The following is a 57,671-nucleotide window of genomic DNA, read 5'->3' as shown; positions in this document are numbered from 1 at the left end:
TTAGTAGCGCCAGCCACGAAAGTGTACTTCAATACGACCAGATACGTCGTGTTGAGTGAGTAAACCGTAGTGCTGTAGACTGGTCCGGCCGCATCAGTGCCTTTGGATAGTCCCAGCAGAAAGCCGCCCGTTGTACTTTTGACGAAAACACGCCCAATAAAGGTTGTTCCGATCGTACTGGGTCCGAGGTGCAGGAAATAATCACCTGTTGCCTGAGCAGCAGCTACATTTATCAAAAACGAAGCATAAACCGATCCGCTCGTCTGTTGCGTGAACTGCCGGTTTACGTCTTCCCCCGCAGTCGTCAGGCCCACTGAACCTCCGGCTGTCGCTATGCCGCTATAAGTCAAACCGGGTGCTGTTGCCTGAATCGTGTTCGTACCGGCTCCACTATGAGCCGCCCAACCGCCCTGCGCCGTCAGTGAATACGGCAATGTTGTTGCGGTGAAATCATCCGTTAATAGCTGCGCCCAGCCACTGTGAGCGCATAATAGTGCCATCAACCAGGCCCCTAGTTTGATGGTCTTTCGTAGTTGTTGATTCATGAGATTGTAGATTAGTCTTTCCAGACAAATCTACAATCTCTTCAGTAGTATAACATTATCTACGTGTTACTATATGGTTAGTCCACCTTCTGCACAATTAAATTCACACTTAAGCATTGAATAGTTATATTATCTTAATTATTAGTCCACTAATTCCAGAGGCTACAACGACAAGTGGCCCCAGCTTACATAAGCTGGGGCCACTTGTCGTTGTAGCCTCTTAGGTTGGAAGAAACGGAAAACCGGTAGTTAATTCAAATGGGGCATGTTGTTGGCTAACTGCCGCCGGACAGAACTCCACCGCCGACGGGAAACGGGCAGTACATCACCGGTAGACAAGTGGACGAGGCCACCCGTTTCCGTGCGCTCCAACCGCTCGACGTACCGGCGGTTGACGACGCAGTTCCGGTGTAGCCGGATGAACCACTCATTAGGTAATTTAGGAGAATAGTATTTCAGGGTGCGCGGCATCAGCATCCGGCGCCCGTCTACCCAGTTCAGCCAGCTATAGTTAGCGACAGCCTGTAGGTAAACAAGATCAGCTACTGAAAACGACTGGCGACCTGTCTCGCGCAGATATAATTTAAGGGGAGGCCAATCAGTTGGGAGCGTACGGGCCGAAACGGAGGCAGAAGAAAAATAAGTCATCAGCGTTTAGCAATAGATGGTATGTGTCGTTGTGTAAACCTATTATGACACAATACTAATCCCATTGACGGCCAGCCGCTTGCTCTTACGTAACAAAGCCTATAAAATTTGTAACATCCGTTGTAAACAGTAGCTACGTATGTGTGAACGGTTCAAATATCAATGTAAAATATATACTAAATAGACTTATTAATGAAAATAGGAAGATATTCCAGCGGATCAACAGAGCTTCTCAGCCCCGCTGGTCAGCTACTTCGTGGCGGCTTTTTTCGATGAAATCCGATGGGGTCATGTGGTATTGCTCCTTGAATACTTTAGAGAAGTAGGCAGCCGTATCGAACCCTACCCGGTCGGCGGTTTCGGAGACGGAAGCCCCCGTCAGCAGTAGTTCGGCGGCCCGGTTCAGCCGCACGACCCGGATCAGTTCATTGGGCGTCATACCGGTCATGGCCTTGATTTTCCGATTCAGATGCATCCGGCTCATGCCTACGACATTCGCCATCGGCTCGACCCCGAACGTTGAATCATCCAGCCGTTCTTCAAGTATGGCATACACCCGATTCATGAACTCATCATCAGGCGAGTGACTGACAGTGGGTAGATGGCCCTCCCGCAGCAATTGGGAACGGTAATGCTGTCGGCTACGCTGCTGCTGTTCGAGTCGGTTTCTGACGCGGCCCAGCAGTTCGTCAACCTGGAAAGGCTTGTTTATGTAATCGTCAGCGCCAGCGTTCAACCCTTCTATGCGGCTTTCCAGGGCGGTTTTGGCCGTCAGGAGCAGAATAGGAATATGGCTCGTCAGGGGATTGCCTTTCAGCTGACGGCACAGCTCGTAGCCGTTCAATTCGGGCATCAGCACGTCGCTGATAATCAGGTCCGGCCCGTCGGTCAGGGCCGCGTCGACACCGGCCCTTCCGTTATTTACCCGGCGCACCTGCCATATCGGGCTTAATATACTGACCACATAATCGGCAATATCATTATTATCCTCGACCAGCAACAACCGCTGTGCTCCCTCATTGACGGAGAAGTCGGCAGCGCTATCCAGTGTGGCATGGGGCTGGGGGCCGGTCGTGACGGCCGAAGCCAGCGTAGCATGGGCCGGTCGGCAGGGTAACTCAACAACAAAGGTGGTACCCAGACCCGGGCGACTTTCTACCTCCACACTGCCTTGCATCATATCGACTAACTCCTTTACCAGCGCCAGCCCAATGCCTGACCCGCCAACGGCCCGGTCGCTGATGGCATCGGCCTGATAAAACCGGTTGAAGATGCGTGGCAGTTCGGCCGTATCGATCCCCTCTCCCGTATCGGTTACCGTCAGCCGGATCAGTTCGTCAGGCTCCTGCTGGGAGTCTTCACTCACCACGCCATTCGTCTGAGGCAAGGCCATGACCGATACAATGATGGAGCCGCCCTCGCCGGTAAACCGAAGGGCATTGGCCACCAGATTATTCAGAATCTTCTCGATCTTGTCGCCATCAAACCAGTAGTTGGGGCTGATCAGCAGGGAATGGACCTGTAGACGAACCTGTTTCCGGCGGGCTTCCTCCTCGAATACCCGCGCCGTACGGTCGACAAAATCGGCCAGATCGCCGGGGGTTGGCGTTACCGTCAGACTCCCGGCTTCGAGTTTGGCCAGGTCGAGCAGTTCGTTGATCAGCCGCAGCAGCCGGTTCGCGTTCCGGTAGACCAGCGCCAGTCGATTCTGATGCTGTGGATCTGAAATCTCCTGAAGCAGTTGCTCGATCGGGGATAGAATGAGCGTTAGCGGAGTTCGGAACTCGTGGGTGATATTGGCAAAGAACCGCGATTTGATCTCATCCAGGTTCTTGAGCTGCACCGACTCCTGTTCACGAAGCTCCATTCGGCTCGTCAGCCGGATACGGTTGATCCGAATCCGCAGAAACAGCGCAATGGCCCCCAGCAACAGCAGAACATACCCAATATAAGCCCACCACGTCCGCCAGAGGGGTGGCTCCACCACCACTTGAAGCTGACGGGTATGCGGACTCCACACCCCCGACGTGTTCGACGCGTTGACCACGAATGTGTAGGTCGCCGGCGACAGGTTTGTGTAGTTGGCGGTGGCCTGATTGCCGCTATATACCCAGTCTTTGTCTAGGCCCGTCAGTTTATACCGGTATTGATTTTTACCGCTCTGGTTGAACTGGAGGGCGGCAAAATCGAATGAAACAAAGTTCTGGAGGTAATTGAGCCGTATCTCGGTCGTTTCGTTGATATCCTGCCGGATAGGTGAATCGGCGTCGGTAGCGTTGACGAGTTTGTTATTAATGCGCAGGGCTGTCAGGGCTACTACCGGTTTGAAAGGATCCTCGCCAATCCGGTTGGGGTTAAAAACGGTGTAGCCGCCAACACCGCCGAAAATCATTCGTCCGTCGGGCAGCATCACATCGTGGTGACGATTGAACTCCTCGCTGGGTAACCCATCGTCGGCCGTGTAGCTCCTGACTTCGAACGTCCGGCTGTCGAAGCGGCAAAGGCCCCGGTTGGTACTTAACCACAAATGACCGTTACCATCTGGCTGAATGCCATAGATCACGTTATTCGGTAACCCCTCGGCCATTGTGAACCGGCGTATCCGGCCCGTCAGCTTGTCGAGCCGACACAAACCGCTTCCGAACGTACCGATCCAGAGATGATTGTACTGAGCCGGGTCCTGGACCAGGCACAACAGCGCATCGTTGGGCAGGGACTCCGGGTCGCTGGCGTTGGCATGCCAGCGGATAAGCCGATTCGCCGACAGGTCGGCCCGCAGCAGACCATGGTTCTGCGTAGCCAGGTAGATACGGCCCCCATCTACCGTCATCGCCAGGATTTGATAGGGATGATTTAACGGTAACGGCAACGGGAAGGCCGTAAACGTACGTAGTTCGGGATTATAACGGACTACCGCCCGGCTGTCGGGCCCCAGCAGTCCCCAGATCTCACCCTGCGGACCAGCAGCCAGCACCGTCATCCGGAACAGGCCATTGGGTAACCACCGTGCTTCGATACCCGCCGGCCGGATGGGTTCAAACACCTGGCGCGGTTTATTGTACCGATAGGGTGGCGTTTCGGCACTGCTGATCCACAGGTTTTTTTGCTGGTCGAATTGATGCTGGATGGCATACGGCCATTGACTTCGGATATCGGCTGGTATGGCACTGGCTGGCACGCCAAACTGCTGGGTCATCCAGTCGACGGGAAAATTTGTCCGGTAAGGCAACGCCATAAACAGGCGTTTGTTGAGGTCATATTTGATGACCCCATCGCCGTTCGTACCAATCCAGAGCACGTTCGACCGGTCGACCAGTAGCGACAGGGCCGGGAATCGGGCTAGTTTCGGTGACCCGTTCGGCTCATCGGGACCAGTCAGCCGGACCAGCCCACCCGCGTTGGTGTACCGACTTTGGTTGACATAATCCGCTCCCCGGTAATCGGTAGCAAACAGGGGCGTCAGGCCTGGGGTGTCGGGCAGATCCAGTATAGTCCGCACCCGCCCCAGGGTGGGGTTGAAAATGGCAAACCGCCCCGGAAAACCAAGCATCAACTCTCCATTGGAGCGTTCGTGCAAGACCTGGACGTTATTTTGGGGAAGCCCCTGCCCTATTCTGAATCCCGTAAAGGCACCCGACGCCGGGTCGTAGCGAAACAGTCCATCGCGGGCGGCCAGCCACGGTCGGCCGTACTGATCGATCAGCATGGCATTGATGTGCCGCTGAACCGTATCTCCTTTGGCGGCCCAGTGGTGATGGGAAACACTTCCGTTAGGATTCAGCCGAAAAAAGCCGTTCGTTTGTGTAGCCACCCACACGTTGCCCAGCCGGTCGGGGTAGATAGCTACGAGCAGATCGCGGCCAATAGCCTGACTGAACTGGGGCGAAGCCGATACCCGGCGGGTTTGTTCGGTGACGGGATCGAAACAGTCGACGTTGTTATTTTCTGTACGCAGCCAGAGCTTTCCTTCAGAGTCTTCCCTAATTTCGTAGATACTGCTGAATGAGATCGACTTGACCTGCTGGGGGTCATGGTTGTATATACGGAAGCGCACACCGTCGTAACGGCACAGGCCATCGCGGGTTGCCAGCCATATGAACCCACGCCGGTCCTGAATCAGCGATTTGATAAATCCCTGCGGCAAGCCGTTACGTACAGTAAGGTATTCAGGCCCTGGAACGCTGGCCACTACGGGAGCTGCCCAATTGAGCAATACCGCTAGAAACCAACCCACCGACCATCGTCGGAAACGACTCATACGCCGATCAGAAATCTGCCCGGTTCGGCTCACATGAAGCCGAAAACAGATGGTCAAATTGGCTGATATTCGTGTCTTTATCAATTTTACGGTATGGTTTTTTATTAAAAGGTTCGTCAAATTTCCTGTATTCTCTTCCACTTTCATGCACCTTTTACTCAAAACATCTGTCAGTCAGGCCCTGAGCGCTGTATGGGCTGGCTTTGACCGGTCACTATTTAATCGGCTCAGTCCACCGTTCCCACCCGTTGAGGTAGTTCGCTTTGATGGCTGCCAAACGGGCGATATCGTTCAGTTGCGGCTGAATTTTCTGCTGTTCCGGCAAGACTGGATCAGCGAGATCGTCGACCAGAAAAGCAGTCCCGACGAAATCTATTTCATCGATCAGGGTACACAGCTCCCGTTCTTTCTTACCGCCTGGCATCACCGGCATCGCCTACTGCGCAACCCGGCCGGGGGTACGATTGTGGTCGACGACATCACCTTCCGGACGCCTTTTTTACTGACCGACTACCTGATGTATCCGCTCATGTGGCTTCAGTTTGCCTACCGAAAGCCCATCTACAAAAAAATATTCAGCGGAAATTGAACTGATACGTTCGGGCTATACGCAGCGCTCGTTTTAGTTGTCTATTGAGCCGTGGTTGGCTTGGTTATCGTATTTGCTTCTGGCTACGTTATATACGCATTTTCGGAACTGACCGGATTCCGTTACTTTTGTCGATACTGCTACTGACTCTGATTGCATGAAAATCCCCAACCTGACAACGCGTATCTTCCTGGGCATGGTGCTCGGTATTGCCATCGGTTACTTTTTCCCGGTTACCGACTCCGGCTTTTCAGGCACCGACCTTAACATCCTGTCCAAAATATTCCTGCGGCTCATCAAGATGATTATCGGGCCGCTGGTGTTTGCCACGCTGGTGGTAGGCATCGCTAAACTCGGCGACTTCGGAGCAGTGGGGCGCATCGGGCTTAAGACGCTGGCTTACTTTTACTTCGCTACCATTTTGTCGCTGATCGTTGGGTTGCTGGTCGTCAACATCATGAAGCCCGGCGAGATCATGAGCATCAAACTACCGGATAAAGGAACCGATACGGGCATCGAAGTGCAGCCATTTTCGCTGGAGACCTTCTTCACCCATATTTTCCCGACGAGTTTCATTGATGCGCTGGCCAACAACGAAATTCTTCAGATCGTGGTGTTCAGTATCTTTTTCGGAATCGCCGTCGGTGCGGTTGGGGCGCAGGGCAAGATCATGATCAAAGCACTGGACGCGCTGTCGCATGTCATGTTCAAAATCACCAGCTACGTCATGGGGTTTGCCCCGTTTGGGGTCTTGGGGGCCATTGCAACCATCGTGGCGCAGCAGGGTTTAGGTATTCTGAGTGGTTATGCGTACCTGATTGTGTGTTTTTTTGGCGGGCTGCTGTTTTTCATGTTCGTTGTACTGGGTGCCATATGCCTCGTCGTTCGCATTCCTTACCTGGCGCTGCTGCGTGAGATCAAGGATGCCATTATCCTCTCGTTCAGTACGGCCAGTTCGGAAGCTTCCTTTCCGCAGACCATCGAAGCCCTGCGCCGGTTTGGCTGTTCGGAGCGTATCATTTCGTTTGTGCTGCCGCTGGGGTATTCGTTCAACCTCGACGGCTCCATGCTGTATATGACCTTTGCCACCGCCTTCATTGCCCAGGCATACCATATACCCCTGAGCATCGAGCAGCAGATCACGATGATGCTGACCCTGATGATCACGTCCAAAGGTATTGCAGGCGTACCCAGAGCTTCACTGGTTATTATTGCCGGGACGATGTCGATGTTCAACCTGCCCGCCGAGGGGCTGGCCCTGCTGCTGGGTATCGACCAGGTGCTCGATATGGGGCGCAGCGCTACCAGTGTGGCCGGTAATGCCGTTGCCACCTGTATTATTTCCAAGTGGGAAGGTGAGTTCCGGACGCAGCCGATCGATACGGAAGAGGTTTCCGCTTAATAAACGGCAGACCGATGGTATCATTCAATATCGTATTTACAGGTATAAATGTGTAGGTTGGCCGTTTAAATAATCCTTTTTTGGCCTGACCCTAAACCATTTGGTACCATGAATCAATCAGCCCTGCTCGAAACGGAACTGGCTCCGTATTTCACGGTCAAAGCGCCGTTTCAATTTCCGATCAATTTTCGCGAAGGATTTGTCAAATACTGGCCGATCGTCACCCTTATCGTGATGATCCTGACGCTGCCTGCCCTGCTGGTCTTCCTCGGCATTGGGGCAGCCCTGATGCCGGTATCGTTCCTGGACGGGGTAGGCACTGGCGTTGGCTATACCCTCACCATGATACTGACCCTGGTTGGTCTGATACTGGGATTGCTGGCATTGCCCGGACTGTTTAACCGCAAGCGGTCGGGCTGGGTGTTCAGTTACTACGCGCAGATACTGAGCATTGTCGGTAGCCTCGTCGGGTTTCACCTCATCAGCGTACTGTTCGGTCTGCTGTTTCTGATGCTCCTGTTTCAGGTTCGGGACTACTACCGCTGATACCCGCTGATCGATATAGGAATTCCTGAAGGTCACGCCGTCTACCGGCTGTGGCCTTTTTTATGACCGTCCGTCCTGTTGTTTGGCTATTCATCCGTAAATTACTTGGCCGGGCACCCTCGAACGACGATGTTTGACCCGTCCTCAACATAACACCAACGCTGACCTAAACGACATGAACATTCTTGAAACCCACCACATCGTTAAACAGTATGCCGAACACCGGGCGCTGAACGATGTGAGCCTTTCCGTGCCTAAGGGGAGTATTTTTGGCCTGCTTGGTCCCAACGGTGCCGGTAAAACCTCCCTCATCCGGATCATCAACCAGATTACCGGGCCAGACTCGGGCGATGTGATCCTGGATGGCGAACGCCTGAAACCCGACCATATCAAACGCATCGGCTACCTGCCTGAAGAACGGGGGCTGTACAAGAAAATGAAAGTGGGCGAACAGCTGCTGTATCTGGCTCAGCTCAAGGGCCTGAGTGAGAAGCAGGCCATGGAAAAACTAAAGATCTGGTTCATTAAATTCGACATTAAGACGTGGTGGGGAAAAAACGTGGAAGACCTGTCGAAAGGGATGCAGCAGAAGGTGCAGTTCGTAGCTACGGTCATGCATGAACCCGATCTGATCATTCTCGATGAGCCTTTCTCCGGTTTCGACCCCATCAATGCCAACCTTATCAAAGACGAGATCCTGGAACTGCGCGATAAAGGCAAGACCATTATTTTCTCGACACACCGCATGGAATCGGTCGAGGAACTGTGCGACCACATTGCGCTGATCCATAAATCGAAGAAAGTACTCGATGGCACCAAGCAGTCGATCAAAGAGCAGTTCAAGACCCATACCTACCACGTTGAATACCAGGGTACGCTTAGTGACCTTCCGCCTGCTTTTACGGTCCTTGAGACGCGGCCGGCCGATGACCATTTTTTACGGGCCAACATTCAGATCCCGCCCGATGCTGCGGTGAACGACCTGATCCGGCACCTGCTCGACCGGGTGGCGGTCCGGTCCTTCGGCGAGAACATTCCCAGCATGAACGATATTTTCATCCGGGCCGTCGGCGACCATAACGACTAAAAAAGAATGTACGAGCGTTACGCTCCGTCACGCCGGCCCGGCCGGTTCACCCTTTTACCCTGTCAATCATGCATATAATTTTCCTCATCATTAAGCGCGAATACCTGGTGCGGGTGCGCAAAAAGTCATTTCTGGTCATGACCATTCTGGGGCCGCTCCTGATTGCGGCTTTCTACGGACTCGCTGGCTGGGCTGCCATGAGTTCGATCGATCAGAAAAAAGTGCAGGTGGTCGACGAAAGCGGTCAGTTTACGGGGAAGTTCAAGAACTCGGCGTCGCTGCTGTTCTCCTTCGTCAACACCCCTATCGCTACGGCAAAAAAAGCCTTCCCCAAAAGTGGCAGCGATGTGCTGGTGTACATACCTAAAAATGTGCTGAACGACACGAAAGGCGTTCAGTTGTTTGCGGAGAAGGGCGTTAGTTTCGATATCAAATCAGGCATCGAGCGAACCATCGAGAAAGAAATCGAGAACGTGAAACTAACGCAGTCAGGCATTACGCGGAAGGTGATCGAAGAAGCAAAAGTCGATGTCGATGCCCAGACGATCAGCCTCAGCGACGAAGGCGAGAAGCAAAGCAGTACGGGCGCGGCTTCGGTCATTGGCCTGCTCTGTGCGGTGCTGATCTATATTACGGTGATGGTATACGGAATGCAGGTGATGCGGGGTGTCGTGGAAGAAAAAACGAACCGGATCATCGAAGTCATTATTTCGTCGGTGAAGCCGTTTCAGTTGATGATGGGTAAAATTCTGGGCGTGGGTCTGGTGGGTCTTACCCAGTTCATGCTCTGGATCGTGCTCTCGATTGGGATCACCTCGGCGGGTACGGCCCTATTGGGGAGTAAATTCACCGAACGGCCAACCGTTCAGTCGCAGATACAGGCACAGGTGAACCAGCAAAATGATACACCGCCAACCGTTAGCAAAGCGGCTGTCAACCCGGTGTCGACGTTCATCAGCTCGGTCAAAAATCTAAACCTGCCCCTCATCATTGGTGCCTTCCTGTTCTATTTTCTGGGCGGTTACCTGTTGTACAGCGCCCTTTACGGCGCCATTGGAGCAGCCGTCGACAACGAAACCGACACCCAGCAATTTATGCTGCCGGTGACGATGCCCATCATTTTCTCCTTTATCATTGCCCAGTTCGTTCTCCGCGACCCAGACAGTAGTCTGGCCTTCTGGGCATCGATCATTCCGTTTACCTCCCCTATTATTATGATGGTTCGATTGCCGCTGGGCGTTCCGGGCTGGCAGTTGGCCCTTTCGATGGGGTTACTGGTACTCGGATTCATTGGCACAACCTGGCTGGCCGCCCGCATCTACCGGGTCGGTATCCTGATGTACGGCAAAAAGCCTACCTACAGGGAGCTGTCGAAATGGATTTTTTATAAGGCATAAGTGTGGGAAAGACGGAACGCTGATTGGTGTGATTTTTATGATTAGCTCTTCATCTGCGCTGATCATAAAAATCATACCAATCAGCGTTCTGTCCATCAGAAGCCAATATCGACCACCAACGGCTGAAAGAGCCACTCCCCCGTGTTGGTATTGTAGATCGTTCGTATGCCCGCTTCGAAAGGAGTTCGCAGGTGGAGCACGTTGAATACAAAAGCCAGGTCGACACCGGCGGTACGGTAGTTACGGGTTCTTGTTTCCGTACGCAGCAACGCCCCCGTTTGTGCACTCCGCACGTCGATGGGGCTTTGCCCAATGGCCCCGTCGAAAAAACCAGCCGCTTTTATCCGCTGTATGTAGGCAAACCGGCCCAGCGGCCAGTGGGTATTGGCTATGGGTAGCCGGTACTCGGCACTGCCCGCCGTAATACGGGTATCGCTGACATAGGCCTGACCGCGTGGATAAAACACGGCCGGGCCGAAACGGTAGGTCCCCTGGGCCTGTTGCTGGTAGCCTCCCCTGAACCCTAGTGAATGGTGCTTGCCCAGACCCGGAAAGAATGCGTTTGCCTGAACACTCCACTGTTCGCTGGTAAGCGCCCCGCCAAAAGGGGTTGTCCGGTAGGTCACCGAGACGGCCTGCCCCCAGCGCGGCCCCACATCGCGCTTGCTCTGCCGCAGTTGCCGGGAAAAACTGAAGCCATAGGTCATCGCACTCAACGCCCCGGCCGAACCTACTTCGGTAATAGACCGAACCGGTAAGGCATACCCGCTTACCTGGAGGTAATTGTAATAGGCCGATGCGCTCAGGCTCTGTATGTATTTGGATTGCGTCAGTTGGATGGGTAGCCGAACGCCCGCCGTCAGTTGATTATACTGCCAGCGGTCGGATCGCAGACTGTCCAGCGGTGTTCGCCGGTCTACATAAAGCGACGTATTCCGGTTGCCCCGCTGGAAACGCAGGTCGAAAACGGGGTAGAGACCCTGATAGCTCAGACTGGCGAAGTAGGCCCCCACGCGCTCAGCCTGGTTATAGGTGTAGCCCACAACGATCTGGGTCGTGCTCAACAAATCCTGCGAGTTTAGCCCTACGGTCAGGTCCTGCCCCGTCGACCCGAACACCGGTCCCCAGCTATACACATTGATGGCATTAGCCAGCCGCCGAAAACGGGTTGGCACATAGGCGGTGACGGCCTTTACGGAGTCGGCGAGTACACGTCGACCGTCGCGCCCACCCGGTTCTGTCGCTAGCAGCGTACTATCGATAGCAGGCCCGAAATACCGGACAGGCTGCCGGATACCGGGCGCGGCCGACGAAACGGCTTTCCAGCCAGCCGGATCGAGCGGCATATCGGCAATGCGGTAACCGCCGACCGTAAAATCACTGAAGGCCAGCCGGTTTCCTGATGGCGAAACGGTCGCATGATACGACGCCAGCGGCCGCGAGCTTACCTGAAACACCTCTTTCGATGTCACCTTTACGGCATACACATTGTCGATACCCGACCGGGGAGAGCCGTATAGCACGTAGTCGCCCCACGGCTGCGGGTTGCTCAGATTCTCGTTGGCGCGGGGCAGCAGATCCGTCCGTTCGTCCTGCTGGCTGTCGATGCGCTGAATCGTTTTCTGCCTGTTTCTCAGCGCCACCGCAACGATCGTTTTGTTGTCGGCCTGCCAGCGGGGCTGCACATAATACTCGTTGTCGGGGTTCGACAGCGTCTTCAGCCTTTTCCCCGATACGGCATCGAGCACCACGAGCCGGGTTTTATACCGGTCGGTTGTTTCAACGACCACGAGTTTGGTGTTGTCGGGCGAGAGCGCCACGGCCAGGTAGCGCGCGCGGTGCGACAGTCGGGAAAGTCGCCCCGTGGCCAGATCGAGCAGCCGGATATTGGAAAAAATCTGCTGACGCCAGCGCGGGTCGTAACCAAACTCGATCCAGCACGCTTTGGCCGATGTGGCCGAGAGCATTCCCGGATCATTTGGAAATCCCTGTACATACAGCGTTCTCTCCCGCCGGTTCTTATCCAGCAGCACCAGCCGGGGGGTGTCGCCCAACCCGCTCTTGACGCATAAAACGGTGGAGTCGGTCAGGTACTGCGGGTACTGATAGTTAGTAAATACCGGGACCTTCGTCTGGTCCTGCTCAACCCGAACCGGAAAGGTAGCTGCGGGCGTTACCGTCAGGCTTTCCTGCTGTTTCTTCCATACTTCGGTCCATTCGTCCATGGCTTTCCGGTACAGTCCTTCGACCCGTAAGCCCGTTTCGTTCCGGATGCTGGCCGAGAAAGCAAAGGGCCACGGAAACCGGCGGTAATTCCGGTTCAGCACGCGGCTCCACACCTCCGGGCCGTAAGCCTGTTTGGCGTAGGTCGTCAGCAAATAGCCAAGCACGTAATGATCCGGCACATTATCCCGGTAAGACCCCGACACCGCCTTCTGGTAATTGAACGGATCCCCGGCCAGCAGGTTCGCCCGCATACCCAGATCGAAATTCGGGATTCGCCCGCGGCCACCTGCGCTCAGCAGGGTTTCGGTACTAACGGCGTCGCCTTCGGCAAACCAGTCGGGCACGGTCAGCAACGGCAGTCCCAGGCCGGTATTACCGAGTAAGGTATACAGCACGCGTCCATAATGCTGCAGCGCCTTCTCATTCTGCACGACGTGGCGGTATTCGTGCACCGACAGCAGATCGAGCCAGTCGAGCGTACCCGCCAGATTGGGATTCTGGGGCGGGGCCGCAAAAAATTCGGACCGTCGTGGGTACAGCGTCACAAACCCGTTGCTGTTGGTGGTCTGGTTCTGGAGGATCACCGAAATAGGCCGGGGACGGCGGTTGAGCGACGCGCTCACGGGTTCATAAAGGCTCTCCAGCCGCTGGGCCGTTCGTTGGGCGGTTGTATCGAATCCTTCCGGATAGAGAACCCGGAAGTGAGGTGTCGTCAGGCGATACCAGTGCAAACGACCGGGCGATTGATCAAGAATGGGGAGCGACTGGGTATTGGCGGCAACCGGAGTCAACAGCAGCAGGAAGTAGAGTAAACGCATGGTCATTGGCAGTTACCGCGAAGGTACTCATACCAACGGAAATTTTTGGGGGCCTTCCTGACCAGCGAGCCCGGATTTAAACAGGCTGAACGGTACAGGCTGCCGGAAACGGTTTCCCTGCGCCTTGCACCGTTCAGCCTGTCTCCGGCCTACCGTAGCTCGGCAATGGCCGTCATGTCCATGTCGGCATAGTCCATATTTTCTCCGCCCATCCCCCAGATGAATGAGTAGCTGGCCGTGCCGCAGCCCGAGTGAATCGACCAGGGGGGCGACACGACCGCCTGGTGGTTTGCCACGACTATATGACGGGTTTCGGTGGGCTGTCCCATCAAATGCAGCACGCGGTGGTCCGGATCGAGGTCAAAATAAAAATAGGCTTCCATCCGGCGGTCATGGACGTGAGCGGGCATGGTGTTCCAGACACTGCCTGGCTGCAAAATGGTCAGCCCCATCACCAGCTGGCAACTTTGCAGGCCGTCTTTGTGAATATAGCGGTAGATCGTTCGTTCGTTGGCCGTTGCAGACGACCCCATCACAGCCGAGAACACCTCCGTACCAGCGGCTTTCTGAGTGGGATAGGTAGTGTGTGCCGGGGCCGAAAGCAGATAAAACTGAGCAGGCTGTGCCGGATCAGTGCTGGCAAAAACGACAGACGCACTCCCCCGCCCTACGTAAAGACAGTCCAGCCTGGCCAGATCGACCGTCTGGCCGTCTACGGTGACTGTACCAGCTCCCCCCACGTTGATGATTCCCAGTTCCCGGCGTTCGAGAAAGCTGGTACTCTTCAGCTCATCGTAGGTGGGCAGCGTAACCGCTCCGGCAACGGGCATGACGCCCCCCACGATGATACGATCGAAGTGGCTATAGACAAGGGACAGCGCGTCGGGAACAAAAACGGATTCGATCAGGAAGTTTTCCCGCAGTTGATCCGTCGTGAACTGTTTGGTTTCGGTAGGGCTGGTGGCGTAACGTACGTGCATCATAGAGGAATCTGTGGACTAAGTCAATTTATAAAGTAGAGAATAAAAGCAGCCATATATACCCTCTGTCAGCGAAAACAGACCGGAGAGGCTCAGAAGCGGGTCAAGGCTGGCAGTGGCCACACACGGCCTGACCGGCTCGTGCTACCCGGAGCGCAAAGGTACAAAGCGCTCTTTCTTGCTCCCCAAGCGAAATTTTTTCAATTTTGCGTATGTTGTCTCTTTACCACTGCGTTTGTCGCATGGGATAAATAAACCAGCAGGCAACCCATTTGCCCCCTTGTAATGACTACCGAACACGTTAAGTGCCTGATTATCGGCTCCGGCCCGGCCGGTTATACCGCTGCTATTTACGCAGCCCGGGCTAATATGCACCCCATCATGTACCAGGGCCCTCAGCCCGGCGGTCAGTTGACCATTACAACGGAGGTCGACAATTTTCCGGGCTACCCGGATGGCGTCCAGGGACCCCAGATGATGCAGGATCTGGAGGCTCAGGCCCGTCGTTTTGGTACCGACGTTCGCTATGGTATGGTTACGGCCGTTGATTTTTCCGGACATCCCCACAAAGCCATTGTCGATGATCAGCACGAAATCACGGCCGACTCAGTCATCATTTCCACGGGTGCGTCGGCCAAATGGCTTGGATTGCCCTCCGAAATGCGGCTCAACGGACGGGGGGTATCGGCCTGCGCCGTCTGTGATGGCTTTTTCTTCCGTGGTCAGGATGTAGCCATCGTTGGTGCGGGTGATACAGCCGCCGAAGAGGCCAGCTACCTGGCTAACCTGTGCCGGAAGGTATATATGATTGTGCGCCGGGATGAGATGCGGGCGTCGCGGTTCATGCAGCAGCGGGTAAAAACAGCACCGAACATCGAGATTTTATACAATACCGAAACCCAGGAAATCCTGGGCGACGATGAGGTTTCGGGCGCGCGGGTCAAGAATACCAGTACCTTCGAAGAGACCATTTTAGATGTGACAGGCTTTTTTGTTGCCATTGGTCACACCCCCAACACCGGCATTTTCGGTGAATACATCGAGCGGGATGACAGTGGCTACATCCTGACCGAAAAAGGAAGTACTAAAACAAATATTCCCGGCGTTTTTGCCTGTGGAGACGCTCAGGATAACGTGTATCGTCAGGCCATCACCGCAGCCGGAACCGGTTGTATGGCAGCCCTCGATGCCGAACGGTATCTGGTAACGCTTGAAATGCAGGAGCAACAGCTTGTTCATTAACCTACTGGTTTGTGGATGTTGAGTTTCCGGGGTGTGGTGGGTTATGGGGTGTATATCCCTGGCCGGCCTGCTACACCCTTGCCATTCAGTAACACAAACTCATCCTCGAAAACGATGAGAAGAACTACAATTCAATGGTTGCTGGCCATTGGGTGTCTGTGTATCACGGTAACGACACAGGCGCAGGAGCGCGGACGGTTTAAGAACAACTTCCGTATTACGCCCAAAAATCAGCCCAATGCCAATGCCCCCGTCGTTGATCAGCCTCAAAAAGCGGACGACCAGTTTGAACAGGAAACTACCAAACTGCGCTTCAATAGCCAGTTTGAACCCAAGAAACAGTTAAACCCCGTCGTTAGCGAAGATACCAGCCAGATCGATCAGGGCGAAACCAGCGTGGTCGAGGTGATCGACTCCGTACTGGTTGGTAATGAATGGGTAAAAATCGCTGATTACTACGCCGTCTGGGACTCCCGCACAATCGACCCCTACAACATCAACCCGCTGGAGTTCAACGAAACCATCGATATCAAGCTGTATGATCCGCCCGCCAATCGCTACTGGTCGGCTCCGCTCGAAGAAGGCAAAATGACCTCCAATTTCGGGTATCGATGGGGCCGCTGGCATACCGGCACGGACCTCGACCTCGAAACCGGCGATCCGGTCTACGCATCGTTCGACGGCATCGTTCGGGTTGTTGGCTGGGACGGCAATGGTTACGGCCGCTATGTACTGGTCCGCCATTTCAATGGCCTCGAAACCCTTTACGGACACATGTCCAAGCAAACTGTCGAAACCGGTCAGCTCGTTAAAGCGGGCGATCAGCTCGGTTTGGGCGGCAGCACAGGCCGCAGTTCAGGACCACACCTTCATTTCGAAACGCGCTACGAGGGGAACCCCTTCAGCCCGCTCAATATTTACTCGTTTCCGGCGAATACCATCAACTCCGACCATTTCCTGCTGACCGGTAATGTCTGGGATTACCTGCGTGGAGGCCGCTCTTCGGATCTTTCGTTCAAGCCAAAGATCAAACGCACCGTACTTCACCGGGTGCGCTCGGGCGAGACGGTATCCAGCATTGCCAGCCGCTACGGCATGTCGGTATCCGCCTTGCTCCGCAAAAATCACCTTTCCTCGCGGGGCCGGATCAAACCTGGTCAAAAGCTGCGGGTCAACTAGTCTGATTGACCATAACCAACATGAGTCATCCCGCATTTTAACGAATCGTTACACTTCGGGAAAACCTTACCCACAAAGCTGCCTGGTTCCGGCACATCTGCGGGGGCGTGGCATTGGGTCAGGGGACGTATTGTCTGGGGAGATCTCCAGCCTTGGTCAGCTAGCCCCGTAAGGGCGACCTGTCACTAGTTGGTAGCGCTCCTATCCTCTCTAAAGCGCCGTAGGTGCGACCTAACTGAACTGGATTAGGTCGCACCTACGGCGCTTTACGGGTCTACCCCTTCTTTCTTTTCTATTGACATGTCGCCCCTACCGGGCTTTTCTGCAGGAAAAAAGGAGTGTATACACGGTAGGTCAAGGGACCTGACACCACGCGTAATACCTTTGTTTTCTAAAAAGATAGCGACTTTTAAAATTTGGAATGACTCATGTTTGGTGTTACGCTTGACTAACCCGCCTGGTTCAGCAGGTGTTTGCGTTCGTTGGCGGTCTTGAGCACTAACTCCCCGAACAGTGTATTGGCCCAGGCAAACCATTTGCGGGTAAACGTCGATGGATCATTCTTATGGAAGGATTCGTGCATAAAACCCGTACCCGCGTTACAGGTTCGCAACATGGTCAGGCACGAACTGATCTCCCGGTCGTCAGCGCTGGTTAGAGCACGCATCGTAATGCTTATGGGCCAGATCATGTCCATACCGGCGTGTGGGCCACCAATACCCGCCCCGGCTTTCCCCGCAAAGTAGAAGGGGTTATCCTGACTGAGCACCAACCGGCGCGTATTCTGGTAAATAGGATCGGTGGCGCTCATGGCCCCCAGATACGGCATCGACAGCAGGCTCGGTACGTTGGCATCATCCATCAGGTTATAACTCCCGAAACCATTCACCTCATAGGCATAGACCTTACCGATACCCGGGTGCTGAATGACGGCATATTGTTTCAGGGCCGTTTCGACCTCATTCGCCAGTGCCCGGGCATCGGCAATCAGCCGGGCATCGCCTTTCAGGACAGTAAGCATCTCGGCCATCTGACGCAGCGATATCACAGCAAAGAAATTAGCCGGAACCAGAAAGGAGAAAACCGTCGCGTCGTCACTTGGCCGGAAGGTCGAACAGATCAGCCCTACCGGACGCACCGGGTAGCCGTAGCCCCCCAGCGGAACACCGTCGGTAGCCCAGCTTGTTGTCCGTTCAAACTTATACGGACCATGGCCCGTTTTCCGCTGCTGCTCCCTGAACGTCTGTACGATCAACCGCATGGCAGTTTGCCAGTCGGCTCCAAACGGAGTGATATCGCCCGTTCGTTTCCAGTATCCGTAGGCCAGTCGTACCGGATAACACAAGCTATCGATCTCCCACTTGCGTTCGTGCAGGCCCGGCTTCATATCGGTCCGGTCGTCTTTCCACTCCCCTACTTTCGTATCATCCTTATAGAAGGCGTTGGCGTACGGGTCTTTTATAATGTTCCGGGTCTGCCGGTGGATAACCCCTTCGATGAGCTGACGAAGCGGTTCATCCTGCTTCATCAACGGTAGATAGGGCCACACCTGGGCTGTTGAGTCCCGGAGCCACATGGCATCGATATCGCCGGTAATGACATAGGTATCCGGGCGACCGTCGACCATGGCAAAGTCGACGGTCGTATCCAGGGTATTGGGAAAGCAGTTTTCAAATAGCCAGCCTAACTCTTTGTTCCTGATCTGGCCTTTCACGCGTTGAATGGTTTCCTCTACCGCTTTGCTACGGAAGTTACGCTGGTTCTGGGCAACGCGTACGGCCGGAAAATCCCGGGCAGGAAAAGACAAAACAGGCTGGCTAAGCACGGTAGCCGAAACTATACCGGAATGACGGATGAACGTTCGCCGATTCATAAATAGAACTGATTATAAGTGTATTGCTGTACGTTGATTTATGGTCCAAACGGGTGCCGGGGAATCAGTTCACCGGTGTGAAACGCATTTTGGGCTGTTGCATAGCCTTGTCGATAAGCTCGATACCTAACCGAATGATTCCCTCTTCGGCCTGCGCATCGATTTTGTCGGCCGTATCGGTGGGGCGGTGGTAGTCGGCGTGTCCACCCGTATGGAAAAACAGAACCGGAATCTGGCGGGCGTAGAACGACGCGTTATCAGAGCCGCCGTTTCCCGGCCGATCCGTAAAGAACTTGACGCTGCCTTTCACATTGGTGAATAGTTCCGGCCAGGCGTCGCTGGTACCGTACCCACCAATACCCACACCCCGCGCGGGATCGTACCGCCCGATCATATCCAGACAGACCATAAAATCTACTTTCTCCAACGGTACCGTCGGCTGGCTGACAAAATAGCGGGAACCCTGTAAACCGAGTTCTTCGGCCCCGAACCCGATAAAAAGAAGGTTGTATGGTTCCACTTGCGCGTTTGTAGCATAATAGCGTGCCAGTTCCAGCAAACCAGCCACGCCCGACGCGTTGTCATCGGCACCCCGGTGAATTTTGCCTTCAGGGTTTTCGGCCAGCGAGCTTCCCTGCCGGCCGTCTCCCAAATGATCATAGTGCGCTCCAATCACGATGGTATACGGCGCGTGGTTATCCAGAAAGCCGATTACATTGCTGGCTTGCCGCAGGCTATCGGGGACAACCACCCGCCTGACCTTCGCCGTGAATGGCTGGTAATACCCATCGACACCATGCGGACGTAGCTTGTATTTCCTGAATTGCTTACGGATGTAGGCAGCGGCTTTTTCGTTCTCCCGACTGCCGGTTCCCCGCCCTTTCATCGCGGGAGAAGCCAGCGTTTCTACGTGGGCGGCAATCCGCCGGGCTGATGGTGCCTGCCCGAAAAGAGTTGTAGCGGACAGAACCAACGAGAGGACGAGAACAAAACAATGGTTCACGAAAGGTAAAGTACTCAAAACAGAGAGGGTTAGGGCGAATAAAGAACTGTCTATGCTCCTGGCAATTGAGTAACAAGCTTACCTGAACACCCTCATTTAACGAAGAAAAGACAGCACTTTATGCCGATATTTTAAATTTTTTTACAAACTTAAGGTTCGTTTGACAGAAATATGCTAGAATTGTACTTATAAAGTCTTCTTTCACCAAATTATCTCCTACTTCTCATATGAATAGACTAATACTCCTTGGTCTTCTCTTAGTAAGCAGTTTGTATGTTTATCCACAGAGTAGATCTACCGTTTCTGGTGTCGTCAAAGACGAACAGGGCGTTACACTTCCCGGCATATCCCTGTTGCTAAAAGGGACCACGACCGGAACCAGTACGGATGCAAACGGGGCTTTCCGGATCAACGTAACGGGCGCGAACCCTACCCTGGTCGTATCGGGCGTCGGGTATTTACGGCAGGAAGTAGCCGCGGGCAATGCAGCTACGCTAACGATCGTTTTACGGGAAGATCCAAAAACCCTGAACGAAGTAATTGTGACGGGCTTCGGTGTAAAGCAGGAAACCCGTAAACTGGCATATGCTGCTCAGGAAGTGAAAGGGCAGGATCTGGAGCGAGCCAATAGCGCTAACCTGGTCAATGCGCTTCAGGGAAAGGTAGCGGGTGTGCAGATCGATCAGGGTTCAGGTGGGCCCATGTCTTCGTCCCGTATCCGTATCCGCGGTAATGCTTCGCTCAGCCCGAACACGCAACCTCTTTTCGTTGTCGATGGTGTCCTGATTCGGCCTGCCACTACGGGAGCCGATTCGTGGGGTGCTGCTCAGGATTTTGGTAACATCATGAAAAACCTGAATGCCGACAACGTCGAGACGATGACCGTTCTGAAAGGGTCGGCAGCCAGTGCGCTGTATGGTTCGGAAGCGCTGAACGGCGTTGTCGTTATCACGACCAAGCGGGGCCGCGAACAGAAAGGGTTAGGGGTTTCCTATACCCATACCTCGTCATTCGAGAACGCTTATCGGTTTCTGGATGTACAAAATCAGTACGGAGCCGGTATCTCGCAAACATTTGCGAAAGCGGCCGATGGCACGGACCTGGTCGATACCCAAAACTGGAATTATTCCTTCGGGCCAAAATTAGACGGCCATATGGTGCGTGACATTGATGGGCGTATGATTCCCTGGCAGGCGAATACCCCACTTAACTTTTTCCAGACTGGTCGGTACACGAACCATAACGTAGCCGTTGAGGGTGGCAATGACCGGTCATCGTTCCGGGCGTCGTTCTCAAACCTGTTCAATAACACGATTATGCCGGGTGGTGCCGAAATGAAACGGAATAACTTCAATGTAAGGGCTACGCAGAAACTGGGTAAAATTGTCAACCTTGATGTGTCGGCTGATTATACCGACAACAATAACCTGAACCCGATCCGGCAGGGGGGTAACTTCAACCCCGTTTTCCGTTTCGTTTACAACCGGCCCAGAACACTGGATATCGACTACTGGACAGCTAATTATGCTTCGCAGTTAGGTGGTCGTAAGCGCAATGCCGACGATCCATACAACATCACTGAATTTTTATGGCAGACATTCCAGTATAATACGACACGTAAGGAGAAAGTATTCCGGGGCAACATCGACGTCAACTTGAATATTACCCCCTGGCTGACGGGTCTGGTTCGCGCCAACCTCCAGAATGAGTTGTACCAGACAGAGAATAAAAACCTGGGTGATGGCGTAGGCTTCGCCGGTGGCGAGTACTCCCAGTATTCGCAGGCTAACAACCAGTCGCGTTTTCAGGGGTTGCTAACCTTCAATCGGGATCTAAGCTCGCTATTTCACCTGAATCTGACCGTTGGTGGCGAAACCAACCGGATTAATGGTGGTCGGGAGTTTCGGCTTCGTACCGATGGCGGCTTACGGATACCGGGCCAGTTTGCGTTGCCAAACTCGATCAATTCTGTTGTCGCCGATATCAGCGGTGAGCGGCTTGCTTCTTCCAAACGGACCGATGCCGTATATGCCTATGGCGATATCAGCTATAAAGATGCACTGTTCCTGAACTTCACCAACCGGATCGATTACTCGTCGGCCCTGACATATGCTAATGGAAGTGGCCAGTATTCGTATTATTATCCATCGGTGGGCTTAGCCTGGGACTTCACGCAGTCGGTAAAAGGGCTGCCGGGTGCATTAACCTTCGGTAAACTGCGGGCCAGCTATGGTTTCACCGGGGGTGATACGGATGCCTGGAGAACGAACCAGACCGGTTTCTACTCGGCGGGTAGTGTCTTTACGTCGGTCAATGGTCAGCTTCAGCAATATGGTTTCCGGGATAACACACTTCCCAACTATAACCTCCGCAACCGACTGGCGCGGGAGTGGGAAGTAGGAGCTGATATGCGTTTCTTCAACAACCGCTTAGGCCTAGACGTTGCAGTCTATAACAAGCTTACACGCAATGAGATCTTTAGTCTGCCTGTAGCTCAGGAGTCTGGTATTGGATCCCGACTGGTCAACGCCGGCAAGATTCTGAACCGGGGTGTCGAAGTATTGCTTACGGGTACGCCAATCAAAACCAGCAAATTCCAGTGGAATACGTCTTTCAACTTCAGCCGCAACCGGAATAGAATTCTGGAGCTGGCCGATGGTATCGATACGTATCAGTTGAGTCTGGCATTCGGGGCCGACATCCAGTCGATTGCCCGGGCGGGTGGCGACTACGGTACCATCAACACGTCTTATGCTTTTGCCCGCGACGACCAAGGACGCAAGCTCATTGGCGCAGCCAGCGGAACAACGGGCGGCTACCTCACTTACCTGCGTAGTGGGGCGGCTGGTCAGGGATCGAAAGACGTTGGCACCATGCTGGAGAAATTCCTGCTGAGCAATGTCAACAATTTCCGCTACGGTAACTTCTCGGCTACGTTCCAGGTCGACTCTAAAATTGGTGGCGTTATGGCATCGGCCACGCATGCCTACGGTTCGGCAAACGGCAGTTTGACGAACAGCCTCTTTGGCCGCGATACAGAGTCGGGCGGTATCACGTTTACCGATGCCGAGGGCAATACACGGAATGATGGTATTATTCCTGAAGGTATCCTGAACGCAGGTGTAACAGCTACGGTAGATGGTCAGCAGATCGACCTGGGCGGTATGACTTATAAGGAGGCTGTAGACAAAGGTTACCTCAAACCTATTCCTGCCTACGCTTACTATGACAACCTCTCCAACTGGGGATCAGGTATCCGGGAATATTCGGTATTCGAGAACTCCTGGGTGGCCGTGCGGGAAGCATCGATCAGCTATGATGTGCCAGCTTCATTGCTGAACAAAATAAAAGTCCAGTCACTACGGTTAAGTGTAGTGGGTCGGAATCTGGGCTACCTGTACCGTACAGCACCCGGCGGCATCAATCCACAGTCGTTGAAGAGCAACAACGCCGGTGAATTTGCTGAATACGGCGGGCTTCCCTTCAGCCGCAACATTGGTGTAACTGTTAACGTAGGGCTCTAATTCAGCGCTAATTATCGATCGAATTTACTATCATGAATATTTCCTATAAAAAGTGTGTTTCAGGGCTATTGATGGCCGGCACGCTGGTGTTCAGCGGCTGCCAGAAGGAAGCGTTTATTGAAACGAACATCAATCCGGAAGGACTAACCAGCGTTCCACCGGCCAATCAGTTTCTGAACGCAACCCTCGGCATCCATAATCAGGACTTCGAAGCCTTTTACGACTATTACCAACGCATCATGCCCTGGATGCAGTATTCGACAGCAGTCAATGGTAATGGACAAAACTTTACGCAGGTATACGACAACTTCTCCCAGCGGTACGGCCGTCTTTATAGCAATTCAAACGGCGTTGGCAATACGCTGGCTGATATAGAGAAACTTGTTGAGCAACTACCCGCAGAAGAGCAGCCGCGCTACGTACACATGATTCGAATTGCCCGTATCCTGAAGGCGTATTACACGTTCTATGTGAGTGATATTTACGGCAGTATCCCCTACTCGGAGGCATTTCAGGCTCGTTATGGCGGAACACTGACTCCTAAATATGACACCCAGCAAACCATCTTCACGACGCTCGACACTGAGTTGAAAGAAGCCGTTGCCACGCTCAAAACGGCTCAACCAGCTACGCAGGTAGCCTTGGGAACCAACGATCAGTATTATGGCGGTAATACCCAACAGTGGGTAAAAGCCGCAAATGCGCTACGGCTCAAAATCGGCATGCGGTTAGCGAAACGCGATCCAGCCCGGCTTAAAACAATCGCTCAGGAGGTATTGAGTTCACCCGCCACCGATCTGATGAGCAGCAATACCGACGGGTGGGTATTTGTTACGCCAGCCAGTTTCACCGGTGATGGAGCATCAAACTGGAATGCATCCGGCCTACGTGCATCGAAGCCCCTGGTTGATTTCATGTGGGATAGCCAGGATCCAAGGATCGATGCATTCTTTACGCCTAACATTTACTCGCAGGCCAATATCGACCTGTTGATTGCCGATAAGCAGTTACCGGCTGGCACCAAGGAATCGGCCCGACGTTACATTGGTGGGTTCACAAGCCCGGATGCGGCTCGACTGCCCCAGAACGTGCTTCATTACTACACCCCCCGTTACCTGACGCTGAGTGGTTCACGTACGGCTATAGATACCCTATCGTATGTTCAACCCCGTCTCTTTCAGGCAAGTTACGCCGATGCATCAGGTACGGCCGGCACGGGGAAGAATTACTTCCCGGTTATTACATACGCCGATTTCTGTTTCATGCGTGCCGAACTGGGTGCTCAGGCCATCACCGGTGAGAGTGCTAAAACCTGGTATGAGTCCGGGGTATTAGCCTCGCTCGACTGGTATGACATGGTCGCGCAGAGCGCGCAGGTGACCAGCTACACCCCTATGACGGCAGCGGAGAAAACAGCCTACCTGACAAATCCCAAAGTTGCCTTCAATGCAGCGAAAGCCATGGACCTGATTGCCAGTCAGGAGTACGTAAACTTCCTGCGCCAGCCTACCGAAGGTTGGGCAACCTGGAAACGGACGGGCCTACCCAACGCCACCTCCACCCTGGCCCTGCCTACGCTGATATCCAACGGCGCAACCCTGATCATACCCCGTCGCGCACCACTGCCCCTGCCGAACGTGAACGATCCGAACTATGCAAACCGGAAAGCAGCACTCGACGAGATGGCTAAAGAAGCTGGCTTTGGGCGTGATCCACAGGATGCCACCGGTCGTGTGTGGTGGGACCGTCCCTGATCAGGCGCTGAACTTGCTGCGGCATCGGGCTGCAACACGTTCATTTCTTTCATAAATTGTTCCCCCAACCCACTGCCATCAGTGGGTTGGTTTTTTTCAGCGTTTTATGAGACAGTCTATCGTACGTGGCTTCGTCTGGCTGGTTGGGTTAGCGGCCTGCCAAACCAGTTTCGGGCAGAAGTCGACCTTTTACAAAGACATCCAGCCATTGATCCACGCGAAGTGCGCCGTCTGCCACCGGCCGGGCGAAGCAGCTCCGTTTTCGCTCATCTCCTACGAGGACGTAGCCAAACGGGCAACGTTCATCAAAAAGGTAATCAATAGCGGGTATATGCCCCCCTGGCGCGCCGATGACCATTATGCCACCTTCGCCAACAAGCGCAGCCTGACACCCGATCAGGTTGGTGCCATTACCGAATGGATCGATGCCGGTTTGCCCAAAGGTAAAGTCAGGCACGAAGCCGAAGAACAACTGATGACCCGCGTTCAGGCCGGTACCGGCTACACCCGTCCGCCCGACCTGACACTGAAAATGCCGCGACCGTTTGCCCAGAAAGGCGACGGTGTCGAGCGGTTCATGGTCTTTAAAATCCCGTTCGAACTAGCCGAAGCCGCTAATGTCGAAGCGCTGGAATTTACATCGAGCAACAAGAAGGTAATCCACCACGCCAATTTCGCCATTCACCCGGTCGAGGATACAACGATCTCCCTCAGCAACACCATCGAGCAGGTCGACCTCAACGCCGAAGATGCCTGGCATTATCAGGAATGGACGCCGTACAAGAAAAAGATGACGTACTACGGGGGCTGGATTCCCGGTGCCTCCCCCGAAACGTACCCGCCTGACATGGGCTGGGTTATGCCCCGGCGGGGCGTGGTCCTGCTGACGGTTCACTTCGGCCCGTCAGCCAAGGATGAAGACGTCATTAGCGGGGTCAACTTCTTCTTCAAGAAAACCCCCATCAAGCGCACGGTCAGTGTTATCAGCCTGGGATCGGGCGGCATTGCCGAAAAGCAGATAACCCCCCCGTTACTGCTGTTCGGGGGTGAAGTAAAAACCTGTAGCCTGAAGGTGGCTTACCAGAACAGACCCATTACGCTTCTGTACGCCTGGCCGCATATGCACCAGGTGGGCAAAGAATTTACCGCCTTTGCTACCCTTCCCAATGCCGATACGCTGAAGCTGGTTCATATTCCGGACTGGGATTTCCGCTGGCAGGAACTGTATCGCTACCAGAAGCCGGTGGTGCTGCCAACGGGGGCAGTGGTGAACGTGGTTGGCACGTATGACAACACCGATGGCAATCCTAACAATCCCAACAAGCCCGCTAAACTCATCACGTCGGATGGAAAAATGCGGAGCGACCAGGAAATGATGACCTTACTGCTGGTATACGTTACCTACGAACCCGGCGACGAAAATCTCCGACTGGACTGAACGATACCCACCGTCTTATGCCCCGACTGTCTATCATAGCCCTATGGGCGGGTTTACTGGCCATACCCGGCTGGTGGGCCATGCGCCCGGCCGACCCTCCCCTGTTCACTCGTCTGTCGGCGCAGGAAACGGGCGTTGGCTTCACCAACCTGATTCAGGAAACCGACTCCCTGCATATTTTCCGGTACGAATATCTCTACAACGGGAACGGGGTTGGGGTGGGTGATTTCGATGGCGATGGTCGGCCCGATCTGTTCTTCTCCGGCAATACGGTTCGGAATGCCCTGTACCTGAACCGATCGGAGAAAGGCCGCAAAAACTGGCAGTTCACCGACGTTACAGCGCAGGCGGGTGTGGGCGGGAATGGTACCTGGGCAACGGGCGTAAGTGTGGTCGACATCAACGGCGATGGCTTACTGGACGTCTACGTCTGCCATTCCGGCAAGTTCGCGCCAGCGAAACTGGTCAATGAATTATTCATCAACGAAGGGGTAAAAGACCTGGGCAACGGACAACGGGTACCGCACTTCCGCGAACAGGCACAGACGTATGGCCTCGACCTGCCCGGCACCCAATCGACCCAGGCGGCCTTTCTCGATTATGACCGGGACGGCGACCTCGATGTATTTGTTCTCAACCACTCCGACCACACGTTTAACCCCCTGCTCAACACCCGCCGGTTGCGGGCCACCCCCGACCTTCGGTTCGGCAATCGGCTGTTACGCAACGATAAAGGTCACTTCACCGATGTGACCCTGGCCGAAGGTATTCTGAACAACCCGATCAATTTCGGACTGGGCATTTGCGTGGGCGACGTCGACAATGACGGCTGGCCCGACCTGTACACGACCAGCGATTATACCGAACAGGATTGCCTGTACCTCAACCAACACGATGCGGCCGGGAAACACACAGGCTTTCGGGAGTCGATCCGCAGCAGTATGGCCCACACGTCCAAGTTCTCGATGGGCTGCGACATGGCCGATTTCAACAACGATACGCTGCCCGATATTGTCACGCTGGATATGCTGCCAGCCGATAACCACCGGCAAAAAATGCTGAAAGGGGCCGATGAATACGACACCTACAAACTCCTGATCGATAGCGGCTACGTGCGGCAGCAGATGCGAAATATGCTGCAACTCAACCAGGGCACCGACCCGGCCGGGCAGGTGCGCTTTAGCGAGATCGGGCAGTTGGCGGGAATATCGGCAACCGACTGGAGCTGGTCGGCGCTCCTGGCCGACTTCGACAATGATGGCTGGAAAGACCTGTTCGTGTCGAATGGTTACCTGCGCGACTTCACCGACCTCGACTTTATGAAGTACACGGTAGCCGATGCCAAACTGGAAGAAGCAGCGCGGGGAAATCTGAACTTCCAGACCCTCGATCTGGTCAAAAAAATGCCGTCCAACCGGCTCACCAGTTACCTTTTCCGAAACAATCACGACCTGACGTTCAGCAACCAATCGGCGGCATGGGGCATCGATACCCCCGCCGTTTCGGGAGCCTCGGCCTATGCCGATTTCGACGGTGACGGTGACCTCGACCTGGTCGTTTGCCACCAGAACGAGCCCGTATCGCTCTACCGGAACAATGCCGACCAGCAGCCCGATTCGGCCCACTTCCTGCGGGTACGACTGGCAGGTAGTGGCGGCAACACCCAGGCACTCGGCGCCCGGGTGGTCATCGAAACGAAGGCGGGGCGGCAGCTGCAAACGGTATATCCCGTTCGTGGCTATCAGGCATCGGTGGAGACCACGCTTCATTTTGGCGTAGGAACCGAAACGACCATCAAACGCCTGACCGTTTACTGGCCCGACGGGCGGCAGACGCAACGGCAGGATCTGGTTGCCGGGCAAACGATAACCATCGCCCAAACAGATGCGATAGCGGGTTCGGCTATGCCTGCCCCTGCCTCTCCCTGGTTCAGGCCACTGGCCATGGCCGGAATCCTCCCCTTCCGGCATCAGGAAAACGACTTTGTCGATTTTAAAGTCGAAGTTCTGATCCCCTACCAGCTTTCGCGACTTGGACCGGCACTGGCCACGGGCGATGTCAATGCCGACGGCCGCGATGACATATATGTAGGCGGAGCCGTTGGTCAGTCGGGTAGGCTGTGGCTGCAACAGGCGAATGGTACCTTTACGCCCGCTCCTCAGCAGCCCGGACAGGCTGATGCGGCCAGTGAAGATGTCAATGCGTTGTTTTTCGACGCTGACCGGGACGGCGATTCAGACCTGTACGTCGTCAGCGGGGGCAATGAGTATGAAGCCGGGTCGCCCGAGTATCAGGACCGTCTTTATCTCAACGATGGCCGGGGTAATTTCGGTCCGGCCAGTGCGGGAGCGCTGCCCGTCATGCGCGATAGTAAACTAGCCGCAGCGGCTGCCGACTTCGACGGCGATGGCGACCTGGATCTATTTGTAGGCGGGCGCGGCAAAGCCGGTTCGTTTCCGTTGCCATCGGTCAGTTACCTCCTGCGCAACGACGCGCCCGCAGGGGGTGGACCCGCTCATTTTACCGACGTCACGGATGAGCGGGCTCCCGCCTGCCGGCTGGCCGGTATGGTACAGGCAGCCCATTGGGCCGACCTCGATGGCGACAAACTCCCCGACCTGGTCCTGGCTGGCGACTGGATGCCCGTCCGGGTGTTCGGCAATCAGGGGGGGAAGCTCACCGACCGGACCCAACAGGCTGGGCTAGGGCAAAGCAATGGGTTGTGGGCGTCGCTGCTCCTGACCGATATCGACCACGATGGCGACGTGGACATCGTGGCCGGGAATGCCGGTCTGAATAACCCCTTCCGGGCCAGTCTGGCCGAACCCATGCGCATCGTTGCCGGTGATGTCGATAAAGATGGCATTCTCGACCCCATCTGGACTTATTTTGTTCAGGGAAAGTCCTACCCGGCCGCTTCGCGCGATGAACTGCTCGATCAGGTAGTGCCGTTACGCCGACAGTTCACCCGCTATCAGCAGTATGCCGATGCCACCGTTGAGACAATCGTCAAACCAACCGAACTGGCCAACGCCACGACGGTGACCAGTTACGAACTGGCGTCGGGGGTGTTCGTCAATCAGGGTAACGGTCAGTTCTCCTTCTCCCCCTTCCCCCGTGACGCCCAGTTTTCCCGCGTTAGTACGGTGTTGGCCGACGACTGGGACGGTGACGGAAAAACAGACCTGTTATTGGCGGGAAATTTCTACCCGTATCGGGTTCAGCATGGCCCCTGCGATGCCAGTATGGGCGTTATCCTGCGGGGCGACGACAAGGGCAGCTTCCGCCCGATACCGGCCCGGGAATCGGGACTTTGGGCCGATGGCGACGTTAGAACAGGGATTCAGCTACGCACAGGATCGGGTCGGAGACGGGTGTTTTTCGTCCGGAACGATGGTCCTCTAATTGGCTACGAGCGATGAAACGATGGTGGCTTGTAGTTATGCTCGCGATCGGATCGGCCCATGGGCAGGGCCGAAAGCCGACCGCTGCCACGGAGCGGCTGTTGTTTCACCGCGCCCATGATGCATTGACGCAGGTAATTGTGGCCGATATCTTTTCGCCCCCGGTTGCCGCCCGCATTTATGTGTATGCCCACGCAGCCGCCTACGAAACCCTGGTGCTTTGCCAAAGCGGGCCCTATCGGTCGGGAGCGGGTCAGCTGCCGGGACTGACACCCCCGCCCCCTCTGTCGCTGAGCGGCTGCCAGCCTGCGCTGGCGGCTACCGAAGCCCTGATTGCGGTTGGGCGAACGCTGGTTTTTTCCGAGAAACGCCTAGACGAACTGGCCGATCAACTCTGGGAACTGGCCAGCAGGCAGGGGTATTCGGCCCAGACCATTGTAGCCTCCCGGGCGGTGGGCAAACAGATGGCGAGCCATATCCTGGCCTGGGCCGCTGGCGACCAGTACCGGCAAACGCGTTCCCTGCGTCGGTATACGCCACAAAAGCTGCCGGGAGCCTGGTTGCCTACGCCCCCCGGTTATATGGCCGCCGTTGAACCCTACTGGCGACGCATCCGCCCCCTTACGCTCGACTCCGCGTCGCATTGCCGACTTCAGCCGCCACCCCCTTTCGGTATAACGCCCGATAACGCCTTCTTTAAAAGTGCCCGTAACGTGTTTGACGTATGCACTAACCTGACAGCTGAGCAGCGCCTGATTGCCAACTACTGGGATTGTAACCCGTTTTTTCTGAACACCCAGGGCCACATGAACTTTGCCAGCAAGAAACTGTCGCCGGGTGGCCACTGGCTGGCTATTGCCGGGCAGGTTTCCCGGCAGACCAACGCCGATCTGATGAAGACCAGCGCAGCGTATTTCCTGACAGCCGTGGCGCTTATGGACGGGTTTATCAGTTGCTGGGATGGCAAATACCGCTACAATGTGATCCGCCCCGAAACCTTTATCAACGCCCATATCAACGAAAACTGGCGTCCGTTGCTGCAAACACCCCCCTTTCCCGAATACCCCAGCGGCCATAGCGTCATCTCCACCGCTTCGGCTGTGGTGTTGACCAGCCTGTTTGGTCCGACGCTGGGGTTTACTGACAGTACCGAAGTAGCCTACGGACTGCCCGTTCGGCGTTTTCAGTCATTCAGGCAGGCTGCCGACGAAGCGTCTATCAGCCGATTGTATGGCGGCATCCATTACCGGGAAGCTCTGGATAACGGTCAGCTGCTGGGCCAGCAGATTGGCGAACAGGTACTGAAACGGCTTCAGCTCCTGGCGCTGCCCGCCCGCAAGTAAGGTCATTGTCTACGGATCGATCAGGAGAAGCCGGCCCCCGATTTGATAGCCACCGCCGACCCGTCGGCCAGAAAGATAGACGCGGGGGACTGGTCGAAGTACGGAGCGAAAGCCGCTCCGTAAAGTTTCTCTACATCGCAGTGGATGGCATAATCGCGAACGGGATAAATGGACCACTGCGGATGAACGACTTCGTACTCCGACGTCCGGCCTTCCCCGCGTTTGGTATACCCCCAGTAATGTTCGGTAATGAACGCTTCTTCGCTGTCGGCAACCAGCGCATGCCCTACCCGATCGGCATGGACGCGGATGTGATTCCAGTCGGAGCCCACCTTCCAATCGTATTGGATAGCCTGCGTATCGCCCGTCTGCCGCCAGCTGTGCCGCATCGGGTGCGTCGCGTAGGGTTCGCCATAGAGCGTATTGGCGACCAGCGTTATGGCAAACTTCGGTACGATTTCCTTGACGAATACGACGCCCCGCTTCCAGCCGGTATCGGTTTTTCGCCGGACATAGAACCGCAGGTTGAACTCCTCGAACTGCTGATGAAAAGGTACGGCCAGCTTTCCAAACAGCTTCACGCGCTGAAAGTAAAACCCAACCAGACTGCCGTAGCATTGCCCATCATACTCGTCCAGTTCAGTACCGTAGGGCACGAGTGGTTCCAGTACCTGACGGTCGATGGGGTAATTGGCAAAAATAAGGTTACGCCATTCGGCGGTCAAAAAAGTAAAAGCCATGCTTGTAGGAATGAGGGTAGTTACAGCAACAACAGTCTGTGCGTTCGATCGTTCAGCCAACTGCTGCGGCAACGTCGCGCCCACGAACCATTGCCGAAACCATGAGGTTATGCTTTTTCAGGATGAGCCCGAACCTTATCCGCAAATTCGTATCGCTGTGGATCAGACGCTCTTACTCATCACCCCACCCTTTACTCAGCTCAACACCCCCTATCCGGCAACGGCCTATCTGAAAGGGTTTCTCCACACAAAGCATATCACGTCATACCAGGCAGACCTGGGTATCGAGGTTATTTTAGCCCTTTTTTCGGCCAAAGGGCTGGCAGCGATGTTTGCCCAACTCGAAGCCGCCGATGCCGAATTGTCGGACAACAGTTACCGCATCTGCCGGTTGCAGGCCGATTATGTCGGCACCATCGATCCGGTAATTCGTTTTCTCCAGAATAAGAACCCAACACTCGCTCATAGCATCTGCGACCGGACCTATCTGCCTGAGGCCTCGCGTTTTGCGCAGTTGGAAGAGCTTGACTGGGCTTTTGGCACGATGGGCATCCACGACAAGGCGCGGCATCTGGCTACCTTGTATCTCGAAGACCTGAGCGACCTGATTCAGGAAGCGGTCGATCCTCACTTTGGCTTTAGCCGATATGCCGAACGGCTGGGTCGTTCGGCCACGCACTTCGATGAGTTACACGAGGCTTTACAAGCGCCTGACACGCCGGTGTCGACGATATTGATCGAACTGCTGGAACAGAAAATCCAGCAGTGGCAACCCGGTGTGGTTTGCCTGACGGTTCCGTTTCCCGGCAATCTGTACGGGGCACTCACCTGCGGAAAATACCTGAAACAGCACCACCCGGACATCAGGATCATCATGGGCGGGGGGTATGCCAACACCGAACTACGATCGCTGACCGAGCCGCGCGTCTTCGATTATGTGGACTTTATCTGCCTCGACGACGGGGAAGCTCCGCTGCTAACGCTCCTGGAACATCTGGACGGTCGGCGCGAAATAAGCCAGCTCAAGCGCGTCTATGCCCGAACCAACGGGCTGGTTACCTATTACAACGGCGCCCGGGAAAAGGATGTCCCCCAGCGCGAAACCGGCACCCCCAACTACCGCGACCTCCCCCTGAACGACTACCTGTCGGTCATTGAAGTCGTGAATCCCATGCACCGTCTGTGGAGCGATGGCCGCTGGAACAAACTGACGCTGGCCCACGGCTGCTACTGGGGTAAGTGTTCATTCTGCGATGTGACGCTGGACTACATCAAACGATACGAACCGGTAACAGCCGCGCTCCTGGCCGACCGAATCGAGGAAATCATCGACCAGACCGGACAGACCGGATTTCATTTTGTCGATGAAGCCGCACCGCCAGCCCTCATGCGCGACCTGGCGCTGGAAATCGTTCGCCGGAAGCTGACGGTGACCTGGTGGACGAATATCCGGTTCGAGTCCAGCTTTACACCCGACCTGTGTACACTGCTGAAAGCGTCGGGCTGCATTGCGGTATCCGGCGGCCTGGAGGTAGCCTCAGACCGCCTGCTGGAACGAATGAAAAAAGGCGTTACAGTGGCGCAGGTGGCCCGCGTGGCCGATGCCTTTACCCAGGCCGGCATCATGGTCCATGCGTACCTGATGTATGGTTTCCCGACCCAAACGATGCAGGAAACCGTCGACTCCCTGGAAATGGTTCGGCAGTTATTCAAAAACGGGGTTGTTCAATCGGGTTTCTGGCACCGCTTTGCCATGACCGCCCACAGCCCCGTTGGGGTCGACCCGGCGGGGTTCGACGTGATGCGCATCGGGCCTGACTTCGGCGGGTTTGCCGACAACGACCTGGAGCATGCCGACCCGTCGGGGGCGAATCATGATCTGTTTGCCGATGGCCTGCGCAAGTCGCTGTTCAACTACATGCATGATGTGGGGTTTGAGCTTCCTCTACAGGACTGGTTTACGTTTCCGGTACCGGTCACCTCCATTCCACCGAGATACATCGAGAAAGCCATCAGCCAGCCGTCCGATAAAGAGCCGCGTCCCAATGCGTTCGTGATCTGGCCGGGCAATCTGCCCAGCATGGAGGTATTCGAGTTACAGCAGGGGCGGAAGGTGGTGGAGATGGCGGAGCTGGAGTTTTATAGCCGGCAGGGCCAGTGGCTTCTTGAGGCCACGGTGCCCGTTGGCGACTGGATCATGAACCGGCTGCCTACGCTCATTATCGGCCCCCACGAACCCTGTTCATTAGCGCAACTAAAGGCCGACTATGAACTGAGCGGACTAGGCAACTTCAGCTCATTCATGCAGTCGCCTGCCTGGATACAGCTGCGGCAGAACGGACTGCTTATTGTTTGATTCCAGCCAGGAAATGAGACTGTTATAACACGCCCGCGCTGACTGTACAGCGTGGAAAGGGCCTTGCTTTAGCTGGAACGGGCCGGTAACGTAATGAAAAATGTGCTTCCCTCGCCTTCCTCGCTTTCTACGGATAGTGTTCCTCCGTGGCCTTTGGTGATGATATCATACGAGAGGGATAAGCCTAATCCCGTCCCCTCGCCCGTAGGTTTGGTGGTAAAAAAGGGCTGAAAGATCTTGGCTTCGACCGACTCGGGGATACCGGCACCGTTATCACGTACATCAAGGATGATAGACACCCGATTCTGGGTTGGCGTACTCTCCGCAATACAGTGCCCGATACGGACCCAAACCGTCGGCTTGTAGTCAGGACCCGCTGTTTTCTGTTTTTGCCATACCGCGTAAAAAGCATTGTTATACAGATTTAGCAGTACCCGCCCCATATCCTGAGGTACCACCTCGACTTCGGCGGGTTCAGGTTGAAAATCTGTTACCAGCTGCGCGTTGAAGTTGGGATTTTTGGCCCGCAATCCGTGATAAGCGATCTTTAGGTATTCGTCGGCCAGCGCCTTGAGGTCGGTGAGCTGTTTGGTGCCGGTGCCGGTGCGGGAATGTTCGAGCATGCCCTTGACAATGGCCGAAGCCCGTCCGCCATGGTGCGTAATTTTCTGTAGATTCTGCTTTAAGTCGCCCAGCAACTCGGTTTCCAGGTCTGCGTCGCGGCTGGCCTTTTGCTGCTCCTCTTCGAGTTCGACAACCAGCTCCGTAGATACCTCCGAAAAGTTCGTAACGAAGTTCAGCGGGTTCTGGATCTCGTGGGCGATGCCGGCTGTCAGTTCACCCAGACTGGCCAGTTTTTCGCGCTGGATCAGCTGGGTTTGTGTTTCCCGTAAGTCGCTCAACGAACGATTCAATTCGGCGGTACGATCGGCTACCTGCAACTCCAGAACTACATTCTGGCTAGCCAGCAGCTGCTGCTTTTCCTGCTCCTGGGCCAGCGACTGAGCCGACAAACGATTGACCAGGTCCAGTTGCTGACGCAGCGACTGATAGGTACGGGCGTAGTCCCCCACCAGGGAGAAAGACAGGCCAATAGGTACGCTGAACAAAGAAATCAGGCTCAGAATGACGATGGGGACAGCGATCCATTCCAGGTTGTTCTCGTTTTCGGATGACTGGGAGACAAGAACCATTACGAGAACCAGCCCGATGAGTGCCAACATGGCAAACAGCGAGAACTTCAGGGAATTCCAGGGCAAACGGGCTGCCGGATCGGAACTATGCCGCCGGGCAAGCCAGCTAACCCGAATATAGTCGATTATCACCAGCGCGAACGGTAACCAGACAATGCTGCCCGGAATTGGGCCGACAAACGTGCTATAGGCTACCAGCGCCGTCAATACCGCTATAATCCCCCAGAATAGCCAGTTCTGCCGCCGGCCCAGGTAGGTATAGACCGATACCAGCAATAGCCCCATCGCTACATTCACCAGTATCCACAGCACGGATACCAACAAGGAGTCTATAGTCAGGGTACCCGCTTCACCCTCCAACCGGTCGATCAGGAAAATCAATGAAAACGCTAACATGGTCAGTGACAGCAGCAGATTCACGGGCTGGGTAGTATTGGCCCGGTAAAACAGCAGGTGCAGCAGGCTCAGCACACCAAAAACCCCCACGATCAGGTACTCCAGCGCGGCCGAACTCGCCTGGCTGTACACTAATTCGGTGGTGGCCCGATCACTTAATTGAAAGTCCAGTTGAAAGGGTGCTTTGTGTATCGAACTACCATATAAGGGATCACGACGGAACGCGTACCGCACCGCCAGAACATGTTGACTCGTGTCGGCAATCTGAAGCGGAACAAAGGCGATCATCCGCTGGGAACCGCCCTTGTCGAAATGGGCAGGCCGAAGTGTGGCCACCCGCTTCCCGTCGAGGTAGACCTCCGAGGTGCCGAACTGGCGAATAGTCATTACTACTGAATCGCTCATGAGGGTATGAAACCGAATTGTTTTCCGGAACCAGCCCCGACCGCTTTCCCAAAGTGCCGCGTTTTCCATCAGATTCAGCTGGGGACTACGCTTCGGCCAGCGTTGAGCATTATAGCCGGGATTGGCCCAGCCAATGCTGTCCCCTGGGTGAAACTGCCACTCCCCTTGCTGAGGTAACCGGATGGTCGGCGAGCTGTCGAACTGGATAGCCTGGCCGTAGGTCATGTCAGCGCCCGGTAACAAACACAAGGCCATGATGGCTATGCGGTAAATAATTCGAATCATAAAAACAGTAGAATACACGGACGTCGTACAACCGCCACCTTCCTCTTACCTGGTCGCCAAAGCCCGGAACCGCGCCCGAAGCTTCTTTCGGCCATTGGCAAGAAATACAATACCAGCCTTGCAATATCAGCAATTAAGTGAATGACTGGTCAGGCACGTGGCAGGGATTTCTGTTGACCTGCCACCTGCTTTTCATCTGGTTCGGTTCGCGATCAGGCGACAGGCATGATTTGAATTTCGTCGGAGCTTTTTAACAAACGAGCCGTGGCACGATGGAAGTCGTGCCACGGCTCGTTTGTTAGTAATTCTTATTTCTGCTGGTATTTCTCTTTGTAGGTATTGTACAGGCGCTTATGCCGGTCGTCCAGGTTTACCGTGCGGCCCTGAATGAAGACGTGTTCGATCACGTTCGTACGCATATCGAGCGCGTCGCCCGCCGATACGAACAGGGTGGCTTGTTTGCCTTTCTCCAGCGTGCCGACCAGGTTGTCGATACCAAGGATTTTAGCCGTGTTCGAGGTAACCAGCTTCAGAGCTTCCTCCCGGTCGGCAATTCCGAATCCGGCGGCTGTTCCGGCCAGAAACGGCAGGTTGCGTGTCCGCCACCATTCATCGGCATAACTCAGGCTAACCAGTATACCCGCTTTCTGTAAAATGCTGGGCAATTTGTAGGGCAGATCGACATCTTCATCTTCCCGGTTGGGCAACCGGTGCAGCGCACTCAGGATCACCGATACGTTGTTGTCCTTCAGGAACGTAACCACGCGGTTGGCTTCTTCCCCACCAACGACCACCACCCTGGGTATTCCGAACGATTTGGCGAACGTAACGGCTTCGATGATGTCTTTGCCATAATCGGCCCGAACATACAGGTTTTGTGTGCCGGTAAACAGACCCCGCATGGATTCGAGACGCAGGTTCATCGGCGATAGATTTGGCAGCGCAGCATACCCCTTGGCATCGGCAAAGGTGGCCTGCAAAGCGCTGATCACCTCGTTGCGTTTATCGTTCTTTTTGAGGGTAATCGTAAAGTCCTCGAAGTTGAAGTTGCGGGCGAAATAGCCGGGCCAGTTCAGCCAGATACCGTCGTCTTTCTTTAATGCGGCATCTTCCCAGTTCCAGCCGTCGGCCATCATCACGCTCGAACTACCCGATACGGTACCGCCCTGGGGTGTGGCCTGGGTAAGCAAAACGCCGTTGTTCCGGATGGTCGGTATCACTTCGGAGTCGGTATTGTAGGCAATAAGGGCGCGGACGTTGGGATTCAGTATGCCCACCTCCTCTTTGTCGAGTGTGGCCCGCACCGACGCCACCTCCTGCAAGCCTACCGTCGACGCAGGCGAAATAATTCCGGGATACACGTGCTTTCCGGCGATGTTTACAACATCGACATCGGTCAGGTTCAGTTTAACGATGGTGGCATCGACCACATTCGTGATCACTCCCTTATCGAAGATGATCACCCCATTGGGGATTACCTGCCCGTTGCCAATGTGAATCGTACCGCCCAGCAAAGCGGTGGCCCGGGCCTGTGGTTTGGCCGGAGCGGGGTTCTGCGCATAGCCCGTGAGCGATGCCAGCGTGAGTATTGAAATAAATATCTTTTTCATGATGATGTTTCTCCGCGGCTATTTCTGCGTTTGAGTTTGTTCCTCTTCTTCCCCTTCGGCCATCAAGCCTTCGATGTCTTCGCAGTGCCACATCCGAGCCCGTTTAAAGCCAGGCCGGGTCGTTGGCGAACCACTTGCTTTGGCCGTTATCATCTTCTGGATCAGCCGGGCACGTTCAGCCTGCATGGCGTCACGCTTGCGGTCTTCACTGGCCAGATCGAAATAAACGGCACCGTCGATGATCGTTTTCTCGGGACGGGCATAAATCGCCAGGGGGTTGGCATTCCAGAGAACCAGGTCGGCGTCTTTGCCCACCCGAATGCTGCCCATCCGGCTATCCAGATGCAGCAGTTTGGCCGGATTGAGGGTAACCATTTTCCAGGCATCCTCTTCGGTCATGCCACCATATTCAATGGTTTTGGCGGCTTCCTGATTCAGGCGTCTGGCCATTTCAGCGTCGTCGGAGTTGATCGACACCGTCACCCCCTGCCGGTGCATCAGCGCTGCATTGTAGGGAATAGCGTCGTGGACTTCCATTTTGTAGGCCCACCAGTCGGCAAACGATGACCCGCCTGCACCATGCTTAGCCATTTTGTCGGCCAGCTTATACCCTTCCAGGATGTGGGTAAACGTGTTGACCTTGAAGCCCAGTGAGTCGGCTACGTGCATCAGCATATTGATTTCCGACTGCACGTAGGAGTGGCAGGTAATGAACCGTTTGGCGGCCAGGATCTCCGCCAGCGCGTCGAGTTCGATGTCCCGGTGGGGCGCTACGGCGCTGGCTTTCTGTTTGGCGTTAAGCCCATTGTAAGTGGCCCAGCTTTTGGCGTATTCTTTGGCCCGCATGAAGTGATCCATATACACCTGCTCCACACCCATCCGGGTTTGCGGAAACCGAACCCGGTTAACGTCGCCCCAGTTGGACTGCTTTACGTTCTCGCCCAGGGCGAATTTAATAAACCCATCGGCCCCTTTAAGCATCATCGCATCCGGCGATTCACCCCATTTGAGCTTCACAATGGCCGACTGCCCGCCAATGGCGTTCGCTGAACCGTGAAGCAACTGCGAGGCTGTGACACCGCCGGCGAGTTGGCGGTAGATATTGACATCTTCCGAATTGACCACATCGGCCATACGAACCTCGGCCGTACTCGACTGTGATCCTTCATTCACGGATAGCAGCGCTATGTGGGAGTGTTCGTCAATGATGCCGGTCGTGAGGTGCTTGCCGGTACCGTCGACAACCGCCACATCGGCAGGAACCGGCAGGTTTTTACCTACTTTGGTAATCTTTCCGCCCGTAACGAACACATCGGTATTAGGCAGGATGCCATCCTTTTCATTCGTCCAGACCGTGGCATTGCGGATCATCATCGTTTGTGGCACAGGCTTGCTGGTGTTGCCCATCCCTACAAACGGGTACAACAGCGCCGTGGCGCTGGCAGGTAAGGTCGCCACCGCCGACACGGATGTGGCCGTCGTGGACACTGGGCTACCAGCGGCCCGTACAGCTGACCAGGCCACTCGCTTCCCATCGGGCGTTTCGCCATCACCCTTCAGGTTGGCTGGACTGGTCTGGTAACCGGTTAGCCGGGTGGTTCCGGGCTGCTTCTTATCAAGTTGTAGCTGAATCGAAATCAAGTCCCCACTAACGGCCACCTTAGGCGTACTTTTTATGGTATCGGCCACGATCTGGTACTCTGGCTTGTCGGCCGATTTGCCGGTAATGTTTAGGGTCAGACCGGTACGCTCACCGACGGTCAACGCCCACTTGCCCCGCAGGTCGGCCGCATTTTTCTCGTTGACAATGTATTGTTTGCCGCGAATCCAGTTTTCGTAGATCACGTTATCGGCACCAAACAGGTTACCCGACGTGATGATGAAGTTGGCCACGCGACCCTTTTGCAGTGTACCAACCTGATCGTCGGCCTTCATCAGACGGGCCGGTACGGTTGTTAGTGCTTCGAGTGCTTTCTGCTCGGTCAGGCCGTTTTCGATGGCTTTGCGGATATTCGCCCAGAAATCAGCTTTATTTTTCAACCCTGACGTAGTCAAGGCAAACGAAATGTTTGCCCCCGCCAGCCGACCGGCATTCATCGGGGCCATTTCCCAGTGTTTCAACTCAGACAGCGACACATTATCGGCATCCCAGGCGTCTTCAACGTCGTAAGGCTGTGGAAAGCTTACGGGCACGATCAGCGACGCTCCCGTTGCTTTGATCTCGTTGATGCGCTGGTACTCATCACCCGTTCCCCGCAGTATGTATTGAACCCCAAATTCATCGCCCACCTTATCGGCACGCAGTATGCCGAGCTTGTCGCCAGCGTCGAAAATGGCGGGCAGCGACTGAATACGGGTCAGCGCTTCAAGCGACGTGTTGGCCTGTTCCTTGTTGCCGCCCCGTTTGTACCAGTCGGCATCGTACATAGCCTGACGCAGCAACGCCACCGATCCCATCATTGAGTTTGGATACGATTGTCCCGAGCTGCCTTTATTGAAGGAGTAATGGGCTGTTACGTTAGCCTTCAGCAAGACCAGATTCTCCCGGTCGTCGGCCAGGGTCACCAGCGCACCTGTACCCCGTACGACCCCGTCGTGGGGATGCGTCAGGACGGCACCGAAACCAATTTTACGCAGCTCATCTGCTTTTTTGTCGTCGGCCTTGAACAGGGCACTGGCATCGTTCTCCGGCTGTACGGCCTGGTTCCAGTAATAAGGTCCTTTTTTAGCGGATTCAAGTTGCTGAGGAGCCCGGCCACCCCCACGCTGCTCGCGTTTAAGCTCTGGCATCCCGTAGTCTGAATCGATTTCGACCATAGCCGGGTAGATCCGTTTGCCTTTCAGATCAGCGACAACCGTTCCGGCAGGCAGGCTGACATTGGCACCAACTGCTTCGACCCGGCCATTGCGAACGAGCAGGGTAGCATTCTGGAGAGTCGTTTGCGGATCAACGATGATGGTGGCATTGGTAAAGGCGTACAGCCCCGGCCGCTCATCATAAACGCCATTGCGCGGAAAAGTCGTCTGAGCCATAGCCCCATAGGTCAGGCCAACGGCGAACAAGCCCGTCAGAAGATGTTTAATCATGAAGAAGTGAGATTGATTATTGGGTGAAAACGGCCAAAAATACGCAAACCGACCCGGTTCAGGGCTCTTTACCCAAAGAAGATTTTGCATTTATCCGGAAAGCCACTGTTTAAGCGAAACAAAAATTGTTTCTTTGATTTTTTATTGGACTTATTTCCTATTTATCCTCATGCGTTTTCTGTTTGCCTGCCTCATCACTGTCCTGACAACGACGACTGCGCGGTCGCAGGAACAGGAGGAATTTATGACCCAGAGTACCCGCGACCGTATCAACTTCAGCAACCTGAACATTCCCAATACCGGCACTTTATTCGGCATCAAAGGAATACCCGGCAAAGTCATTGGCGATCCTTATATCGATACCGTCTGGCAGGCTGGCAACGTAAAATTCTACGGTCGGCTTACGCCCAAAACCGACTCCATTGCGGGTGTGCCTGTACGAATCGACCTTCTGGCAAACGAAGTAGAAATCAAAGCCGGTAATAAAGACATCCGGGCCACGAAGGCAGCTACCGTTCGGTACGTCGACATAAATAACCGGACCGGCACCAGCAGCCGGTTCATCAACGTGCGCGAATACCGGGGCGAAGCCGATGTCTTATCCGGCTTCTTTGAACAGATCGTTGTGGGGAAATTCGATCTGTTACACCATCCGACGGTCTACATCCGGCGATCGAATTACAACTCCGCCATGAACGTGGGCACCAAAGACGACGAGATCATGAAAAAAGCGGACTGGTATCTGGCCTACCAAAAGCGGGCAGTAAAATTCTCGCCTTCGAAAAAAGCACTGCTCGAACTAATGACCGACCACAAAGAGCAGATCGAAGCGTACCTGAAAAGCAAAAAGCCCGACCTGAAGGAGAAAACGGAGCTGACAGCGCTGGTCGTGTACTACAACGGCCTGTAATTAAGCCCGCCAGTCGATACTGATTTTTCGGCCTGTATCGGCCGCCTGCAAAATAGCACCGATCAGCTTCATATCTTTCCAGCCTTCCTCCCCCGATGCTTCCGGAATGGTTTTCTGGCGAATAGACTGGCTGAATGCGTTCAACTGAGCAATCTGCTGGTACTGGGGCGATGGCAGATCCATAGGGCCACTGCTGCTGACGCCCTGTGCACCGGTAGCGTTGAAGGCCGGTTCCAGCTTGAACCAGCCACGCTCGCAGGTCGCGTACAAGCGGTCGACATAGGACGAGTATGTTGTACTACAGTGGGCAACGGTGCCTCCCGGAAATTCGAACTGCCAGAAGACCGTTTCGTGAATGTCTTTGAAATGAACTTTATCGAACGTAAAAGCCTGAGCCGTCACACTGATCGGGTCTTCATTGATTGTCCGGCGGGCACCCTGAATGGCATACACCCCCAGATCCATAATGGCCCCACCCCCGCCGATCCTGCGATCCAGCCGCCACGAATCCGGGCCGGGCACCGTAAACCCAAGGCCCGACTCGATCACCTTAACGGCTCCAAATTGCTTCTCGGCGGCCATACGGCGCATTTCCAGGTGATGGGGCTCGAAATAGAGCCGATAGCCGACAGAAAGCTGTACACCTGCTTTCCGGCAGGCATCGATCATCTGCCGGGCTTCGGCCGCATTCATCGCCATCGGTTTCTCGCAAATGACGTGCTTACCCGCCTGAGCCGCCCGGATCGTGTACTCGGCGTGCATGAAGTTGGGCAACACAACATAAATAATATCGATATCGGGGTTATTCCGGATCTGATCGAATGTCTGGTAACTGTAACTATTCTTTGGCGGGATGTTGTAGGTCGTAGACCATGCTTTGGCCTTGTCGGGTGAGCCGGTCACAATACCGGCCAGGTAGCAGTCCTTCGTTTCCAGCAGGGCGGGGGCCAGCTGTCTCGTAGCGTAATTACCCAGTCCTACAAGCGCGACACCCAGCTTTTTAGGCTTGGGTTGCCGGGCGAATAAATCGGTAGACGGCGTCAACAGACTACCCGTCATCAGGGAAAGAGTCTTCAGTGACGTTCGGCGGGTGATAGGAGCATTCATAGGGGCTTCCGGCAGTTCGTATGCAGACAAGTAAACACAAAAAAAACAGCACAAAAGCGATTTGTGCTGTTCGGTAAACAGGTCGGTTCAGTTACTCACTAAGGGGCGTTACAACCGGGCTCTTATCCGTTTCGCCGGTCTCGTTCTTTGGACCACGCCGACGTTTTTTCCGGCGCTTGGGCTTGTCGGAAGCAGTCCCGTCAACCCCAACGGCGCGGGGTTGCTGGCCTGATTCGACACCCGTAACTGTCGGTTCAACCGAGGGAGGAGCAACGTCCGTTCGGGGCTGACGCTCCCCATTGACGGTAGTATTGCGTCGATCTTCGGACGGGGCTGTTCCATTTCCGGAACGCCGGTTTTCGTTGCTACGCCGTCCATCCCGTCCGCGACCACCTTCGCCCGAACCCGAACCCCGGCTGCTACCTCCTCCGTCACGGCCACCCCGACCGGCACTAGGCCCGCCTTTACCCCGCAGTCCGCTAAACCGTTTAGGGTCGAACACGGGCGAGCGGCCCATACCCAGTTCCTCCGTTACGGAACGCTTCTCAACTTCGCGCTCGATGAGCTTCTCGATGTTGGTGATACGGTTCTGGTCCTGATCGCTGATGAAGGTAATAGCGGTACCGGTTGTCGCTGCGCGGGCCGTACGGCCGATGCGGTGGACATAATCCTCCGCATCGCGCGGTATGTCATAGTTGACGACATGCGTCAGGTTGTCGATGTCGATACCCCGCGACAGTACGTCGGTGGCCACCAGGATCGGGAATGCTTTATTTTTAAAGTCCCGCAGTACTACTTCGCGGTCGTCCTGCTCCAGGTCGGAGCTGATACCGCGCGCTTCGTAGTTCAACTTGCTCAGGGCCCGCACAATGCCATTCACTTCGGATTTGCGGGAGGTGAAGAGCACCATGCTCTGCACGGGCGTCGGGCTGTTTTTGATCAGATGCGCCAGTAGGGGCAGCTTCTGATTGTCAAAAGCCAGGTAAAACTGCTGATCGATACCGGCCGCTGGCTTCGATACCGCCAGCCGTATTTCTTCGGGTTCGGTCAGAAGTCGCTTCGAAAACTCCCGGATTTTATTGGGCATGGTAGCCGAAAACAGCAGCGTCTGACGCTTGGCAGGGATCTTGTCGACAATATTCATGATGTCGTCGGAGAAACCCATGTCGAGCATCTTGTCGGCTTCATCGAGCACCAGGTAATCGATCCTGTCGAAGTTCACGTAGCCAAGCTGCATGTGGGCCATAAGCCGGCCCGGCGTTGCAATGATGATATCGGCGCCTGTTTCCAGCGCTTTACGTTGCTTGTCCCAGTCGTCGCCTTTGCCACCGCCGTAGATGGCGATACTGTTGGCATTGACGAAGTAACCAAACCCTTCTACCTGCTCATCGATCTGTTTGGCCAGTTCACGCGTCGGCACCAGAATCAGGGTGCTGGTGTGATCATGGTCGGCATGAGAGATTTTATCGAGAAGGGGAATGAGGTAAGCGGCTGTTTTGCCGGTTCCGGTCTGCGCACTGGCAATAAGGTCGCGACCAGCGAGAATTTTGGGGATGGCCATCTCCTGAACGGGGGTAGCGTTCAGGTAGTTCATGGCGTCCACACCGGCCAGCAGGTCGTCGTGGAGGTTAAATTCGGAAAATGTCAAGGTAACAGCTTGGTGAGAGTGAAGAAAAGCTGACCTTACTTTTCCGGTCAGCAAACCGCTTGATTTGGAAACAAATATACAAAAAAAACAGGCACAATGCCACTAGCCCTGCCAGTGGTCGCAAGACCCTGGTAGTGGCTGTTTCGGGTGATGTGACATACTACAGCCACTACCAGGGTCTGCGACCACTGGCAGGGCTGGCAGGTTCCTCACCTACAGGGTGTCATGCCGGGCAGTGCCTCGTTTTGCTTTCCGTTCGTCGACTTTGTGTTCGATGGCGTCGCCTGCTTTCTTAGCTTTTTCTTTGGTTTCACGCCCAAGTTCCGTCGCTTCGGCACCTACTTTCTGACCCATCTCTTTCAGTTCACCTTTCGAGTTTTCGATCTTCCGCTGGCGTGCCTGCCGACGCGCTTCACGCTCGGCCGACGTGGTGTTATCCTGGGCGTAAGCGCTGACGGTGATCAGCATTCCTAAAGCCAGCGTACTCAATACATTCGTTTTCATAGCGTTTTTTTCGACGTTATTACCAGGTTGTTCGTAACCGTAGGAACGAAACAAGGCCCCAGTTATGATGTAGTAAATCAACTGAAGTGCCTTTTTTTTGTTTGCCAGCTACCCCGACTAAATTATTCCTGCGACCTGGTTTCAGCCGGGGAATCGACTTCCGTTTAGGGCGAACATTTCCTGAACGCCCTGCGTTTTTCACCCACAGGAGTAGCCGGACGGAGAACTGCTTTTTCCGTACCTTTACTCCCGTAAAACGGCCTTGCCGACTCTTGTATGCTCGATTCGCTGCTCTCTCCTTCCATTGCCACCGCCATACCCGGCTCACCGGTGCTTTATACCCCTTCGCTGACTCACTACATGCGCCGGAAAACAGTTACGGTTGCCGTTGGTGACGTGCCTATGGGGTCTGATTACCCAATCAGGGTGCAATCGATGACAACCGTAGACACCATGGATACACGGGGCTCCGTTGAACAGAGCATCCGCATGATCGAAGCCGGTTGTGAGTACATCCGAATTACAGCACCGAGCGTGAAGGAAGCGCAGAACCTCGCCACCATTCGTGACGAGCTGCGGGCGCGGGGCTATACCACACCGCTGGTAGCCGACATTCATTTTACCCCCAACGCGGCCGAACTGGCAGCCCGTATCGTTGAGAAAGTCAGGATCAACCCCGGCAACTACGCCGACCGGAAACGCTTCGAGTACATCGATTATAGTGATAGCGCCTACACGGCTGAACTGGAACGGATTCGGGCAAAGTTTCTACCGCTCGTACGTATCTGTAAAGAATACGGCACAGCCATGCGCATCGGCACGAACCACGGCTCGCTGTCTGACCGAATTTTGAGCCGCTATGGCGATACGCCTGTCGGTATGGTCGAGTCGGCGCTGGAGTTTCTGCGGATCTGCGAAGACGAGCATTACTACAACATTGTGCTGTCGATGAAGTCCAGCAACCCGCAGGTTATGGTACAGGCTTACCGGCTGCTGGTTCAGCGACTGGACAAGGAAGGTCTTAAGCCATACCCGCTGCATCTGGGTGTGACCGAAGCCGGAGAAGCCGAAGACGGGCGGATCAAGTCGGCACTGGGCATTGGTACGCTGCTCGAAGATGGCATTGGTGATACCGTTCGTGTGTCGCTCACCGAAGAGCCGGAGCGCGAAGCGCCCGTAGCCAGCGCCCTGATCGCCCGCTATACAAAACGGGCCGAAGAAAGTCAGCCCATTCCGGCGGTGGCGACCTACCCCATCGATCCTTTCCGGTACACGCGCCGAACGACCCACGAAGTAGCCAATTTTGGCGGGCAGAACGTGCCGCGTGTCATCGCCGACTACAGCCACGTAGCCGTTGTTGACCACGATGTCCTGCCACCCATCGGGCATTTTTATCTGCCCGTACCCGACAAGTGGCGCATGAATGATCTTGGTGCCGATTATATCTATACCGGCTCGCAGCCCGCTCAGTTTATGCTGCCGAACGGCCTGAAGGAAATTCTGGACTACCCGGCCTGGCAGTCGGTTGCCTCACAGACCGATGCACTTCCGTTATTGACGGCGGCAGAGTATAGCGCGGCCCGAACGACATCCGGCCTGCTGCATACCCGATTGAATTTTGTGCAGATTAGCCTGAGCGACTTATCGGATGCCTTTATCGACGCGGTACGCCCTGACAAGACCGTTGTTCTGGTCATCATGACCCATAATGCCCACGCCATGCCGGAGCTACGGCGGCTGTTTGTAGCCCTGATGGACAAGCAGCTGACAACGCCGGTTGTGGTCCGACGCAGTTATCCGACCGTGATTCCTGAAGACCTTCCCCTCTATGCCGCTACCGACGTGGGTGGTCTGCTTATCGATGGCCTGGGCGACGGCATCATGTTGTCGGGCAAGGACGTGGTGTCGGGCCCGGATACCGACGAGCTGAAGCGGCTGAACAGCCTGGCGTTCGGTATTTTGCAGGCTGCCCGTACGCGCATCACCAAAACGGAATATATATCCTGCCCATCGTGCGGGCGGACGCTATTCGATTTGCAGGAAACAACGGCCCGCATTCGCCAGCGCACGGACCACCTCAAAGGTGTCAAGATTGGGATTATGGGTTGTATCGTCAATGGACCCGGCGAAATGGCCGACGCCGACTATGGCTACGTAGGGATTGGCCGCGATAAAATTGCGTTGTACCGGGGTCAGGAGGTTATCAAGAAATCGGTACCGGCCGACCGCGCCGTTGATGAGCTGATCGATCTGATTCGAGAGGATAGTCGATGGATTGAACCTAGTATGGAGAATGGATGAAGAACTATGAATAATAGTGATTTGGGCCGGTAACGTGCCGGTCAAAATCTTTGTTATTTACGTGAACAATTGTGTTTGACAGTTCCTTATTCAACTTTCATTGGTCTTTCCGTACATGAACCGACTCATAGATTACCTCAAAATCGGGCCTGTATTTGCCTATTTTCTCCGGGTGTTTCGTAAGCCTGACCCCAATCATCCAACCAGCGTCAACCTGCGCATGATGCACGGCATCAACCGCATTTCCATAATCATGTTTTTGTTTTGCATAGGCGTCATGATTTTCCGGGCCTGTACCCGATAATTCGGTTGAAACCTGATTCACCCCTGTGCGATGAATATTGAAACACTGCGCGATTACTGCATAGCGAAACCGGGCGTAACCGAGTCATTTCCTTTCGATCTGGTAACGGTTGTCTTCAAGGTAGGAAACAAGATTTTTGCGCTGCTGGATACGGAGAGCCGCCCGACAACCCTGAACCTGAAATGCGATCCTGAACGGGCAGTCGAACTACGGGATCAGTATACGGCGGTTCGGCCCGGTTTCCACATGAACAAGACGCATTGGAACACCATCACCATCGATGGAACCCTGCGCTGGCAGGATGTACAGGAGTGGATCGACCACTCGTATGATCTGGTCAGAAAAGGATTACCAAAAACCATACGTGATCAACTAATCTAAGTAAGCGGCTTGCCTGTAGAGGCCAAAATTTTGTAAATTCGCAAGGTGTAAGAAACCAGGTTATGTTATGGAAATTGCGCTATTAGGTCTCTTGTTTGTGCTGTATCTAACTATCCGGTATTACCTGATGGACCACGATACACCGTCTGAAAAAGACCAAAAGCGATTTAAGTCAGGCATCGATATGGTTGCCAAACGGCAATACGATCAGGCCTACACCTACTTCGATGAGTCCATTCGGCAATATCCCAAGTCGGCGATAGCGTATGCCTATCGGGGCAAGTGTAATCTGGCGCAGGAGAACTATTACTCGGCTATATATGACCTGACCCAGGCAATCAGCCGGGATAATACACTGGCCGACTGCTACCTAGACCGGGGCATCGCGTTGTACCAGATCGAAGAGTACCAAAACGCCTTCCGGGAGTTCGACAAAGCCGTCTGGTATTTTCGCGACGAGAAACCGGATGCCTACCGCTGGCGGGCACTCGCCCGTATTCAGGTTCGGCAGTTACCCCAGGCAGAAAACGACCTACGCCGGGCCGTCTCCCTCGGCGACGAGAACTCCTTTCATATTTTGATGCAACCGCCCTTTACAAGTCCGGTTTACCAGAACAAATAAGGCTGAACGGGAAGGGGGTAAGGAAATTTGTCGACTTGACAAATTTCCTTACCCCCTTCCCGTTCAAGTCGTTTAATCCTGTTGAAATCGCCTATTTGAGTTTCCCCAGTTGTTCTACATTCCGGCGGGTGTCCAGCTTATTTGTCTGGGCCAGTTCCATCGATTTCTGAGCGGCTTTCTGCGCGTCGGCCGTGCGCCCGCCCCGTCGGTAGGCTTCGGCAAGTTCAAAATACAGGTCAGCCTGTTCCTTCTGAGGGGGTTTCATCGCGAGCGCTTTAGCAGCCCATTTAGCTACCGTAGGCGCATCCACCGCGTCGGGGCTGTTTCGGTTGAATAGCCGGGTGATGTACATGTATTCCGGTACCGACAGCTGGTTGGAGTTCACCTGACCATCCATTCGCTCAACGGCTTTGGCCGTTTGGTGGCCCCGGAAGTAAGCATTCACCTCGGGCAGCAGCGTCCGGTTGGCGGCAACTTTAGCGTCGATTCCTACTTTAACCAACCCCTGCCGAACCTCCAGAATCTTGGCAACCGGATACTGCGCACCCCGGCCGCTAAAAAGCGACGACATCAGAATATTTTCGGCAACCTGCTCAGCCAGATCGGCCCCGTACGCTTTCCGATACGTGTCCATATGGCCCATCATGTACTGAAACATCGGATTTTCGTAGTCCAGCACGAGCTTTTGCAGGGCCAGCCAGTTCGTCTGGTTCGCAAACGTTGCCGGGGATTGCTGCCGGGCGTAGTCGTTCATAGCCGCGATGTTGGCCACCGTATCTTTCGTGACACGGCTGAACATGGCGTAGTCGATCAGGAAATTGGAGGACCGTTCGCCCTGTTGGTAACGGGCTTTCATGTTCTGGCTCCGGGCCTGCGGATTCAGCGCATTAGTGCCATGGCGGATTACCTCGTCGGTCGTGTTGTTGCTCATGGCAAAATGCACCAGATTCTGTTGCGGATCGAAGTAAAGAAACAGGGGCAGCGATGGCACGAACAAATGATTTTTCTCCAGGAACGTTCGTGTCGACGGTTGCGCAATATCAATCTTCGTGCTGATGAACTTGCTGTTATAGTATTTACCAACCCGGCCATCGGCCAGCGTCGGGACAAAGCTCTGGCAGACATGGCAGGTAGGCGAAAAAATCTCCACGAAAACCGGTTTTCCGGTTCGACGAGCTTCCTGAAATACCCGTTCGACAGGGATTTCCTTGAACTGGATACCCGCTTTCTGCGCCAGGGCTGCCTGAGCGACAAAAAGCAACAAAAGAATCTTTTTCATGCTGAATTACGGTGATAAGCGGGGCGACGTAGGCAATCCCTGAATGAGACAGCATAAATCGTTCCGAATCGGTTACTGCTGTTTTTGTTGTTCCTTGATTTCTTCTTCAAGCCGCTTGCTCAGGATCTTGCAGGTATTTTCGATGTCGGCCGCCATCCGTTTGTCGCCCGTGGCGTTAACGGCCGTATCGGCAATACCGCTCATCATCTCGATCAGGAAGCGCTTCATGTCGACCACCTCCATTTCTTTCGTCCAGAGGTCAATTTTAAGCGTACTGTTATGGTAGTGGTCCCAGAGAGCAATGGCAATCGCGCGCGTGTCGCTCAAGCCCTCGTTCGGGTTATCAGTAGCTTCCCAATATATTTTTTCGGGTACGTTCTGGTTGTCAAGTTCAACCGCAAAATGAATGTCTGATTTTTTCATAGACACAAATTTACGCAACGTGGCCCGGAAATATAGAACCTGTTCAGGATTACTGGCAGGACGTGGTCGGTCGTAACCTGGACGGCCACGTCCGGGTAAGCGTATTCCCAGTTCGCTCCCGGACGTGGCCGTCCAGGCTACTACCAGCCGCTTTGCTGAATGAAACACGGGCCACCATGAAGTCCTGAACAGGTTCATCGTGTAGCGACCGATTAATCTGGCTGGTCAGGCAAACCGATCGAAAGACAGGTCTGCGTGCGCCCGTTTACGCATAGACGCCCTTGTCTCCTGACGGAATGCCCGTATTTTAGCCCCCACGTAACTAATTTCACATGTACACCTTATACGCCATTCCCAACTGCGATACCGTGAAAAAAGCCCGTGTCTGGTTAGCCGGGCAGGGCATCGATTATCTATTCCACGACTACAAAAAACAGGGTATCGATCAGCCGACGATCGAGCGCTGGTTACAGCAAAAGCCCTGGGAAGAACTAATCAACCGGGCGGGAACGACCTGGAAGAAACTGGCCGATGCCGAGAAGCCCACGGATTCTAAGGGAGCTATGGCCCTGATGATGGAAAAACCGTCGGTCATTCGTCGTCCACTGATCGAAGCCAACGGAAAAATTATAGTGCTGGGTTTCCGGGAAGACGCTTATACGGAAACGTTTTCCGGCTAAGGTGGCGTTCTTCCTGAAATGAACCGTGTAATGATCAAAAGAACCCTGGATTCGCCCGAAGCTGTTCGATTTCTGGTGGATTCGTTTTACGAAAAAGTACAGGCAGACACCTTTATCGGTCCTGTCTTCACCGATGTTGCCCAGGTAGACTGGGCGAAACACTTACCCAAAATGTATGCCTTCTGGGAGTCGTTGATTCTGGGCAATAACGCGTACGACGGGCATCCCTTCCGCCCCCACCTGATCATCAACCAGAGCCACACCCTTACCATCGATCACTTCGAGCGGTGGTTGCAATTATTTTCGGCTACACTCTCCGAGAACTTCACGGGTGAAAGCGCCGAACAGGTACGGCAACGGGCCACTCAGATTGCGCTCGTCTGGAGTAACAAACTCGATTACATCAATAATGACGCACATATGAGCACGTAGAGATAAAGCTGTTTCAATATCTATTGGCTACATTTAATTTGGCAACAATAGTTTTCGTAGACCAAATAGGGCTCTCTGCAACAAGGAAAGGTCCTCCGTTACGACCTCGACCGTACCAGGCATTTCATAGCGGTAAGGCAGTTTTTTATTGTAGGATGAACTAAGCTGATCGGGCATTATTATTTCTATACGGCATCTTGCACTATTGGAAGATTGAAAAATTGCGCTCACCTTACCTCTTAAAATACCATATTCTGCAAATGGATAATCCGCTAAACGAATAATAACAGCTTGCCCAATACGCAATTTGCCCCGGTTTTGCGCCGAAAGCCAGGCAGAACCAATGATAGGCTTATTTTGAGGAACAATAGCCAGCAATGTATCTCCTGCCTGAAGAGATTGTAATTCCTCAATTGGATGAAGGTAGTGTAGCTGTCCTGAAAAAGGTGCAGTAATCAGATAATTCTGTCGCCAGGTTTGTACCAAATTTTCAATGTTAATTAAGGTCTGTTGGATAATATCCAATGTTGTTCGAAGTTGCAGGGTTTGTTGCTGTTGTAAATCCAGCCGCTCTTTTTCCTTTGCCTCTATTTGTAGTGTATTTTGTAACAACGTTTTCCTAAACTCTTCATTTTCTCTTTTTCTACGAAGAAATTCATTTTCCATTCCCAAAAACTCAACTTGAGAATAAACTTTTTCCTGGTACAACCGTCGGTCAATTCGATATTTTTTTTCAGCGTTGTCTACTTCGGTTGTATTCAGTGCTGCTTGTCGCTCATTCACACTTACTAATTGGTGATACTGGTTAATCTCACGGCTTAATATGTTTAAACGTTTCGACAGGAACCCATCCGTTATTAACCGATGATAATTCATACAGGCAGTAATAAGTGTATTAACATCGGGCTGAATATCCCCGAAGGTAGTCCCTTCAGGAATTGGGGAGAACAGCACAGCAGGCTTTTGAAGAAACGCATGTACCTCAGCCGTCAGTTGTTGAAGTCGGGGTACATTAACTAATTGTGTTGTATTCTCAACCTCAGCCAAAGGTTGTTCTTTACTGACGAGTTGATTGTTTCTTGCCAGCAAACGACCTAATCGACCATTTGCTCTAATAATTATCTTTTGTGGCTGTGGGTTTGTCGTCAGCACAACCGGACCAACAAGCGTATCAGGGTAACGAATGAGCGAGGACGCTCCAATCAGTAGGCCAACGACTAGTATTACCATGACCGTACCACGCCGAACTAAACCGGAAGGTGGCTTCGCCAAAACATCGCGTACCTGTTCACTATAATCAGCTAATTCGTCAACGCGATCCAAAATGGCCATTATTCACTTAATTCTAACTGATTTTTAACCAACGTATAATACGCTCCCCGAAGATCGACAAGGCCTTCGTGCGTCCCTTGCTCAACAATACTACCTTTTTCGAGTACAATAATCGTATCCGCATTCCGAACAGTGCTGAGCCGGTGAGCCACAATAAGCACCGTTCGACCTTCGAAAAATTGATCTAAATTATCCTGAATTGTACGTTCGTTGTTTGCATCAAGGGCGCTAGTTGCTTCATCGAAAAACAAATAATCCGGGTCTTTATAAATAGCACGGGCAATCAACAGCCGTTGCTTTTGACCACCACTTACGTTCATACCACTACTCCCGACACGCGTGTTGAAACCCGTGGGCAACTCATCAACGAATGTTTCCAGATTAGCCAATCGAACAGCATCTACCAACCGCCCTTTGTCGATAAGGCCGTCTGAAGCCGATTCGGTTACGTTTCGGGCAATGCTGTCAGCAAACAAGTACCCATCCTGCATCACACATCCGCAACACGATCGCCAGTAAGCACTGTTAATGTCTTTTAAATTCCGATTGCCAATCCGTACACTACCTGCCGTGGGTTCATAAAACTTGAGCAACAGTTTAAGTAGGGTCGTTTTTCCACTACCACTCGTACCAACAATAGCGGTAACTTTTCCGGCGGGAATGCTCACCGAAATATTATCCAGCACTAGGGGCGATGTACTGCTACCATAACGAAACGACAAACTGTCTATTCGGATCGACTTATCAGAAGCCAACTCACATAACTGCTCTGGCGAATCTTCGTTTGGCTTTTGATAAACCTCAGATATCCTCTCAAGACTCAATAGTGCATCCTGCCCGGTTTGAATAAACAAAATCAGGTCGTTGAGAGGCACATTTAACTGACCCAGCATAAACTGAATCGACAACATCATGCCCAGCGTAATTTCACCATCAAGAACGGCCTGAGCGGCAATGAAGGTGATTAGAATGTTTGTCAATTGATTTAACACCGAACCTCCCAGCGTTTGGGTCTGATTCAGGGCCAGTGCTTTTATATTGATTCGAAACAACCGTATTTGAATAGCTTCCCACTCCCAGCGCCGACGCCGTTCTGAGCCGTTGAGCTTAATCTCCTGCATTCCGTTTATTAGCTGAACCAGACTGCTCTGCTGACCCGACCCTTCATCAAAATAGCGATAGTCGATTAATCGCCGACGTTTCAAAAACAAAAACGTCCAGCCAATGTACAGAACCGCCCCAGCCAGAAACAATCCAAATATCGCCAGATCATAAAGGGCGAGTATGCTACCGAAAACCAGAATTTCCAACATGGAAAAGACAGCCCGAAGTGTAATAGCCGAAATGAAATTCTGAATACGAGCATGATCGCGCTGAATACGCTGGAGTAGATCACCGATATTTTTTGAATCAAAAAAACCAACTGACAATCGCATCAACTTGATAAGATAATCCGACTGCATTCGAATGTTAATGCGGCTGGTCATGTGAATGAGTAGCCAATCCCGAAACACCTGCACGAGTGTTTGCGAAGCAAATAAAACTAACTGTGCCACCAGCACAATGTAAATAAACCGTCGGTTATTAAAATTAATACCGTAGTCAATCAGCGATTGGGTCAGGAACGGGAAAACAACCTGAAGCAGACTCCCCATCCCCAATCCCAGTATGAGTTGCCATACCAATGCCTTATATGGCCTAAAATACCGCAGCCAGAATGATGGACCTAGTTTTTTTGCCGTTTGAGTATCGTCTGCCGAGTCATAAAAAGCGGGCGACGGTTCAAGCACCAGCACAATGCCTTCATCATCCGGCTTGGGGTGTTTACTGTTGAGCCAACCCCGGCAAAATTCCTCTGGCGAGTAGTCCATTAGACCATAACCTGGATCGGCTACGAAAATGCGACCTTTTTTGATCGCATGAACTACCACAAAATGCCGTTGCCGCCAATAGGCTATACACGGTAAAGGTACATCCTGTTGTAAAGTATCTAGAGGGACGCTTATAGCCAGCGATTGAAGACCAATGGTTTCGGCCGCTTCGGCCAACCCGCCCAGCGATACCCCCTCACGGCTTAGTGACGTTTTCTCTCGCAAATACTCCTGCGACAACAAACGCCCATGATACTGCGCCACCATCCGCAAACAGGTAGGGCCACAGTCGCGCTGGTCTAACTGTTTGTAAAAGGGGAATTTTCTAGACATACTAACCGATTATACTCACTTTGTAGCCAGTTCAAGTTTACGGTTCAGGTCTGCTTTTGTTCCAAACTCCTTAAACCCTTTCAATGGCCATGAGCCATATATTTTCTCCACATCTAACTTATAGCGATTAATTAATTTCCCGACAGCCTGTTCACGAACCGAAGCAGCCGATTCACCCGTAAGCCTGAAAAAGCATAAATCACCATGAAACAGCACCTTCTGTTTTGGAAAATAAGTCACTAAGTGCTCTTTTGTGTGCTGTGTATCGCCAATAAAATAAACCGAGAATGACTCACTATCTGCTTGGTTAAATGTTCGTACTGAGTCAATTACTAAATAGGTTGGCTTTAATCGTTTACTTTCTTTCCGCCCTTCCAGTTCATGAGGGTAGTTAACAAAGCGGTTAAAAAAAGCTACGTTCTCTTTTGTGGTAACGATGCTGGCTCCCTGTTCAACAAACGCCCTCAAGCCACCGGCATGATCGGGGTGATGATGCGTAACAACAATTTTTGTAATAGGCTTACCACCTGTTTTTTGTTTTATAGCATCAATAACATGCTGACTGGCTTTATAGCCGATGGGTGCTTCAAAAACGGTAACGTCTTTGACTCCTACCAAAAACAAAACCCGATTATTATACGTATTCAACTCAGCAGCATATAAACTGTCGCCTAAGCTTTTTATAGATACCTGCCCCGCACTAGTATTTTTAGCGACCAATGCGCAGCCAGGGCAAACCTGATTTGTTGGCAACACTGCCATTGGCTTAAGATCATACGTAAATGATTGTTCTTTTCTCAAGGAACCAAATTCATATTCTCTAAAGCGGTTTGGCATTTGGTAACCGCCTACCGGTTTGTAATCAAGATATTCGTACCGATGCACATTATCGCCATAGTAAGTATGGGTTGCCAGATAAGAAGCTTCAGCAAGCTGGCCATCAGGCAAAACGCGAAGTGTAAATGTGACTTGGTTCGTAGAAAAAGATAATAAATCGGCATTTCCAGTTTTTCCGAGATACCGCAGGGACCTTAGTGCCTGACGAGCAGAAGTCAGAATAAGAGCTGGATGCAACGTAAGAATTTCATTATAAAGCTCGACACGATGGCTTAAATTATCCCGGTTTACGCCCCGATCAAAATGGTCGCGATAAAATATACTATCTTCCTTTACATAAACCTGCCGGTTAAGTTCTCTACCTTGATATTTTATCAGACCATCAATATAGAAGTTATTGATCCCGTTAAACAATCTCAGCGTATAGGCTTCGGGTATATCAACACGTTCATCCGGCGTTGAAAAATGCCCGGATTCATGCATCATACCCGATGCAGAAATGCCAATAGTCAAACTATCCGACTGCAACCCACTGAACTGAATAGCACGGTCAAAAATTAGCTTTGCTTTTAGAAAATTAATATATTCAGGCTGACTACTAACTTGCGCGAGTAGAACGGTTGGTAGACAAAGGAATACGAAGATCAATTGTTTCATTAGAAGGTTGGGTTTATTTTCTGAAAAAGATGGTAGTTAAAAATATAAGGCTGGTTATCATAACACTTATCCTTAAAATCAGCTCCAAATTCTTTTTTCACTTGCTCAAAACTTGCCAAGGCCCCATCATATATCTGTTGTCCTTTTGATGTATAAATTTGAGGCATATTCATGTAATTCAAGTCGATTTCAAACTTTCGCATAAAAAAACCAATACGAGAAAAAGCCTCTACGCATTGAGATGGATTAAAAACCTCTAATTTTATACATTTAGTTAAACAATGAAGAATAGAAATATACGTAAAAAGTCCGTGAAGTGCTCCGTAAACAGAACGATTATCGTAAACGACACCAGTTAAACCACTCATAGGCGTTTCTTTATTTATTTTAAGAAAATCGGTTGTATGTAGTGTCAATGTATTGAAAATAATATGACCACACTGATGAGCTAAATCTTCTACAAAAAAAACTTCATCATGAGGCTGTCCTTCAGTATTTATAAATGCAGTTCCATGATACGATATGGCTGCCATTGAGCGGCTATTCTCACTACTAAACAAAGAAATTTCACGAGTAACTAATTCAATAATATGCCAAAATTCAGATACATTATACTAAATCAAATTCAATAAGTCGTATCTTTGGTTATGGATTACGCTACTAAAATCAGCCAGACCGTTGACGAACTGCAACAGCTTGAAAAACAGCAGACTAATGTCGCC

General features: G+C 53.5%; 40 protein-coding genes (1 of these 40 running past the window's edge). 20 read left to right on the top strand and 20 right to left on the bottom strand.

Annotated elements, in window-relative coordinates:
- The 3 genes from FH603_RS21760 to FH603_RS21750 all read right to left on the bottom strand — a co-directional run.
- Positions 1–545, bottom strand: the start of a protein-coding gene (locus tag FH603_RS21760) for a putative Ig domain-containing protein (protein ID WP_186739935.1). The gene continues 4,441 nt to the left of window position 1, outside the view; only the first 545 of its 4,986 coding nucleotides appear in the window; the start codon lies at positions 543–545; its stop codon lies beyond the left edge, outside the window.
- A 249-nt stretch (positions 546–794) separates the two neighbouring features.
- On the bottom strand, positions 795–1,193 hold the full coding sequence (locus FH603_RS21755) for a LytTR family transcriptional regulator DNA-binding domain-containing protein (protein ID WP_186739933.1): 399 nt from the start codon (positions 1,191–1,193) through the stop codon (positions 795–797).
- 232 nt (positions 1,194–1,425) lie between these two features.
- Positions 1,426–5,451 carry a hybrid sensor histidine kinase/response regulator transcription factor gene (locus FH603_RS21750; protein ID WP_186739930.1) on the bottom strand — a complete coding sequence of 1,342 codons (4,026 nt, stop codon included), beginning with the start codon at positions 5,449–5,451 and terminating at the stop codon, positions 1,426–1,428.
- 145 nt (positions 5,452–5,596) lie between these two features.
- Here FH603_RS21750 and FH603_RS21745 point away from each other — a divergent pair, with 145 nt between their 5' ends.
- The 5 genes from FH603_RS21745 to FH603_RS21725 all read left to right on the top strand — a co-directional run bounded on the left by FH603_RS21745 (position 5,597) and on the right by FH603_RS21725 (position 10,472).
- The gene (locus FH603_RS21745; protein WP_186739928.1) at positions 5,597–6,040 is read left to right on the top strand and encodes an SRPBCC family protein; all 444 of its coding nucleotides are present in this window, start codon (positions 5,597–5,599) and stop codon (positions 6,038–6,040) included.
- A gap of 157 nt (positions 6,041–6,197) precedes the next feature.
- Positions 6,198–7,442 (top strand): dicarboxylate/amino acid:cation symporter, encoded by a 1,245-nt coding sequence (locus FH603_RS21740; RefSeq protein ID WP_186739926.1) that lies wholly within the window; start codon positions 6,198–6,200, stop codon positions 7,440–7,442.
- Positions 7,443–7,550: 108 nt separating this feature from the next.
- The gene (locus FH603_RS21735; protein ID WP_186739924.1) at positions 7,551–7,988 is read left to right on the top strand and encodes a chromate transporter; all 438 of its coding nucleotides are present in this window, start codon (positions 7,551–7,553) and stop codon (positions 7,986–7,988) included.
- Positions 7,989–8,163: 175 nt separating this feature from the next.
- Positions 8,164–9,075, top strand: coding sequence for an ABC transporter ATP-binding protein (locus FH603_RS21730; RefSeq protein ID WP_186739922.1), 912 nt, complete (start codon positions 8,164–8,166; stop codon positions 9,073–9,075).
- A gap of 68 nt (positions 9,076–9,143) precedes the next feature.
- Positions 9,144–10,472, top strand: a complete 1,329-nt coding sequence (locus tag FH603_RS21725) for an ABC transporter permease (RefSeq protein WP_186739920.1) — start codon at positions 9,144–9,146, stop codon at positions 10,470–10,472.
- Between the two features lie 95 nt (positions 10,473–10,567).
- Here the strand turns inward: FH603_RS21725 and FH603_RS21720 are convergent, their stop codons facing one another.
- Both FH603_RS21720 and kduI read right to left on the bottom strand, forming a co-directional pair.
- The gene (locus FH603_RS21720) at positions 10,568–13,516 is read right to left on the bottom strand and encodes a hypothetical protein (protein ID WP_235985537.1); all 2,949 of its coding nucleotides are present in this window, start codon (positions 13,514–13,516) and stop codon (positions 10,568–10,570) included.
- Between the two features lie 149 nt (positions 13,517–13,665).
- The gene (kduI, locus tag FH603_RS21715) at positions 13,666–14,499 is read right to left on the bottom strand and encodes a 5-dehydro-4-deoxy-D-glucuronate isomerase (protein WP_394366405.1); all 834 of its coding nucleotides are present in this window, start codon (positions 14,497–14,499) and stop codon (positions 13,666–13,668) included.
- 282 nt (positions 14,500–14,781) lie between these two features.
- Between kduI and trxB the strand changes: the two genes are divergently transcribed.
- Together trxB and FH603_RS21705 are read left to right on the top strand one after the other, a co-directional pair.
- Complete coding sequence (trxB, locus tag FH603_RS21710) at positions 14,782–15,738, top strand: thioredoxin-disulfide reductase (protein WP_186739916.1); 957 nt, start codon at positions 14,782–14,784, stop codon at positions 15,736–15,738.
- Between the two features lie 114 nt (positions 15,739–15,852).
- Positions 15,853–16,917, top strand: a complete 1,065-nt coding sequence (locus FH603_RS21705) for a peptidoglycan DD-metalloendopeptidase family protein (RefSeq protein WP_186739914.1) — start codon at positions 15,853–15,855, stop codon at positions 16,915–16,917.
- 448 nt (positions 16,918–17,365) lie between these two features.
- Here FH603_RS21705 and FH603_RS21700 read toward each other — a convergent pair whose 3' ends face one another.
- Entirely contained in the window at positions 17,366–18,790 is a 1,425-nt protein-coding gene (locus FH603_RS21700; protein ID WP_186739912.1) for a glycoside hydrolase family 125 protein, read from the bottom strand.
- A gap of 64 nt (positions 18,791–18,854) precedes the next feature.
- The gene (locus FH603_RS21695) at positions 18,855–19,811 is read right to left on the bottom strand and encodes a M20/M25/M40 family metallo-hydrolase (protein ID WP_235985536.1); all 957 of its coding nucleotides are present in this window, start codon (positions 19,809–19,811) and stop codon (positions 18,855–18,857) included.
- A 209-nt stretch (positions 19,812–20,020) separates the two neighbouring features.
- Between FH603_RS21695 and FH603_RS21690 the strand changes: the two genes are divergently transcribed.
- The 5 genes from FH603_RS21690 (at position 20,021) to FH603_RS21670 (ending at position 31,256) form a co-directional block, all read left to right on the top strand.
- On the top strand, positions 20,021–23,317 hold the full coding sequence (locus FH603_RS21690) for a SusC/RagA family TonB-linked outer membrane protein (RefSeq protein ID WP_186739910.1): 3,297 nt from the start codon (positions 20,021–20,023) through the stop codon (positions 23,315–23,317).
- A gap of 32 nt (positions 23,318–23,349) precedes the next feature.
- Entirely contained in the window at positions 23,350–25,071 is a 1,722-nt protein-coding gene (locus FH603_RS21685) for a SusD/RagB family nutrient-binding outer membrane lipoprotein (protein ID WP_186739908.1), read from the top strand.
- Positions 25,072–25,177: 106 nt separating this feature from the next.
- Positions 25,178–26,509 (top strand): c-type cytochrome, encoded by a 1,332-nt coding sequence (locus tag FH603_RS21680; RefSeq protein ID WP_186739906.1) that lies wholly within the window; start codon positions 25,178–25,180, stop codon positions 26,507–26,509.
- Positions 26,510–26,526: 17 nt separating this feature from the next.
- Entirely contained in the window at positions 26,527–29,931 is a 3,405-nt protein-coding gene (locus FH603_RS21675) for a VCBS repeat-containing protein (protein ID WP_186739904.1), read from the top strand.
- Positions 29,932–29,951: 20 nt separating this feature from the next.
- Positions 29,952–31,256 (top strand): vanadium-dependent haloperoxidase, encoded by a 1,305-nt coding sequence (locus FH603_RS21670; protein ID WP_235985535.1) that lies wholly within the window; start codon positions 29,952–29,954, stop codon positions 31,254–31,256.
- Positions 31,257–31,276: 20 nt separating this feature from the next.
- Here FH603_RS21670 and FH603_RS21665 read toward each other — a convergent pair whose 3' ends face one another.
- Positions 31,277–31,996, bottom strand: a complete 720-nt coding sequence (locus tag FH603_RS21665; protein WP_186739900.1) for a YqjF family protein — start codon at positions 31,994–31,996, stop codon at positions 31,277–31,279.
- 109 nt (positions 31,997–32,105) lie between these two features.
- On the opposite strand from FH603_RS21665, the gene FH603_RS21660 reads away from it, so the two are divergent.
- On the top strand, positions 32,106–34,352 hold the full coding sequence (locus FH603_RS21660; RefSeq protein ID WP_208493156.1) for a B12-binding domain-containing radical SAM protein: 2,247 nt from the start codon (positions 32,106–32,108) through the stop codon (positions 34,350–34,352).
- 68 nt (positions 34,353–34,420) lie between these two features.
- On the opposite strand, the gene FH603_RS28645 is transcribed toward FH603_RS21660, so the two are convergent.
- From FH603_RS28645 to FH603_RS21645, 3 genes are all read right to left on the bottom strand, one after another.
- On the bottom strand, positions 34,421–36,631 hold the full coding sequence (locus tag FH603_RS28645) for an ATP-binding protein (protein WP_235985534.1): 2,211 nt from the start codon (positions 36,629–36,631) through the stop codon (positions 34,421–34,423).
- 308 nt (positions 36,632–36,939) lie between these two features.
- Positions 36,940–38,241, bottom strand: coding sequence for an amidohydrolase family protein (locus tag FH603_RS21650; protein ID WP_186739898.1), 1,302 nt, complete (start codon positions 38,239–38,241; stop codon positions 36,940–36,942).
- Positions 38,242–38,259: 18 nt separating this feature from the next.
- The gene (locus FH603_RS21645; protein ID WP_186739896.1) at positions 38,260–41,328 is read right to left on the bottom strand and encodes an amidohydrolase family protein; all 3,069 of its coding nucleotides are present in this window, start codon (positions 41,326–41,328) and stop codon (positions 38,260–38,262) included.
- Between the two features lie 169 nt (positions 41,329–41,497).
- On the opposite strand from FH603_RS21645, the gene FH603_RS21640 reads away from it, so the two are divergent.
- Positions 41,498–42,238: a hypothetical protein gene (locus tag FH603_RS21640; RefSeq protein WP_186739894.1), complete on the top strand. Its 741-nt coding sequence runs from the start codon at positions 41,498–41,500 to the stop codon at positions 42,236–42,238.
- On the opposite strand, the gene FH603_RS21635 is transcribed toward FH603_RS21640, so the two are convergent.
- From FH603_RS21635 to FH603_RS21625, 3 genes are all read right to left on the bottom strand, one after another.
- Positions 42,239–43,345 (bottom strand): Gfo/Idh/MocA family protein, encoded by a 1,107-nt coding sequence (locus FH603_RS21635; RefSeq protein WP_186739892.1) that lies wholly within the window; start codon positions 43,343–43,345, stop codon positions 42,239–42,241.
- Between the two features lie 91 nt (positions 43,346–43,436).
- A complete protein-coding gene (locus tag FH603_RS21630) occupies positions 43,437–44,939 on the bottom strand; it encodes a DEAD/DEAH box helicase (RefSeq protein ID WP_186739937.1) in 1,503 nt (500 codons plus the stop codon).
- A 267-nt stretch (positions 44,940–45,206) separates the two neighbouring features.
- Positions 45,207–45,497, bottom strand: coding sequence for a hypothetical protein (locus FH603_RS21625; RefSeq protein WP_186739890.1), 291 nt, complete (start codon positions 45,495–45,497; stop codon positions 45,207–45,209).
- 276 nt (positions 45,498–45,773) lie between these two features.
- Between FH603_RS21625 and ispG the strand changes: the two genes are divergently transcribed.
- The 4 genes from ispG to FH603_RS21605 all read left to right on the top strand — a co-directional run bounded on the left by ispG (position 45,774) and on the right by FH603_RS21605 (position 49,105).
- Complete coding sequence (gene ispG, locus FH603_RS21620; RefSeq protein WP_186739888.1) at positions 45,774–47,798, top strand: (E)-4-hydroxy-3-methylbut-2-enyl-diphosphate synthase; 2,025 nt, start codon at positions 45,774–45,776, stop codon at positions 47,796–47,798.
- 115 nt (positions 47,799–47,913) lie between these two features.
- The gene (locus tag FH603_RS21615) at positions 47,914–48,102 is read left to right on the top strand and encodes a DUF6728 family protein (RefSeq protein ID WP_186739886.1); all 189 of its coding nucleotides are present in this window, start codon (positions 47,914–47,916) and stop codon (positions 48,100–48,102) included.
- Positions 48,103–48,132: 30 nt separating this feature from the next.
- Positions 48,133–48,483, top strand: a complete 351-nt coding sequence (locus tag FH603_RS21610) for an MmcQ/YjbR family DNA-binding protein (protein WP_186739883.1) — start codon at positions 48,133–48,135, stop codon at positions 48,481–48,483.
- A 67-nt stretch (positions 48,484–48,550) separates the two neighbouring features.
- Positions 48,551–49,105, top strand: a complete 555-nt coding sequence (locus FH603_RS21605; RefSeq protein ID WP_186739881.1) for a tetratricopeptide repeat protein — start codon at positions 48,551–48,553, stop codon at positions 49,103–49,105.
- A 91-nt stretch (positions 49,106–49,196) separates the two neighbouring features.
- Here the strand turns inward: FH603_RS21605 and FH603_RS21600 are convergent, their stop codons facing one another.
- Positions 49,197–50,384: a thioredoxin family protein gene (locus tag FH603_RS21600; RefSeq protein ID WP_186739879.1), complete on the bottom strand. Its 1,188-nt coding sequence runs from the start codon at positions 50,382–50,384 to the stop codon at positions 49,197–49,199.
- A 72-nt stretch (positions 50,385–50,456) separates the two neighbouring features.
- Complete coding sequence (gene gldC / locus FH603_RS21595; protein ID WP_186739877.1) at positions 50,457–50,807, bottom strand: gliding motility protein GldC; 351 nt, start codon at positions 50,805–50,807, stop codon at positions 50,457–50,459.
- Positions 50,808–51,139: 332 nt separating this feature from the next.
- On the opposite strand from gldC, the gene FH603_RS21590 reads away from it, so the two are divergent.
- A complete protein-coding gene (locus FH603_RS21590) occupies positions 51,140–51,487 on the top strand; it encodes an ArsC family reductase (protein ID WP_186739875.1) in 348 nt (115 codons plus the stop codon).
- Between the two features lie 30 nt (positions 51,488–51,517).
- A complete protein-coding gene (locus tag FH603_RS21585) occupies positions 51,518–51,919 on the top strand; it encodes a group III truncated hemoglobin (RefSeq protein ID WP_186739873.1) in 402 nt (133 codons plus the stop codon).
- 33 nt (positions 51,920–51,952) lie between these two features.
- Here FH603_RS21585 and FH603_RS21580 read toward each other — a convergent pair whose 3' ends face one another.
- From FH603_RS21580 to FH603_RS21565, 4 genes are read right to left on the bottom strand one after another with little or no spacing between them, the layout of a single operon-like run.
- Positions 51,953–53,251 (bottom strand): putative HlyD family type I secretion protein, encoded by a 1,299-nt coding sequence (locus FH603_RS21580; RefSeq protein ID WP_186739871.1) that lies wholly within the window; start codon positions 53,249–53,251, stop codon positions 51,953–51,955.
- The gene (locus tag FH603_RS21575) at positions 53,251–55,455 is read right to left on the bottom strand and encodes a peptidase domain-containing ABC transporter (RefSeq protein ID WP_186739869.1); all 2,205 of its coding nucleotides are present in this window, start codon (positions 55,453–55,455) and stop codon (positions 53,251–53,253) included. The genes FH603_RS21580 and FH603_RS21575 overlap by 1 nt, the downstream gene beginning before the upstream one ends.
- Positions 55,456–55,470: 15 nt before the next feature.
- Positions 55,471–56,949, bottom strand: coding sequence for an MBL fold metallo-hydrolase (locus FH603_RS21570; RefSeq protein ID WP_186739867.1), 1,479 nt, complete (start codon positions 56,947–56,949; stop codon positions 55,471–55,473).
- Positions 56,949–57,482 carry a hypothetical protein gene (locus FH603_RS21565; protein WP_186739865.1) on the bottom strand — a complete coding sequence of 178 codons (534 nt, stop codon included), beginning with the start codon at positions 57,480–57,482 and terminating at the stop codon, positions 56,949–56,951. The genes FH603_RS21570 and FH603_RS21565 overlap by 1 nt, the downstream gene beginning before the upstream one ends.
- Between the last annotated feature and the right edge of the window lie 189 nt (positions 57,483–57,671).

Origin of the sequence: Spirosoma utsteinense (assembly GCF_014282275.1) — a bacterium.
GTDB lineage: Bacteria > Bacteroidota > Bacteroidia > Cytophagales > Spirosomataceae > Spirosoma > Spirosoma utsteinense.
The sequence above is the reverse complement of the archived record's forward strand: the minus strand, read 5'-3'. Positions and strand labels throughout refer to the sequence as shown.

Coding starts and splice junctions, on each gene's coding strand:
- FH603_RS21755 (WP_186739933.1), bottom strand. CDS start 1,193: ATGACTTATTTTTCTTCTGCCTCCGTTTCGGCCCGTACGCTCCCAACT.
- FH603_RS21750 (WP_186739930.1), bottom strand. CDS start 5,451: ATGAGTCGTTTCCGACGATGGTCGGTGGGTTGGTTTCTAGCGGTATTG.
- FH603_RS21745 (WP_186739928.1), top strand. CDS start 5,597: ATGCACCTTTTACTCAAAACATCTGTCAGTCAGGCCCTGAGCGCTGTA.
- FH603_RS21740 (WP_186739926.1), top strand. CDS start 6,198: ATGAAAATCCCCAACCTGACAACGCGTATCTTCCTGGGCATGGTGCTC.
- FH603_RS21735 (WP_186739924.1), top strand. CDS start 7,551: ATGAATCAATCAGCCCTGCTCGAAACGGAACTGGCTCCGTATTTCACG.
- FH603_RS21730 (WP_186739922.1), top strand. CDS start 8,164: ATGAACATTCTTGAAACCCACCACATCGTTAAACAGTATGCCGAACAC.
- FH603_RS21725 (WP_186739920.1), top strand. CDS start 9,144: ATGCATATAATTTTCCTCATCATTAAGCGCGAATACCTGGTGCGGGTG.
- FH603_RS21720 (WP_235985537.1), bottom strand. CDS start 13,516: ATGCGTTTACTCTACTTCCTGCTGCTGTTGACTCCGGTTGCCGCCAAT.
- kduI (WP_394366405.1), bottom strand. CDS start 14,499: ATGATGCACGTACGTTACGCCACCAGCCCTACCGAAACCAAACAGTTC.
- trxB (WP_186739916.1), top strand. CDS start 14,782: ATGACTACCGAACACGTTAAGTGCCTGATTATCGGCTCCGGCCCGGCC.
- FH603_RS21705 (WP_186739914.1), top strand. CDS start 15,853: ATGAGAAGAACTACAATTCAATGGTTGCTGGCCATTGGGTGTCTGTGT.
- FH603_RS21700 (WP_186739912.1), bottom strand. CDS start 18,790: ATGAATCGGCGAACGTTCATCCGTCATTCCGGTATAGTTTCGGCTACC.
- FH603_RS21690 (WP_186739910.1), top strand. CDS start 20,021: ATGAATAGACTAATACTCCTTGGTCTTCTCTTAGTAAGCAGTTTGTAT.
- FH603_RS21685 (WP_186739908.1), top strand. CDS start 23,350: ATGAATATTTCCTATAAAAAGTGTGTTTCAGGGCTATTGATGGCCGGC.
- FH603_RS21680 (WP_186739906.1), top strand. CDS start 25,178: ATGAGACAGTCTATCGTACGTGGCTTCGTCTGGCTGGTTGGGTTAGCG.
- FH603_RS21675 (WP_186739904.1), top strand. CDS start 26,527: ATGCCCCGACTGTCTATCATAGCCCTATGGGCGGGTTTACTGGCCATA.
- FH603_RS21670 (WP_235985535.1), top strand. CDS start 29,952: ATGCTCGCGATCGGATCGGCCCATGGGCAGGGCCGAAAGCCGACCGCT.
- FH603_RS21665 (WP_186739900.1), bottom strand. CDS start 31,996: ATGGCTTTTACTTTTTTGACCGCCGAATGGCGTAACCTTATTTTTGCC.
- FH603_RS21660 (WP_208493156.1), top strand. CDS start 32,106: ATGCTTTTTCAGGATGAGCCCGAACCTTATCCGCAAATTCGTATCGCT.
- FH603_RS28645 (WP_235985534.1), bottom strand. CDS start 36,631: ATGATTCGAATTATTTACCGCATAGCCATCATGGCCTTGTGTTTGTTA.
- FH603_RS21650 (WP_186739898.1), bottom strand. CDS start 38,241: ATGAAAAAGATATTTATTTCAATACTCACGCTGGCATCGCTCACGGGC.
- FH603_RS21645 (WP_186739896.1), bottom strand. CDS start 41,328: ATGATTAAACATCTTCTGACGGGCTTGTTCGCCGTTGGCCTGACCTAT.
- FH603_RS21640 (WP_186739894.1), top strand. CDS start 41,498: ATGCGTTTTCTGTTTGCCTGCCTCATCACTGTCCTGACAACGACGACT.
- FH603_RS21635 (WP_186739892.1), bottom strand. CDS start 43,345: ATGAATGCTCCTATCACCCGCCGAACGTCACTGAAGACTCTTTCCCTG.
- FH603_RS21630 (WP_186739937.1), bottom strand. CDS start 44,939: ATGAACTACCTGAACGCTACCCCCGTTCAGGAGATGGCCATCCCCAAA.
- FH603_RS21625 (WP_186739890.1), bottom strand. CDS start 45,497: ATGAAAACGAATGTATTGAGTACGCTGGCTTTAGGAATGCTGATCACC.
- ispG (WP_186739888.1), top strand. CDS start 45,774: ATGCTCGATTCGCTGCTCTCTCCTTCCATTGCCACCGCCATACCCGGC.
- FH603_RS21615 (WP_186739886.1), top strand. CDS start 47,914: ATGAACCGACTCATAGATTACCTCAAAATCGGGCCTGTATTTGCCTAT.
- FH603_RS21610 (WP_186739883.1), top strand. CDS start 48,133: ATGAATATTGAAACACTGCGCGATTACTGCATAGCGAAACCGGGCGTA.
- FH603_RS21605 (WP_186739881.1), top strand. CDS start 48,551: ATGGAAATTGCGCTATTAGGTCTCTTGTTTGTGCTGTATCTAACTATC.
- FH603_RS21600 (WP_186739879.1), bottom strand. CDS start 50,384: ATGAAAAAGATTCTTTTGTTGCTTTTTGTCGCTCAGGCAGCCCTGGCG.
- gldC (WP_186739877.1), bottom strand. CDS start 50,807: ATGAAAAAATCAGACATTCATTTTGCGGTTGAACTTGACAACCAGAAC.
- FH603_RS21590 (WP_186739875.1), top strand. CDS start 51,140: ATGTACACCTTATACGCCATTCCCAACTGCGATACCGTGAAAAAAGCC.
- FH603_RS21585 (WP_186739873.1), top strand. CDS start 51,518: ATGATCAAAAGAACCCTGGATTCGCCCGAAGCTGTTCGATTTCTGGTG.
- FH603_RS21580 (WP_186739871.1), bottom strand. CDS start 53,251: ATGGCCATTTTGGATCGCGTTGACGAATTAGCTGATTATAGTGAACAG.
- FH603_RS21575 (WP_186739869.1), bottom strand. CDS start 55,455: ATGTCTAGAAAATTCCCCTTTTACAAACAGTTAGACCAGCGCGACTGT.
- FH603_RS21570 (WP_186739867.1), bottom strand. CDS start 56,949: ATGAAACAATTGATCTTCGTATTCCTTTGTCTACCAACCGTTCTACTC.
- FH603_RS21565 (WP_186739865.1), bottom strand. CDS start 57,482: ATGGCAGCCATATCGTATCATGGAACTGCATTTATAAATACTGAAGGA.